The 57,671-nt window shown below is 61.4% G+C and carries 51 protein-coding genes (1 of these 51 running past the window's edge); 26 read left to right on the forward strand and 25 right to left on the reverse strand.

The features are described 5' to 3' along the window. The first annotated feature begins 81 nt into the window (after positions 1 to 81). The gene (locus PJL15_RS06240) at positions 82 to 576 is read left to right on the forward strand and encodes an FUSC family protein (RefSeq protein ID WP_281450468.1); all 495 of its coding nucleotides are present in this window, start codon (positions 82 to 84) and stop codon (positions 574 to 576) included. A 56-nt stretch (positions 577 to 632) separates the two neighbouring features. Here PJL15_RS06240 and trxA read toward each other — a convergent pair whose 3' ends face one another. The 6 genes from trxA to dnaK are packed head-to-tail and all read right to left on the reverse strand — an operon-like array spanning position 633 to position 7,421. Then, on the reverse strand, positions 633 to 1,061 hold the full coding sequence (gene trxA / locus PJL15_RS06245; protein WP_235521912.1) for a thioredoxin: 429 nt from the start codon (positions 1,059 to 1,061) through the stop codon (positions 633 to 635). Next, positions 1,058 to 3,694 carry an ATP-dependent chaperone ClpB gene (gene clpB / locus PJL15_RS06250; protein WP_281450329.1) on the reverse strand — a complete coding sequence of 879 codons (2,637 nt, stop codon included), beginning with the start codon at positions 3,692 to 3,694 and terminating at the stop codon, positions 1,058 to 1,060. The genes trxA and clpB overlap by 4 nt, the downstream gene beginning before the upstream one ends. Beyond that, positions 3,691 to 4,005 carry a chaperone modulator CbpM gene (locus PJL15_RS06255; protein ID WP_281450330.1) on the reverse strand — a complete coding sequence of 105 codons (315 nt, stop codon included), beginning with the start codon at positions 4,003 to 4,005 and terminating at the stop codon, positions 3,691 to 3,693. Before PJL15_RS06255 ends, clpB begins: the two co-directional genes overlap by 4 nt. Then, on the reverse strand, positions 4,002 to 4,964 hold the full coding sequence (locus PJL15_RS06260; protein WP_281450331.1) for a J domain-containing protein: 963 nt from the start codon (positions 4,962 to 4,964) through the stop codon (positions 4,002 to 4,004). Before PJL15_RS06260 ends, PJL15_RS06255 begins: the two co-directional genes overlap by 4 nt. Further along, positions 4,957 to 5,502 (reverse strand): nucleotide exchange factor GrpE, encoded by a 546-nt coding sequence (locus PJL15_RS06265; RefSeq protein WP_281450332.1) that lies wholly within the window; start codon positions 5,500 to 5,502, stop codon positions 4,957 to 4,959. Before PJL15_RS06265 ends, PJL15_RS06260 begins: the two co-directional genes overlap by 8 nt. An 8-nt stretch (positions 5,503 to 5,510) precedes the next feature. Continuing rightward, the gene (gene dnaK / locus PJL15_RS06270) at positions 5,511 to 7,421 is read right to left on the reverse strand and encodes a molecular chaperone DnaK (RefSeq protein ID WP_235521907.1); all 1,911 of its coding nucleotides are present in this window, start codon (positions 7,419 to 7,421) and stop codon (positions 5,511 to 5,513) included. A 317-nt stretch (positions 7,422 to 7,738) separates the two neighbouring features. On the opposite strand from dnaK, the gene PJL15_RS06275 reads away from it, so the two are divergent. From PJL15_RS06275 to PJL15_RS06305, 7 genes are all read left to right on the forward strand, one after another. After that, complete coding sequence (locus tag PJL15_RS06275; protein ID WP_281450333.1) at positions 7,739 to 9,352, forward strand: PucR family transcriptional regulator; 1,614 nt, start codon at positions 7,739 to 7,741, stop codon at positions 9,350 to 9,352. Between the two features lie 185 nt (positions 9,353 to 9,537). Next, positions 9,538 to 9,996, forward strand: a complete 459-nt coding sequence (locus PJL15_RS06280; protein WP_281450334.1) for a hypothetical protein — start codon at positions 9,538 to 9,540, stop codon at positions 9,994 to 9,996. Then, positions 9,924 to 10,601, forward strand: coding sequence for a S1C family serine protease (locus PJL15_RS06285; RefSeq protein ID WP_281450335.1), 678 nt, complete (start codon positions 9,924 to 9,926; stop codon positions 10,599 to 10,601). The genes PJL15_RS06280 and PJL15_RS06285 overlap by 73 nt, the downstream gene beginning before the upstream one ends. A 65-nt stretch (positions 10,602 to 10,666) precedes the next feature. Further along, entirely contained in the window at positions 10,667 to 11,239 is a 573-nt protein-coding gene (locus PJL15_RS06290) for an HdeD family acid-resistance protein (RefSeq protein ID WP_281450336.1), read from the forward strand. Positions 11,240 to 11,276: 37 nt separating this feature from the next. Continuing rightward, the gene (locus tag PJL15_RS06295; RefSeq protein WP_281450337.1) at positions 11,277 to 11,540 is read left to right on the forward strand and encodes a UBP-type zinc finger domain-containing protein; all 264 of its coding nucleotides are present in this window, start codon (positions 11,277 to 11,279) and stop codon (positions 11,538 to 11,540) included. 24 nt (positions 11,541 to 11,564) lie between these two features. Continuing rightward, on the forward strand, positions 11,565 to 13,289 hold the full coding sequence (locus PJL15_RS06300; protein ID WP_281450338.1) for an FAD-dependent oxidoreductase: 1,725 nt from the start codon (positions 11,565 to 11,567) through the stop codon (positions 13,287 to 13,289). Positions 13,290 to 13,306: 17 nt separating this feature from the next. After that, positions 13,307 to 14,416, forward strand: coding sequence for a hypothetical protein (locus PJL15_RS06305; protein ID WP_281450339.1), 1,110 nt, complete (start codon positions 13,307 to 13,309; stop codon positions 14,414 to 14,416). A gap of 66 nt (positions 14,417 to 14,482) precedes the next feature. Here the strand turns inward: PJL15_RS06305 and PJL15_RS06310 are convergent, their stop codons facing one another. Beyond that, complete coding sequence (locus tag PJL15_RS06310; RefSeq protein ID WP_281450340.1) at positions 14,483 to 15,118, reverse strand: TMEM175 family protein; 636 nt, start codon at positions 15,116 to 15,118, stop codon at positions 14,483 to 14,485. Positions 15,119 to 15,189: 71 nt separating this feature from the next. Then, complete coding sequence (locus PJL15_RS06315; protein ID WP_281450469.1) at positions 15,190 to 15,501, reverse strand: putative quinol monooxygenase; 312 nt, start codon at positions 15,499 to 15,501, stop codon at positions 15,190 to 15,192. A 466-nt stretch (positions 15,502 to 15,967) separates the two neighbouring features. Here PJL15_RS06315 and PJL15_RS22690 point away from each other — a divergent pair, with 466 nt between their 5' ends. After that, complete coding sequence (locus PJL15_RS22690; RefSeq protein WP_432443801.1) at positions 15,968 to 16,159, forward strand: helix-turn-helix domain-containing protein; 192 nt, start codon at positions 15,968 to 15,970, stop codon at positions 16,157 to 16,159. A gap of 953 nt (positions 16,160 to 17,112) precedes the next feature. After that, a complete protein-coding gene (locus PJL15_RS06320; protein ID WP_281450341.1) occupies positions 17,113 to 19,158 on the forward strand; it encodes a P-loop NTPase fold protein in 2,046 nt (681 codons plus the stop codon). A 651-nt stretch (positions 19,159 to 19,809) separates the two neighbouring features. Here PJL15_RS06320 and PJL15_RS06325 read toward each other — a convergent pair. Beyond that, positions 19,810 to 20,954 (reverse strand): IS3 family transposase gene (locus PJL15_RS06325; RefSeq protein WP_281450342.1). Its coding sequence is split into 2 segments (ribosomal slippage): positions 19,810 to 20,678 and positions 20,678 to 20,954, totalling 1,146 coding nucleotides; the frame shifts between segments, so codons are not numbered across the junction. A gap of 119 nt (positions 20,955 to 21,073) precedes the next feature. Between PJL15_RS06325 and PJL15_RS06330 the strand changes: the two genes are divergently transcribed. Then, complete coding sequence (locus PJL15_RS06330) at positions 21,074 to 21,394, forward strand: DUF4192 family protein (protein ID WP_281450343.1); 321 nt, start codon at positions 21,074 to 21,076, stop codon at positions 21,392 to 21,394. A gap of 1,066 nt (positions 21,395 to 22,460) precedes the next feature. Here the strand turns inward: PJL15_RS06330 and PJL15_RS06335 are convergent. The 4 genes from PJL15_RS06335 to PJL15_RS06350 are packed head-to-tail and all read right to left on the reverse strand — an operon-like array spanning position 22,461 to position 27,703. After that, entirely contained in the window at positions 22,461 to 23,282 is an 822-nt protein-coding gene (locus tag PJL15_RS06335) for an ATP-binding cassette domain-containing protein (protein WP_281450344.1), read from the reverse strand. Continuing rightward, on the reverse strand, positions 23,279 to 25,066 hold the full coding sequence (locus tag PJL15_RS06340; protein WP_281450345.1) for a dipeptide/oligopeptide/nickel ABC transporter permease/ATP-binding protein: 1,788 nt from the start codon (positions 25,064 to 25,066) through the stop codon (positions 23,279 to 23,281). The genes PJL15_RS06335 and PJL15_RS06340 overlap by 4 nt, the downstream gene beginning before the upstream one ends. Next, positions 25,059 to 26,105, reverse strand: a complete 1,047-nt coding sequence (locus PJL15_RS06345) for an ABC transporter permease (RefSeq protein WP_281450346.1) — start codon at positions 26,103 to 26,105, stop codon at positions 25,059 to 25,061. Before PJL15_RS06345 ends, PJL15_RS06340 begins: the two co-directional genes overlap by 8 nt. 14 nt (positions 26,106 to 26,119) lie before the next feature. Next, on the reverse strand, positions 26,120 to 27,703 hold the full coding sequence (locus tag PJL15_RS06350; RefSeq protein ID WP_281450347.1) for an ABC transporter substrate-binding protein: 1,584 nt from the start codon (positions 27,701 to 27,703) through the stop codon (positions 26,120 to 26,122). A 309-nt stretch (positions 27,704 to 28,012) separates the two neighbouring features. Between PJL15_RS06350 and PJL15_RS06355 the strand changes: the two genes are divergently transcribed. The 9 genes from PJL15_RS06355 to PJL15_RS06395 all read left to right on the forward strand — a co-directional run bounded on the left by PJL15_RS06355 (position 28,013) and on the right by PJL15_RS06395 (position 36,140). Further along, positions 28,013 to 28,645, forward strand: coding sequence for an RraA family protein (locus PJL15_RS06355; RefSeq protein WP_281450348.1), 633 nt, complete (start codon positions 28,013 to 28,015; stop codon positions 28,643 to 28,645). A 52-nt stretch (positions 28,646 to 28,697) separates the two neighbouring features. Further along, positions 28,698 to 30,047 carry an MFS transporter gene (locus tag PJL15_RS06360; protein ID WP_281450349.1) on the forward strand — a complete coding sequence of 450 codons (1,350 nt, stop codon included), beginning with the start codon at positions 28,698 to 28,700 and terminating at the stop codon, positions 30,045 to 30,047. Positions 30,048 to 30,139: 92 nt separating this feature from the next. After that, positions 30,140 to 30,943, forward strand: coding sequence for a LamB/YcsF family protein (locus PJL15_RS06365; RefSeq protein WP_281450350.1), 804 nt, complete (start codon positions 30,140 to 30,142; stop codon positions 30,941 to 30,943). A 32-nt stretch (positions 30,944 to 30,975) separates the two neighbouring features. After that, positions 30,976 to 31,749 carry a 5-oxoprolinase subunit B family protein gene (locus PJL15_RS06370; RefSeq protein WP_281450351.1) on the forward strand — a complete coding sequence of 258 codons (774 nt, stop codon included), beginning with the start codon at positions 30,976 to 30,978 and terminating at the stop codon, positions 31,747 to 31,749. Further along, positions 31,749 to 32,777 carry a biotin-dependent carboxyltransferase family protein gene (locus tag PJL15_RS06375; protein WP_281450352.1) on the forward strand — a complete coding sequence of 343 codons (1,029 nt, stop codon included), beginning with the start codon at positions 31,749 to 31,751 and terminating at the stop codon, positions 32,775 to 32,777. Before PJL15_RS06370 ends, PJL15_RS06375 begins: the two co-directional genes overlap by 1 nt. Before the next feature lie 107 nt (positions 32,778 to 32,884). Next, positions 32,885 to 33,682 (forward strand): SDR family oxidoreductase, encoded by a 798-nt coding sequence (locus PJL15_RS06380; RefSeq protein WP_281450353.1) that lies wholly within the window; start codon positions 32,885 to 32,887, stop codon positions 33,680 to 33,682. Positions 33,683 to 33,747: 65 nt separating this feature from the next. Then, positions 33,748 to 34,917, forward strand: coding sequence for a pyridoxal phosphate-dependent aminotransferase (locus PJL15_RS06385; RefSeq protein WP_281450354.1), 1,170 nt, complete (start codon positions 33,748 to 33,750; stop codon positions 34,915 to 34,917). A gap of 4 nt (positions 34,918 to 34,921) precedes the next feature. Further along, complete coding sequence (locus PJL15_RS06390; RefSeq protein ID WP_281450355.1) at positions 34,922 to 35,524, forward strand: TetR/AcrR family transcriptional regulator; 603 nt, start codon at positions 34,922 to 34,924, stop codon at positions 35,522 to 35,524. 28 nt (positions 35,525 to 35,552) lie between these two features. After that, on the forward strand, positions 35,553 to 36,140 hold the full coding sequence (locus PJL15_RS06395) for a TetR/AcrR family transcriptional regulator (RefSeq protein WP_281450356.1): 588 nt from the start codon (positions 35,553 to 35,555) through the stop codon (positions 36,138 to 36,140). A gap of 12 nt (positions 36,141 to 36,152) precedes the next feature. Here the strand turns inward: PJL15_RS06395 and PJL15_RS06400 are convergent, their stop codons facing one another. The 4 genes from PJL15_RS06400 to PJL15_RS06415 all read right to left on the reverse strand — a co-directional run bounded on the left by PJL15_RS06400 (position 36,153) and on the right by PJL15_RS06415 (position 41,848). Beyond that, on the reverse strand, positions 36,153 to 36,620 hold the full coding sequence (locus PJL15_RS06400; protein ID WP_281450357.1) for a hypothetical protein: 468 nt from the start codon (positions 36,618 to 36,620) through the stop codon (positions 36,153 to 36,155). After that, positions 36,604 to 36,819 carry a hypothetical protein gene (locus PJL15_RS06405; protein ID WP_281450358.1) on the reverse strand — a complete coding sequence of 72 codons (216 nt, stop codon included), beginning with the start codon at positions 36,817 to 36,819 and terminating at the stop codon, positions 36,604 to 36,606. The genes PJL15_RS06400 and PJL15_RS06405 overlap by 17 nt, the downstream gene beginning before the upstream one ends. Positions 36,820 to 36,917: 98 nt before the next feature. Continuing rightward, complete coding sequence (locus tag PJL15_RS06410) at positions 36,918 to 37,151, reverse strand: hypothetical protein (RefSeq protein WP_281450359.1); 234 nt, start codon at positions 37,149 to 37,151, stop codon at positions 36,918 to 36,920. Beyond that, entirely contained in the window at positions 37,148 to 41,848 is a 4,701-nt protein-coding gene (locus PJL15_RS06415; protein WP_281450360.1) for an NAD-glutamate dehydrogenase, read from the reverse strand. Before PJL15_RS06415 ends, PJL15_RS06410 begins: the two co-directional genes overlap by 4 nt. 237 nt (positions 41,849 to 42,085) lie before the next feature. On the opposite strand from PJL15_RS06415, the gene PJL15_RS06420 reads away from it, so the two are divergent. Continuing rightward, positions 42,086 to 42,562, forward strand: a complete 477-nt coding sequence (locus tag PJL15_RS06420) for a gluconokinase (RefSeq protein WP_281450470.1) — start codon at positions 42,086 to 42,088, stop codon at positions 42,560 to 42,562. Positions 42,563 to 43,948: 1,386 nt separating this feature from the next. On the opposite strand, the gene PJL15_RS06425 is transcribed toward PJL15_RS06420, so the two are convergent. After that, on the reverse strand, positions 43,949 to 44,128 hold the full coding sequence (locus PJL15_RS06425; RefSeq protein WP_281450361.1) for a hypothetical protein: 180 nt from the start codon (positions 44,126 to 44,128) through the stop codon (positions 43,949 to 43,951). 486 nt (positions 44,129 to 44,614) lie between these two features. Between PJL15_RS06425 and PJL15_RS06430 the strand changes: the two genes are divergently transcribed. After that, entirely contained in the window at positions 44,615 to 45,904 is a 1,290-nt protein-coding gene (locus PJL15_RS06430) for an MFS transporter (RefSeq protein ID WP_281450362.1), read from the forward strand. A 696-nt stretch (positions 45,905 to 46,600) separates the two neighbouring features. Here the strand turns inward: PJL15_RS06430 and PJL15_RS06435 are convergent. The 7 genes from PJL15_RS06435 to PJL15_RS06465 form a co-directional block, all read right to left on the reverse strand. Beyond that, entirely contained in the window at positions 46,601 to 47,074 is a 474-nt protein-coding gene (locus PJL15_RS06435; RefSeq protein ID WP_281450363.1) for a YybH family protein, read from the reverse strand. Between the two features lie 16 nt (positions 47,075 to 47,090). Further along, a complete protein-coding gene (locus tag PJL15_RS06440; RefSeq protein ID WP_281450364.1) occupies positions 47,091 to 47,846 on the reverse strand; it encodes an HpcH/HpaI aldolase family protein in 756 nt (251 codons plus the stop codon). Then, a complete protein-coding gene (locus tag PJL15_RS06445; RefSeq protein WP_281450365.1) occupies positions 47,836 to 49,308 on the reverse strand; it encodes an MFS transporter in 1,473 nt (490 codons plus the stop codon). The genes PJL15_RS06440 and PJL15_RS06445 overlap by 11 nt, the downstream gene beginning before the upstream one ends. Positions 49,309 to 49,423: 115 nt before the next feature. Next, the gene (locus PJL15_RS06450) at positions 49,424 to 50,404 is read right to left on the reverse strand and encodes a PDR/VanB family oxidoreductase (protein ID WP_281450366.1); all 981 of its coding nucleotides are present in this window, start codon (positions 50,402 to 50,404) and stop codon (positions 49,424 to 49,426) included. After that, positions 50,401 to 51,540 carry an amidohydrolase family protein gene (locus PJL15_RS06455; RefSeq protein WP_281450367.1) on the reverse strand — a complete coding sequence of 380 codons (1,140 nt, stop codon included), beginning with the start codon at positions 51,538 to 51,540 and terminating at the stop codon, positions 50,401 to 50,403. The genes PJL15_RS06450 and PJL15_RS06455 overlap by 4 nt, the downstream gene beginning before the upstream one ends. Beyond that, on the reverse strand, positions 51,540 to 51,923 hold the full coding sequence (locus PJL15_RS06460) for a Rieske (2Fe-2S) protein (protein WP_281450368.1): 384 nt from the start codon (positions 51,921 to 51,923) through the stop codon (positions 51,540 to 51,542). Before PJL15_RS06460 ends, PJL15_RS06455 begins: the two co-directional genes overlap by 1 nt. After that, positions 51,923 to 53,170, reverse strand: coding sequence for an amidohydrolase family protein (locus tag PJL15_RS06465; protein WP_281450369.1), 1,248 nt, complete (start codon positions 53,168 to 53,170; stop codon positions 51,923 to 51,925). Before PJL15_RS06465 ends, PJL15_RS06460 begins: the two co-directional genes overlap by 1 nt. A gap of 113 nt (positions 53,171 to 53,283) precedes the next feature. Between PJL15_RS06465 and PJL15_RS06470 the strand changes: the two genes are divergently transcribed. The 4 genes from PJL15_RS06470 to PJL15_RS06485 all read left to right on the forward strand — a co-directional run. Beyond that, positions 53,284 to 54,054, forward strand: a complete 771-nt coding sequence (locus PJL15_RS06470; RefSeq protein ID WP_281450370.1) for a FadR/GntR family transcriptional regulator — start codon at positions 53,284 to 53,286, stop codon at positions 54,052 to 54,054. A gap of 112 nt (positions 54,055 to 54,166) precedes the next feature. After that, on the forward strand, positions 54,167 to 55,450 hold the full coding sequence (locus PJL15_RS06475) for a D-arabinono-1,4-lactone oxidase (RefSeq protein WP_281450371.1): 1,284 nt from the start codon (positions 54,167 to 54,169) through the stop codon (positions 55,448 to 55,450). A gap of 96 nt (positions 55,451 to 55,546) precedes the next feature. Beyond that, positions 55,547 to 56,605: a 2,3-butanediol dehydrogenase gene (locus PJL15_RS06480; RefSeq protein WP_281450372.1), complete on the forward strand. Its 1,059-nt coding sequence runs from the start codon at positions 55,547 to 55,549 to the stop codon at positions 56,603 to 56,605. Between the two features lie 517 nt (positions 56,606 to 57,122). Then, positions 57,123 to 57,671, forward strand: partial view of an ABC transporter substrate-binding protein gene (locus PJL15_RS06485; RefSeq protein ID WP_281450373.1) — the 5' portion only. Its footprint extends 708 nt past the window's final position; 549 of the gene's 1,257 nt are visible here — the first part of the coding sequence; it begins with the start codon at positions 57,123 to 57,125; its stop codon lies off the right edge, out of view.

Genomic DNA, 57,671 nt, shown 5'->3' on the forward strand with positions numbered 1-57,671 from the left:
CTCCCCGGTCGAAGCCCGCGAGACCTCGGCGACCCTGAGCGGCCCCGGCTGTCGTGGCGCGACCTACGCCCGTCCAGCCCGGTGGGCAGCCACGCCGCCCGGTATCTGCTCGGCATCGCCGCCGCCGGCGTCACCGTCGCGACCACCGGAATCGGCCACCCCTACTGGACCTACGTCACAGCATCCGTCCCCATGTCGGCACCCGACCTGCACGCCCGCCTCATCCGCGCCGCCCAGCGGGTCATCGGCACCGCCGCCGGCCTCGGCGTCGCAGCCCTCGTCCTGGCCACCCACCCCAGCAGCTATGCTGCGATCATCTTGATCGCTGTGCTCCAGGCGTGCACCGAGCTGACGACCGGGCGGAACTACAGCCTCGGCCTGGTCTTCTTCACCCCGATGGCCCTCCTGCTCGGCGATCTCATGCTGCCAGCCCCGATCGACACCCTCCTGACCCAGCGCGCCCTCGAGACCGTTATTGGTCTCACCATCGCCCTGGCCGCCACTGTCATCACCCACGAAAGGCGCACTCCTCAGAGCCGGACCCCGCCACGCGATAACCTGCTCGACCGCGCGTAAAGGCCGCGCCGCTGACCCTCAGCGGGCTAACTGCCCGCTGACATCCGCTGTTTGCGCTACTTCCTGAGTGCATCTTCCAGCCAGGACCTCAGCACCGGGGCCGGAGCCGCGCCGGCCTGCCGGGCGATGACCTTCCCGTCGACCATAACCATCAGCGTTGGAACGGCCTGTATGGAGAATCTGGCGGAGAGCTGTGGAGAGTGATCCACGTCGACCTTCACAAGTTTGATTTGCCCCGCACGCTCGTGCGCCAACTGGTCCAGTACCGGGCTTACCATCCGGCAGGGTCCGCACCAGACCGCCCAGAAGTCCACCATCACCGGAACGCCGGACCGCTCGGCGATGTCGCCGAAGTCGTCGTCGCTTGCTTCAACCACCCAGGGAAGGTCCCGGTGGCAATTCCCGCAGCGCGGCCGGCCCTCCGCAGCGGCCGGCACGCGGTTGGACTTGCCACAATGGGGACATTTGGTAATGGCTTTGTTCACGGGGTTCCGGCCTCTTCCATTTCGCTGGCGGTGTACTCCACGAGGAGTTCGCCTTCGGCCGCTGTCACGGTCACTACTCCCCCCTCGGCGATGCTGCCGCGCAGCAGGGCCCGGCCCACTTGGGTTTCCACTACATGGGAAATGTAGCGGCGTAGCGGGCGGGCTCCGTAGATGGGATCGAAGCCACGTTCGGCGATCAGCACACGAGCCTCCTCGGTCAGGTGCAGCTCTATTTGCTGCTCGGCCAACCGCTGGCGCAGTTGTTGGAACTGCAGGTCCACAATGCGTTCGATCTGCGGCAGGCCGAGCGGCGTGAACAGCACGGTATCGTCCACACGGTTCAGGAACTCGGGACGGAAGTGGCCCCGGAGCTCCCCCAACACCATACTGCGCGCCTCCTCGGTGATCGTCCCGCCTTCGGTGGAACCCTCCAAAAGATATTGGGAACCGATATTGGAGGTCATGATGATCACGGTATTGCGGAAATCAACCGTCCGGCCCTGGGAGTCCGTAACCCTGCCGTCGTCCAGGACCTGCAAGAGGGTGTTGAAAATGTCCGGGTGGGCCTTTTCCACCTCATCGAAAAGCACCACCGAATACGGCTTGCGGCGCACGGCCTCGGTGAGTTGGCCGCCCTCGTCGTAACCGATATAGCCCGGAGGGGCACCCAAGAGCCGGCTCACGGTGTGCCGCTCCTGGTACTCGCTCATGTCCAGCCGGATCATCGCGTTTTCACTGTCGAAAAGGGCCGCGGCAAGGGCCTTGGCGAGTTCGGTCTTGCCGACGCCGGTCGGTCCCAGGAAAATGAACGATCCGATGGGCCGACGCGGATCCCGGATGCCGGAGCGGGCGCGGATAATGGCATCCGTGACCGCACCGATTGCTTCTTCCTGGCCGATCACGCGGGCGCGCAGGATCTCGTCCAAATGCAGGACTTTCTCCCGTTCTCCCTGCTTCAGCCGCGCCACCGGAATGCCTGTCCAAGCCGCGACGATGTCGGCGATCTCGTCCTCCGTCACCACCTCGCGTAGCAGGCGCTTCTCCCCCTGTTTCGCGGTCAGTCGTTCCTCCTCGGCGGCCAGGCGCCGTTCGAGGTCGGCAAGTTTGCCGTAACGCAGCTCCGCTGCCCGGTTCAGGTCGTAGGTCCGCTCTGCTTCCTCAGCCTCCTGCCGCACCCGCTCCAGTTCACTGCGGATATCCTGCAGCTTGTGGATCGCCTGGCGTTCGGCTTCCCATTGGGCCCGCTTCGCGTCAGCCTCGCCGCGCAGGTCCGCCAATTCGCGTCTCAGCTCCTCGAGCCGGTTCTTGCTGGCCGGGTCGGACTCCTTGGAGAGTGCCGCCTCTTCTATTTCGAGCCGCGTGACCTTGCGGGTGAGCTCATCGAGTTCCGCCGGCATCGAATCGATCTCGGTCCGCAGCCGTGCGCACGCCTCGTCCACCAGGTCAATCGCTTTGTCCGGCAGGAACCGGTCAGTGATATACCGGTGGGACAGAGTGGCCGCAGCCACCAGGGCGCTGTCCTGGATCCGTACGCCGTGGAAGACCTCAAGCCGCTCGCGGAGCCCACGAAGAATGGAAATGGCGTCCTCGACGTCGGGTTCCTCAACCAATACGGGCTGGAAGCGGCGTTCCAGTGCCGCGTCCGATTCAATGTGTTTGCGGTATTCGTCAAGGGTGGTGGCACCGATCATGTGGAGTTCCCCGCGGGCGAGCATCGGCTTGAGCATGTTCCCGGCGTCCATCGACCCCTCGCCCGCTCCGGCCCCGACAACGGTGTGCAGCTCGTCGACGAAGAGCAGTATCCTTCCCTCCGCTGCCAGGACTTCGGCGAGCACTGCCTTCAACCGCTCCTCGAACTCGCCGCGGTACTTGGCACCTGCCACTAGGGCGCTCAGGTCGAGCGAAAAGATGGTCTTGTCCTTCAGCCCTTCCGGCACGTCCTGGCGGACAATCCGTTGGGCCAGTCCCTCCACAATGGCCGTCTTGCCGACGCCTGGCTCCCCGATCAGTACAGGGTTGTTCTTGGTCTTGCGGGAAAGGATCTGCACAACCCGCCGGATCTCGGCGTCGCGGCCAATGACCGGATCCAGTTTTCCGGTGCGGGCGTCGGCCACCAGGTCACGGCCGTACTTCTCCAGCGCCTCGTACGTCTGTTCCGGCGTCGCAGACGTAACGCGCTGGTTCCCCCTGATCTGCGTCAGGACCGAGAGGAACGCCTCGCGGGTGATGCCGTGCTCGGCCAGCACCCTGCCGGCCGCCGTGGACCGCCCTTCCTCCGCCAGCGCCACGAGCAGGTGTTCCACTGAGACGTACTCGTCCTTAAGCCGCTTGGCTTCCCGTTCAGCCGCATCGAGGAGTGTGCCCAGCCTGCGGCTTACATACACCTGGCCTGGCGCTGCCCCCGGTCCCGTGACCTTCGGCTTACGCCTCAACTCTGCCTCGACCGCCGTCTTCAACTCGTTCACGTCAACCTGCATGGCCACGATCAACCGTGGAACCAGTCCATTTTCCTGCCCGAGCAGGGCCGCCAGCAGGTGTTCACCGTCGGTCTCCGTGTGCCCATTGCGTTGTGCTATCCGCTGAGCCTCCGCCAAGGCCTCCTGGGATTTTTGTGTCAAACTCTCCATGTTCATCGTGAAGCAGTCCCTTCGACCTGCGTGATTTCAACCAATCGTCGTTCCAGGGCGTCGACCCGAACCAACAGATCAAGTACCAACGGGATTGCCGCGTAGTTCAGCGACAGCTCCGAATGGAGCCTCATGACGCGCCCTATGAGCTCCGGGGACCGGGGACTGAACCAGGGGCCACCAGGCGAATCGCCCAGCGGCCGTATGAGATCCAGATCCACGAACCGCATGACGACGTCGGGGTGAACGCCGGCGCTTCGGGCCACCGCATCGAGATTCATGCGCCATGGATAGGCAAGCGGATAGACGCCGCTCATCTTTCCTCCCTCGGATTAAACGTGGATACCGTGGCGAGCTTTTCGTACAACTTCCGCTCCTCCTTGCCAAGGCTTGGGGGAACCATAATCTTGATTTCCGCATACAGATTCCCCGGCACCCCCCGAGGATTGGGCATCCCCTGCCCGCGGAGCCGCAGCCTGCGCCCACTGGAAGAGCCTCCAGGAACAGTGACTGTGACCGGTCCGGCCGGCGCGTGGGTGGGGACCTTGGCCCCGAGTGCGGCCTCTGAGGGCGACACCGGAAGATCGAAGTAGATGTCCCGGCCCTTGAGCCGGTATCTGGGGCTGGGTTGGATTCGTACGGTCAGGAAGAGGTCGCCGGAAGGGCCTCCCTCCCTGCCCGGGGCGCCCTCACCGGCCAGCCGGATACGCTGGCCGTCCACCACACCGGGCGGCACGTCGACGTCGTAGCTCCGGCTCTCGCCGTCGGCCTGGGCCAGCCGGATACTGCGCTTGCCGCCGCGGAAGGCTTCCTCGAGCGTCAGCCATAGCTCGGCTTCCTGGTCTGCCCCTTGGACCGGTCCTCCTGATTGTTGCCGGAACCAGCCGCCGAGGAGGTCCTCCCAGTCAACGTCGCTCCCCATACCGCCGTCGCCATTTCCGTACGGCCCCGGACCCGGCCGGGGGCCAGGCCGAGGTCCGGGCCGGGGGCCAGGCCGGGGGCCACCGGAACCCCCTCGCCGTCCTCCGCCCGACGCCCCGGCGCCACTACCCGCGTACTGCCGGTAGTCCGCCCCAAAACGGTCATAGCGCGCCCGGGTCTCGGGATTGGACAACGTGTCGTAGGCCTCGCCGATTTCCTTGAACTTGTCAGCGGCGTCCGGCTCACGGTTGACGTCCGGATGGAATTTTCGGGCCAGTTTCCGGTATGCGCGTTGGATCTCGTCGGCCTCCGCTGTCCGCGGGACGCCGAGAACCGAATAGTGGTCCTTAGCCACGGTCAGGGGTCACCGCCCGGCTTACCACGACGGCGGCTGGCCGGAGCGTGTTTTCCGGGCCGCCGTAGCCGGGGCGCAGCACGGTCAGCACGGTCCCCGGCGGAACCTCTTCAGTTTCCACCACGCTGACAACCTCATGCAGCCGCGGATCGAAGGGGACATTCTCGACGTCGATGCGGGGATAGCCCAGGCGGGCCAGGGTGTCAATGGCCTGTTCCCGGATGGAGGCTATGCCCTCGACCAGCGGGTCCGCGTCGCCCGCGGGCGCGTGCGACAGGGCAAGCTCCAGATTGTCCAGGATAGGCAGCCACGCCAAAGCAACCGCGGCGCGCTCCTGTGCCCTCAGCTGTGCGCCGTCCCGGGCCGCACGCTTCCGTACGTTGTCGGCGTCGGCCAGCGCACGGCGCCACTGGTCCTCCATTTTGGCCAAGGCGTCCGCCTGCGCCGTGGACTGTGCTTCCGTTTCCGGAGTTTCGGTGGCCCCCGCTTGCCCGTTTCCCTCGTGAGCCTGGCCCCCGAGTGCAGTCTCGTCGCTCATCGGTTTACCTAGCCGCGGTCAAATTCCGCGTCGACGATATCGTCGTCATCGGCATCGCTGGACGCTCCGGCCTGCTGGCCCGTTCCGGCTTCCTGGCTGGCCCCGGCCCCGGCGGTGGACGCGGAGGCAGCCGAGGCACGGAGCGCCGCCTGCAGTTGCTCGAGTTCCGAAATGAGCTCCCTCGCGGTGGCGACCTCCGCCTGGTTGCTGACCGCGTCGCGTGCCTGGCCGATCAGCAGTTCCGCCCGTGCCTTGTCGTGCGCGGGAACGGCGTCGCCGAGTTCATTGACGGCCCGCTCAACGCGGTAAGCCACCGCGTCGAGTTCGTTGAGGGTGTCGATCCGCTCCCGGTTCTGCAGGTCCTCGTTTCGGTGGGACTCAGCCTCGGCAACCATTCGCTCGACTTCCTTGGTGTCGAGGTTGGAGCCCTCGCTGATGGTGATACCTTGTTCCTTGCCGGTGTCCTTGTCCTTGGCCGTGACGTTCAGGATGCCGTTTGCGTCGACGTCGAAAGTAACCTCGACCTGCGGTTCCCCGCGAGGCGCCGGCCGGATATCACTCAGCTGGAACCGGCCCAGCACCCGGTTGTCCGCCGCCAGTTCGCGCTCCCCCTGCAAGACCACGACGTCGACGGCGGGCTGGTTGTCCTCGGCGGTGGAGAATACTTCACTGCGACGGGCGGGGATCGTCGTGTTGCGCTCAATGATCTTGGTCATGACGCCGCCGCGTGTCTCGACGCCCAAAGAAAGTGGGACAACGTCCAACAGCAGGACGTCCGAGACCTCTCCCTTAAGCACGCCGGCCTGGATCGCAGCACCGATAGCCACGACCTCGTCCGGATTGACGCTCATGTTCGGATCTTTGCCGCCGGTCAGGCGCCGGACGAGGTTCTGTACCGCGGGGATGCGGGTGGAGCCACCTACCAGAATTACTTCATCGATGTCGTTGGCAGTAACCTTGGCGTCCGTCATCGCCTGCTTGACCGGATCCATGGTGCGTTCCACCAGGTCATGGGTGATTTCGTCAAAAACAGAGCGCCGAATGGTGGTGGTCAGGTGCTTGGGGCCCGATGCGCCCGCGGTGACGAAGGGAAGGTTGACCTGAGCCTGGCTCACGGAACTGAGTTCGACCTTCGCTTTTTCGGCTGCCTCAAACAGGCGTTGCAACGCCTGTGGGTCCGACCGCAGGTCGATGCCCTCCTGCTTCTGGAATTCGTCGGCCAGGTAATCGACAAGGCGGCGGTCAAAATCGTCTCCGCCAAGGTGCGTGTCACCCGCCGTGGAGCGAACCTCCACAACTCCGTCCCCCACGTCCAACAGGCTCACATCAAAGGTTCCGCCGCCGAGGTCGAAGACCAAAACCGTCTCATGCTGTCGTTTGTCTATGCCGTAGGCGAGGGCCGCTGCGGTCGGTTCGTTGATGATGCGAAGTACCTCCAGCCCGGCAATCCTGCCTGCGTCCTTGGTGGCGGTGCGCTGTGCGTCGTTGAAGTACGCAGGGACCGTGATGACGGCCTCCGTCACCTTTTCGCCAAGCTGCTTTGCGGCGTCGTCCACCAGCTTGCGAAGGACAAGCGCACTGACCTCTTCGGGTGCTACTTTCTTGCCCTGAACCTGGAAACGCGCCACACCGTTGTCATCCGCTACGACGTCGAAACTCACGGCCTTGGCTTCATCCGTGATCTCGTCATAGTGCCGGCCGATAAACCGCTTGGCTGATGTAATAGTTCCCTTGGGGTTGAGAATCGCCTGGCGGCGGGCCAGTTGCCCCACCAGCCTTTCCCCGCTGTCCGTGTACGCCACGACCGACGGCGTGGTCCGGGCTCCTTCTGCATTGGGGATAACGCGGGCTTCCCCGCCTTCCCAGACAGCGATTACTGAGTTGGTTGTTCCAAGATCAATTCCTACTGCTTTGGCCATGACTCGCTCCGGTTCTTGTGGGCGCGACCCTCTCCTGTGGCGGCGTCCGCCCGAGATTCCACCCCATGATTACGCGCCCCGTCTGCCGTGCCGTGAGGCTCGAAGGGCCTTTGTCATGTGGCCTTATAGGTCGAGTCTGCCCCGTAGGGCGAAACGGCGGCATGACCTCCCGGGTCCAATCTGCTCCAGGAAACTGACCTACCAGAATAGACCTCGCAGGCGTAGTGTCGAAGATATCGGGATCGTTTTGGGGTCTGTTGCCACACATCTCGGCGCGGACGAGTCCTAGCTGTGTACAGAGACGACGGGTCAACTTAATGTTCGATCGACGAGGGGCCGAGGAGATCCTCGGCAGGACCGTACGATCTGTTTCTGCTCTGGAATTCTGCTTCATAGCAGCTGCCTATCTCGTGGTGGACGGTCACCTGATCCCGAGCCCCAACCGGGCACCGACGATCCCCGACCGTGATGCCAACCAACTCCAGGACAAGGATGAGGCACCCTCAGCCGCGGGGCCGGTGTGGCGATTCGCGCTTTCTGTCTTTGGCGACAGCGGAGAATTGAACGGATGCCTCGTCCTGCATGCCGGCGCTGTTCCAAGCCCGGCCCAGATGACCGAGCTCCGTGCAACGGCCCGTAGAACAGTCCCCGGTCCAGCTGAAGAAACGTCAGGAACACACCAGCAGGAAATGGCGCCGCTCTCCAATGGTCAGGCCGTTGCCAAACGATTGAGTCTCCTCTCGGCCACGGTTATGCAACTCGAAACCCGGACGTCGGTTCAGAACGCCTTGGATGGCACACTTACCGCTCCCCTGGGACAAATGAAGTCGCGGAACTCCCTCCTGGCGGAAGTTCTGTCAGTAGTGACGGGGCGCTCCGTCTGCGTCGAGGACGGGTTCGGCAACATCCGCGCAACGGCCGGGACCACATCCGAGCGCCCATACCCCCGGCCCAGCACGGCCGACAGGTCTCGCACAGCGCAACTCTGGGTCGCTTCCGGCCTACCGGTCCAGGAACCCCAAAGGCTCGTGGCGCTGGTTCTGCCGGAGAGGGACGTGCTCGGGGCAATGTGCTTGCTGGAGAACGGCGTGCCCTACACAGATGAAGACGTCTTCGCCTTGCAGTATGCAACACGACTCCTGCAGGTCGAGCTGGCGCACCGCCGCAACATTGCCCAGCTGGAACTGAAACTGGGGCGCGACCTTGTGTATGAACTGGTGTCCGGAATGGATGAAGAAACCGCCGCCCTGCGTGCCGAGGCATTGGGTTACGACATCAAGGGTCCGCAGCACGTCATAGTCGCACAGTGGCAACCGCCCAGAACGGACGATACTGTGGTGATCGCCTTGCGAAGGACACTCAACGAACTCCAGATCCCTGCTCTCGTCTCGCGACGCGCGGACATGGCACTGGCCGTGGTTGCGGGAGATCCGCTGGATACAGAGCTCTTCAGCATTGCGGCAAGGACCCTGCGCAGCGCCACCGGAGCCGTGGGCATCGGGGGGCCGAGCCAGGATGTCACAGAGATCCCCCGCTCCTACGCGGAGGCACTGCGAGCGCTGCACATCCGCGTACACTCCACCGACCCCTACGGGTCCACACGCTATGACCAGTTGGGGATCTACCGCATCCTTGACATGCCGGGCAGCGAAATCGACCTCTCCGGCTACGTCGAGGAGTGGCTGGGGGCATTGCGGAGCAACGATGCCCGGCGGGGCTCTGACCTGGTCCACACCCTTGCGCAGTACCTGGATCACGGCGGCAACTATGACGAGACGGCTGACAGCCTCGCCATTCACCGGAGCACGCTGCGATACAGACTTAAGTCCATCAGCCAGATCACCGGTTATGAACTTGGCGACCCCGAGACCCGCCTCAACCTGCACGTTGCCACACGTGCCTGGCGCCTGCGAAGCGCGAGGCCGCGCTGAGACATCAGGGGCCTCCAGGAAGCTGCGGAACCTGAGCGAGCCGGCCGGGAGTTGACCTGGGGGATTCAAATCCGGAGGTTTTTTGGACGCCCAGGGGCAATGCGGGCCAGGTGTCGGTGGTGGAGACTCGAAATGGTACATGTCGAATCCAACCAGCCAGGACAGGCAGTGGGAATCCAATGAGCATGAGCAGACCAGCGGCCGACGCCGGAACGATGTCAGGCAGGGCGTGGACCGCCATTCTCGGCGCCGGGTTAGTCATCCTCATGTCCTCGTGCACGGGGTCGCCTCCGGTGCCCCCATCACAAACCACCGACCCTGCTGGTTCGGGTTCCACCGGCGACCTTTCCGCCGTTCCGGGGATCGTCAGGGAAGTCGAGTCCTCTGTGGTGACGATTCAAACATCAGGCGGCATCGGCAGCGGCGTGATCTACCGCAGCGACGGCACCATAGTCACCGACGCCCACGTGGTGGAGGACCAGGAAAAGAAGCCGTCAAAGAACGTGCAGATCCGCTTCGCAGACGGGTCTGAAGCGCCGTGGTGGGCGTTGACGATGCAACCGATGTGGCAGTGGTCAAGGCTGATCGGGGCAATCTTCCGGCTGCCAAGTTCTCAACGTCCCTCCCCCAGATTGGTCAGCTGACCGTCGTGATCGGCAGTCCGCTGGGGCTGGAGCAGACCGTGACGGCGGGAATCGTTTCGGCACTGCACCGTAATATGCCACCGTCTGAAGAGTCACCGCAGGGCCTGATCGACCTGATCCAAACAGATGCCCCCATCTCTCCGGGCAACTCGGGGGGAGCTGTGGTCAACAGCAGTTCGGAGATCATCGGCCTGTCAGAGGCCTATCTGCCACCCGGTTCGGGTGCCGTGTCCATCGGGTTCGTGACCCCCACGGCAACGGTGACGGACGTCGCTGAACAGATACTCAAGAGCGGATCGGCCATACACCCTGTCCTTGGAATTGTCCCGAGCGACATCTCGCCTGAGATAGCAGACCGCTTCGGCCTGCCCGTGGCGTCGGGAGCACTGGTCATCGGAGTTGCCCCAGGAGGACCGGCGGCCACAGCGGGGCTGCAGCCAGGAGACATCATCACCCAGTTTGACGGCCAGAAAATCGCAAGCGTCACCGACCTCCTGGCCGGCATCCGGAAGAAGGATCCCGGACAGCAGTCCGTCATCGAGTTCCAGCGCGGCAAGGAGAACAAGTCAGTGACAGCCACTTTGGGGAGCACAGCGAAGGGTTAGACCTGTTCGTGCAGCCCGACCATCAAAATGTCGAAAAATCCATTTCCAGGAACAGAGGTCTCCCCATGTCTGACGCATTACCGCAACAGTTGCTTAAGGGGTCAGGAACCGCGTTGATTATCCGGGGCATTGCTGCCGTTCTCTTCGGCATTTTGGTTCTCGCCTGGCCGGGCGTCTCCGTGCTCGCGCTGGTGATCCTCTTCGGAACTTACGCAGTCGTTGACGGCGTCACGAACATCGTGCACTACTTCAGGCACAAGGAACGCCGGTCCCTCTGGCAAGTAGTGGGCGGCATCGTCTCCGTGCTCGCCGGCCTCCTCGCGTTCGTTTGGCCGGGCATCACCGCCATCTCGCTGGCGCTCGTCATTGGTCTGTGGGCGGTGATTCTCGGTGTCTCTCAGATAGCACTGTCCCTGGAAGGCAAAAGGAGCGGTGGACAATGGTGGCTCTGGCTGATCACAGGTATCGTCACCACGGTTTTCGGCCTCTTCCTGGTCATTCTTCCCGGCCCGGGCATACTTGGACTCCTGGGGCTGCTTGCGGCCTTCGCGATTCTGTTCGGAATACTCTTGCTGGCCACGGGGCTGGGCCTTCGCCAAAGCGGCGCAAACCCCCATGGAAAGCTCTCCATGGGCTAGGAACGTTTCCCATACCCGAACCAACGCAGGAGCCAACATGTTTCCAGGAATTCGCGATCCACATATCACCCGGATTCGTCCGGTTCGGGTGCGTACACCGCAGGGCTGCGAGGAATGCCTGTCTTTGGGCACTGCCTGGGTTCATCTGCGTTTGTGCCTCACCTGTGGCCATGTGGGGTGCTGTGATTCCTCACCGATGCGGCACGCCCGGGCACACGCTACAGAGTTGCATCCAATTGTTCGTTCCCTTGAGCCCGGTGAAGACTGGCGCTGGTGTTATCCGCATGAGGCCTTCGTTTAGGGCACCGTGGGGTGCAACCATCTGATGGAACCTGTTTCAGACTCGACGCCGATCGAAACGCCGGATGTCTCCGGCGCCTATCCACGGCTCAGCCACGCCCAGATCGAATTGTTGGGACGTAGGGGCACCAGGCGCGCAACCTCCGCCGGCGAAGTCCTCATTCACGAAGGGAACGCCGAGGCGGACTTCTTCGTCGTACTCCAGGGCACGGTACTGGTGGTGGAGGGGCTGCACGCTGCCGGAGGCAGGGAGCTCGCTGAGGGCGTGGGCACGCGGGTCCTCGAGGTTCACGGTCCGGGACGTTTCCTTGGGGAACTCGGACTGGTCGAGGGGCAACCGGCCTTCGTCAGCACCGTGGTTGCCGAAGCGGGTGAGGTGCTCCAAATCAGCGGGGACGTTCTGCGTCGTGTGGTGCTGGCGGACCCCGCAGTCGGTGAGACCATCCTGCGCGCATATCTTCAGCGTCGGGTCTTCCTGATCAGCGCGGGCGCGGGCATCCGCATCGTCGGATCCCGTTTCAGCCGTGACACGCTTCGGCTGTTGGATTTTGCAGCTGCCAACCGCCTGCCCCACCGCCTCGTCGATCTGGAGGATGACGGGCAGGCACAGGCGATCCTGGACCGGGCGGGAATCCTCGCCAGTGACTTGCCCGCAGTGGTGTTGAACGCTTCACATGTCCTTAAAAACCCGTCCAACGCGGAACTGGCCCTTGCCCTCGGCCTGCGGGCAGTGAAGGAGCATTCTGCCCCCTACGATCTCATGGTGATCGGGGCCGGTCCGGCCGGGCTGGCGGCCGCCGTGTACGCGGCGTCGGACGGCTTATCGGTGGTCCTCAAGGATGGCCATGCGATAGGTGGGCAAGCCGGCACGTCACCACGGATTGAGAACTTTCTCGGCTTTCCCTCCGGAATCTCGGGTGGGGAACTCACTGAAAGGGCGATCATGCAGGCCCGAAAGTTCAAAGTCCAGGTCAACGTCGGATGCCAGGCAAACTCCATAGCATTGCGGGACGGTGACTTCCATGCCGAGTTCGACGAGAGCGGCCCGGCTCTATCACGTGCCGCGCTCCTCGCCACGGGGGTCCACTACCGCCGTCTGCCAGTCCCCCGGCTGGAGGAATACGAGGGAATCAGCGTCTTCTACGCCGCCACTGTCCATGAGGCCAGGCTTTGTGGAACCCAGCCCGTGGCCGTCGTCGGTGGCGGAAACTCCGCGGGCCAGGCAGCTCTTTTCCTGGCTGGCACGGGAACGCCCGTACGGCTGGTGGTGCGCGGGGAAGACCTCCGGACGGACATGTCCGGCTACCTCGCGGATCGAATGGAAGAGCATCACGGCATAGAGGTACTGCTGGGGGCGAACATCGTGGGCCTGGTTGGTCCAAGCGCCCTTGAACGTATCGTCGTAGAACTGAAGGCCACGGGCGAACAACGCATTTTCCCGTCGCGGTACCTCTTCATCTTCATCGGAGCCAAGCCACACACAGAATGGCTGCAGGATACCCTGGCCCTGGATGACCACGGCTTTGTTCTCACCGGGGCTGACCTCGAAGACCTTCCTCCCGAGTTCAGCCACTTGGGGCGAAGACGATTGCCCTTGGAAACCAGCGTGCCCGGCATATTCGCGGCCGGAGACGTTCGGCATGGCTCGGTGAAACGCGTAACGGCCGCCGCCGGCGAAGGCTCAACAGCAGTGGCAATGATCCACGAACACCTGCGCCTCCTTCGGAATGGACCCGCTACCAAACACTGAACCTTAGGAGGCAAGGCGTGCCGGAAAGTTCAGGCGACGCAGACCCAACAACGGCCCGTACGCTGGGCGTGCTCGCAGAACCGGAGGTCACCGCCGAGTTTGCCGAGCGTAACGGCAGAGAAGTGGGCCATCTTCTGAACCTTGCCGATGAACGCCACAACTGGTCCGTGGTCGTCGAGTACCAGGACTTTACGGCGGGCAACGGGTTGACCCCAATGTTGGATTCCTTGGCGAAACATCGGACCCACCGTGCATGGGATGTCATGGTTTGCCTGACCGATCTTCCGATTCGTCTTGAGGGCCGGACTGTGGTCGCGGAAGTCGCGCTCGGGGAGCCCATCTCCCTGGTTTCTTTGCCCGCGCTCGGCGCCGTCAACATTGACCGCCGGGTCCGCTCCGCCGTCACCGACCTCGGGTGGGCGATGCATCGCCATTTCGATCCCGAGGATGACTACGGGGATTTCGGTCCACCATCGCTGCACCAATCGCGGCGTATTGAGAGAGCGGTCCTTGACGAGGGCCCGATCGGGTTCCGCTACCTTTCAGCAACCCGTCTCGGGCGGGGACGGTTGCTGGCGGGCATGCTGCGGGCGAACCGTCCTTGGCGTCTGGTCTTCGGATTGAGAAGCGCAATGGCTGCCGCCATTGCCACGGGTGCTTTCGCGCTTGTCACGAACACAATCTGGCAACTCGCAGACTTGCTGGGTGCGACGAGGTTGATTTTGCTGATGATCCTTTCGATCTGTTCGATGGTGTTCTGGATCATCACCCAACACGACCTATGGGAAAGCCCCCGGCGAGACAATGCCCTCGAACGCTACAAGGCTTCCTTGTACAACACCTCTACGGTGTGGTCACTGGTGATCGGCGTCGTGATCAGTTACGTCCTGTTGTTCGTCGCCGTGCTGCTGGCGGCGGCGTTCACCATCGACGCAGATCTATTGGCGCAGACCCTGCAACATCCGGTGACCGTTTGGGACTTTGCGGAAGTCGCGTGGATGACGACGTCGGCGGTGCTCATCGGTGGGGCGTTGGGCTCGGGATTCGAGTCAAAGGATGACATTCTTCGGGCGGCGTATGGCCAACGGGAACGTCATCGCCGACAGTCGGCCGACCAAAGCGAATAATCCGTCGCGCGTGAAGCCCGGCCGGCAGTCATGCGGGCCGCACTGACCGCTTTCCTGCCACAGGGCCTAAATACCTCGGAGGAAGGTTGGCCGGTGCTCGATCCCGTGGCTGGTGAGGCCATAAAAGACGGGCAGGATCACGAAAATCACCGACGCGATCAGTGGATGGACGAGGACACCCACCGCCCCCGCCGCAAGGTAAAGCACGACGCCGGCCGCAGCGCGGGGCCGCTCACGTGCGAAGTAGGAATCCTCCACCTCCTCTTCGGTGAGTTCGGGATGCCGGGCAAGGTGTGAGAAGAACACCAGCCATGACAGGCACAGCAGGGCCCCGATGATCGCGTACAGCGCGACGCCGACCCTTTCGTCGGTCAGGTTGCCCGTCTTGCCGGTATCGATGATAACCGCGGTGGGCCAAGGCAAAAGCGCCAGCGTCGCGAGGATTCCCAGGTTAGACCAGTGCAGGCCGATGTCCATCTCCCGGATTCGGGTGAAGGCGGATTTATGGTTGAGCCAGATTACGGCCAAGTACAGGTAGGAGGCCGCGTACGCCAGGTATGTCGGCCATTGACCCAGCAATGCCGCCAGCAACCCCCCGGGCTCGGTCTCTGGCGGCTGCAGTTCAAGTACCAGGAGCGTTATGACGATCGCGATAACAGCGTCACTGAACGCCTCGGCACGGCCGGTGTCTGAACGAGTCACCTTCTGCTCCTATGCCTGAGGATCAGCTGGCCCTGGGTGCTTTTCGCTGGTGCTGTGACGCCGGAAAGCCTCTAGGCGTCGTCGCCGGGCAGCTTGTAAGCGAGCACGTCGACGCTCTGTATGTTCGGTTCCACGCTGAACAGTTCGGCTCCGTGAGCGGCAAGAGCTTGCCCGACACCCCCGGCCAGGTGGGCCTGCCGGGCCTCGTCATCGGGAAATACATCGAAGACGCCGAAGGTCGATTCGTCAAACTGGAGGGCGAACCAAGCGCGCGTACCAAGCTCCTGTTCTACGACGGAGCGTGCGCTGCGGAGGAAATCCGCGACGTCCTTCTCCTTGCCGGGCTTAGCCTTTAAGGTCACCGACAACGCAACCTCAATCATGCTGCTCACCCAGCCGGATCCAGTTGATTCCATACTGCACGACAGTTTTCATGGCGAGTCTCCTTGGAACGGTACTGCGTTGGGATGATGCGGACCGAACGGGCCTCGTGGAACCACCTCAGCCTATCGAGGGAGCGGCGCGACTCACTGCCCAGTCTGGCAGTGATCGGTGGTCACCACAAGAGAGAATTCCTCTGCCGACGCCAGTGAACGGCGGCGCGGCCTGGTGGCAACTTCGTGTTGCACAACTGAAACGACACCAATGCGGGTACCCCACCGAGACTGGCAGTGGTGGAATGGGTAGCTTTCGAACCTGCCCCGGCCGCGGCCGTTGATGGTGTGGCCGTGGACAGCGTCAATCTTTATGCTGATATCGGCGTACTGAGTGGGCAGGTTAATGCCTCGATTCGTGGCCAGAACTTTGGGCCCGCTCGCCCAAGCGGACGAGACTTTGCAACAAGCGCTCATGACGAACGTTCAGTGCGGCTTCAACACGACGTGGACTGCCTCGCGAATCTGCCCGCACCGGAATACCGTGGAGCGTCGCGTCTCGAAGGCCAACGAACTCACCCTTGTGAAGGTCGCGGATAACCCTGCACACGTCGCAGCGGCACTTCTTGTTCTGTATCTCGTCCCGGGCTTGCGGCGTCTTAGTTAACGCAAAAACCCCTCCGAAGAGGGGTCATGCCGTGCCCGAGGTGGGACTCGAATGCGATTCCTGGCCTTGTTATTACTGGGAAGTGGCGGAAACATGCGGAATCCGGGGCAGTTCGGTGGGTGTACGGGCCAGTCCGGGGTGGAAAGTGTGGACATTGTCCACACTTCTTTTTCCTCATACGGGTGACTTTCCGGAGCCCGTAGCTAGGGGAACCCAAAGGTCGGCCAAGGCGGCCAATGGCCACCCGTTGAAGGCCGCCGGAGCCGATTGGATCGGCACAAGATACTGTCATCAGATTCTCTCCTTCACACAATTCATGGCGGTTCGATCAGGAGGCGACATGACCTTCGAGAAGTCTATCGAGGCCGTCGGTGACCACAGAAGTAACGGCGATCTCTCTGCTGATGCACCCACCAACGCTTGTGCCTTCGCTGCTGACCTAACTCTCGAACTCGTCCAAGGCGTGGCCAGCCTTCACATACCAACGACAGGCCTTGGCCTGCACCCATTGACATGCGTTGAAGTTTGGAGCGTTAACGATAGGGCTGACCTCCATCGCAGCCCTCATGGGCCCTCGAATGCACTGCTATTCGCGGGCCCATTGGAGTTGCAGTGCCTACCCGCGCAGCCGCGTAAGTCGTATCTGCCGGGCAGCCAAGGCACGGATATGTCACTTTCATCTCATCGAGCGCGCCGACACGAAATTCGTGTCGGGAGATCTCCCCTTCCGGGCAGGCTCAGCTCCGTTCTTCTTGGCATTTCATATGTCTTAATGCTGAATCAACGACGGAATACGTCATTGTTGAATTCGTCCGGATCGAAGACCTTAGGCAAGTATGCGTGCCAAATAGGTCGTGGTTTCTGCCTAGAATCGCAGGTGTGACTGAACCATGGGTAGACGCGCCGGAGACAGACCGCCGCAAAGACAACTCGATCGCGGCCCCTTTGTCAAAATGGCGAAGGACCTCATCGAGAACCTGGCTGACAGCAATGACAGCACCGTCTTCGGACTCGTAGGTCCGTGGGGCTCAGGCAAGACATCCGTGCTGAACTTCATCACAGGCGCCCTCGATGATTCCGTCAAAGTGGTCCGCTTCAACCCTTGGTCCTTCGACGAAATGCGTCTACAGGCCGAACTCTATGCAGCAATACTTGAAGCTTTTCCACGAGGAACCCGTAAGAGTCTTCGTAGGAAGGCGGTCGACGTCGCGCGGCGCACAACACCTATTTTGAAGGCCATCCCCCATGTTGGGACGGGAGTGTCCGAAACGGTCCGCGAATTCCTGCCGGAAAAATCCTGGGATTCTGCGTTCAAAGACATGGCCGGAACCATCAATGCAGCACGTGTGAAGGTCCTTGTCGTCGTGGACGATGTGGACCGCGTTCAGCCCAAGGACCTGCTGCTGCTGATGAAGACCATCCGGCTTTTGGGTCGCTTCCCCAGGGTCAACTACCTGCTTGCCTACGATCGAAGGTCAACGATCAAAACGCTGTCCCTAGGCCTGGGTGGCGAAGAAAGCGACGCGCAGGTCTACTTGGAAAAGATCGTGCAGTACCCTCTGGACCTCCCGGACCCGCAGCAGCATTTTCTTAAGGAGATCATCGATACCGCGTTGAAGCCGATCCTGGCCCGCGCATCGGCTCAAAGCAACGGCGGAACGTCGCCGGCGAACAGGTTCGAATCGTTCTACGACAACCACATGGCCACCACACTGACCACCCCACGTGCTTGCCACCGCTATACCGGGCAAGCGGTGACATTCCTGCAGCTTGCCCAAGGTGATGTCGACCCAGCGGACTTCTTCGCCATAACCTTCCTCCGGATCTTCTATCCGGATCTCTACCGACGCTTACCGTCCTGGAGGGGAGAACTGATACGGAAGGGAATCAGCCGTGGAGTCAAAGCCACTTCCAAAGAGGTGTGGAGCAGCAGGATCAATGATTGTGGATACAAGGGCGACACGATAGTTGAACTGATGGAAGCTTTGGCTTCGCTATTTCCGCATGCTTTCCCCGACCCTTTTTGGGGCACTAACGGCGGAAAGTTCCGAGTCAGCGATTCAGAATACTTCGACAGGTACTTCACCTTTTCCCTGCCTGTGGGAGACATGTCCGATGCTGCTGTCATCAGCGATCTGGCCCGAATCCGGCGAGGGGAAGTTACCATTGGGCACAAGTGCCCTGAGACGTTTGACCACCCCAACGAACAGATGCAGATCCAGGCGCTGAAGAAGGGCACCCGCCACACGGATCATGAGTTGGACGGGCAGCACCTGATCGACTATCTCAGCACCGGATTATCCAGAGGGAACGTCGACGAAGACTTCCGCTCAACGACCATACGGCTTCGATCAGTCTGGCTGGCCAGCCTGCTGTGGCATTGCGAGCCATGGGATAAACCCGCCGTCGAAGTGTTCGTCGAGAAATTCTCCCGCCCAGTAATCCTGGGGCACTGCTTACAACAGAACAAGAACCGGTCCGACAACGAAGTGGCGCAACGTTCGGTCATGGAGCAATCAACGCCTGCTCCCGAGCATGAATTGTTCAGTGACATGACCGAAATATGGAACCAGCAAGCCGCAGCGTGGCTGCTGGCGGAATGGCAAAACGCTAATTCCAAGGTTCCCATAGACGAATTACTCGCGGTGTGGCAGTACCTCGTTGTTCTGGAAGGCTTGCCCAGGCTGCAGGTCGAAACTTTGTCCGCTTTGGAGGCAGGCCCGCTTTCACTCACCGCTCTGGCTGCAAACTTTGTCATATCCTCATACACCGCAGGAGACTACCAGGCGCTGCCGTCCAGTCTCACGTTGCTTACCAACCAACTCGAGAATACTGTCCCGCCCGACCAACTGCTGACGTTACCGCTCGAGGAGCCGGCAGATGTTCCTGCGGCCCAAGGTGACGAAATCCCGTCCGTGGAGCAGCGTGCAAAGTTCGCCTTCGAAGAACTCCTGCGGTGGCGTCAAGAACGAGCAAGCGGACGATCCAGCGATGACTAATTGCCAGGACGCGGGCATATTGCGCGCTTCCTCAAAGGGTCTACCCAGCTCCTGCGAGCTCCCTGAGCCTGCCGCCAAACTGTGAAATTATCCGTTGCTGGTGTCGCATTCAATTGGTGCGGCACCAGCCTGTTGGATCGTCCATGCTTCACGGCAATGTGTTGTCCCAATGGTCCCGTCAGTTCCCGAAAAACCCATCGGTCATGCTCGAACGGAACATCACGCAGTGGCGGAAACATGGGGAATCCGGGCCAGTTCGACCGAAGTACGGGCCAGTTCGAGGTGAAAAGTGTCGACATTGTGCACACCCTCCTTGTACCTAGGACGTGGGCTTCCCGCACTCGGCTGGAAGTGGAATGCAAGGAACCACTAAGGCGGCCGGTGAGCAATGGGTGGAGCTATTGGAGCCAACCGGCGGCGTGCAAATGCGGCACCAGACTCCCTCGTTTTAGACGTCCACGGCGGTTCGGCCGTAGACGACACGACTAACGCAAGCCCCTAAAGGCGGCCGCCAGCCCTGCGGTGTCGCGATTTAGCATTTAGCGTGGGGAAGCAAATCGCGCGACACTGGTAGTTGGGAGAGGTGGGCGCAATTCCTGAGTCATCAGATGGCCTGCATGGGACTGCCCCGGCTTTTGTTGACTCGGGGTCTTAGGCCGCTGTGAGCGCGGTCCGGTTGATTGTTTCATATTCGATGGGCGTTAGTTTTCCCAGCCGTCGTTGCCGACGCCGGCGGTGGTAGGTTCTCTCGATCCAGGTCGTGATCGCCAGCCGGAGGTCCTGCCTGGTGAGCCACCGCTGACGGTCCAGAATGTTCTTTTGCAGCAGCGAGAAGAACGATTCCATCGCGGCGTTGTCCGCGCACGCACCGACCCTGCCCATCGACCCTGTCAGCCCCTGGCGCCGGAGTGATTCGACAAAACGGCGGGACCGGAACTGGGACCCACGATCCGAGTGGACCACTGTCCCTGCAGGTTTGCGTGCCCGTACCGCGTTCTCCAGTGCGGCGACGGCCAACGAGGACTTCATCCGCGAGTCCATCGAGTATCCAACGATCATCCCGGAATAGACGTCCTTCACAGCAAAGAGATAGAGCTTGCCCTCGGCCGTGGGATGTTCGGTGATGTCTGTCAGCCACAGCTCGTTCGGTGCCGCGGCGGTGAAGTCCCTCTCGACCAGGTCGTCATGAACTGGCGGCCCGGGTCTGCGGTTCAGGCCGCGCTTCTTCGAGAACACCGACCAGATTCCATGATCCTTACATAGACGCTGGACCCTGTTCTCACCCGCTGTGATGCCCTTCCCCGGAAGTTCATCGGCGATAAACCGGTAACCGAATGCCGGGTCGTCAGCATGGATATTCAAGGCAGCATTGACCAGGTGCGCATCGACCCAGTCGCGTTCCGTCACCGGGCTGGCCCTCCACCGGTAGTAGCCTTGCTTGCTGAATCCCAACACCCTGCAGGTCACCGCCACGGGAACACCGTCGGCGGCAAGATCCGTGACCAGCGGGTAAGTCATTTTGGGTTGATGTCCCTGGCCAAGTAAGCAGCAGCGCGGCGCAGAATCTCGTTCTCCTGCTCCAGCAGGCGGTTCCGTTTCTTCAGCTCCCGCATCTCGGCCGAATCATCGCTTGCCGGGCCGGTCCCGGATTCTTTACGTTCGGCAATGGCAATCCAACGCTTCAAGGTCGTGACCGAGAGCCCGAAATCCTTCGCAATCTGCGCCAGCGGCGCTTCACCCTTGCGGGCCACATCAATAACATCCTGGCGGAACTCCGCCCCATAAGCTGTGGGCATGGTCAACATCCTTCCACGAGCACAAGCTCGCTAGGTCAAGGAGTCACCAAAACCGGGGGCAGTCCCCAGCGCTCCCACCCCAATTGGCCCCTTCCGAACACCTTCCCCGGTCACCCTAGTTGCGTTCCAGTTCCGTATCAACGCACAAGCCCCCTATCAGAACGGCGCAAAGGCCAAGACACAACGCACGCACAAAGGAACAGGACAATGAATGCGCTCACCATCAAAGACCCCGCCGATCTGCTCAGCTTCATCGGGCACACCTAGGGTTCTGGCCCAACGAGAGCCTGGTCTGCATCACCCTGGACAAAGGCAAAGTCGGCGCCACGCTCCGCATTGACCTCCCCCGATACCCCGGAACAGAACTCCCCTACGCCAGGACAGTCAGCAGCTACCTCACAAGCGACACAAGCGCGACGAGCATCGTCTTCGCTCTCTAGACCTCGCACCACGGCGAACCTGGCCAACCGAAGCCGCACGCAGCCACCATCGCCGCACTCACCGGCGTCCTTGCCGAAAACGGCATCACCATACGCGACGGGATCTTCGTCGGTGAGGACACCTACTCCCCCTACGACAGCGAACCCGGACAAGACATCAGCCTGCCCATCAGCACCACCGAATACAGCCGCGTCAACGCCGAATTCATCTACCGCGGCAGCACCATCGAACCCACCAACCGAATCGTCCTCCCTGCACCAGCCCAGGAAGCAGCGCAAGCAATCGCAGTTGATGACCACATGGCCATCATCAGAGCGCTGCCCCCCGGTGTAGCCGCAGAACAAGCCAGCAAACTGTGGTCGACCATGCTGGAGTCAAGCGACTTCCCCAACGACCAAGACTGCACCACGCTCATCGCGAACTTCCAATTCCCCCACATCCGCGACCGGCTCATGGCCGCCATCCCCGGCATCGACGAACCACCCCAACACGTCCTCTTCGCCCAAACCCAGACCGCGCCCAGGTGGTCACGCATCGAATGGGCCCAACAACTCCTCACCCACACCTACACGCTCACCAGCCCCGAGCACGCAGCACCCATCCTCACCACCATCGGCTACACATCAACTGGTGGGAAGGCTGAGGATCCAAAGCACACCAATACCTCCAACTCGCCCTCGACACCGACCCCGGCTACCGCGTCGCAGGCCTCACCGACCACATGCTCGGCGCCGGCAACATCGCCGGCTGGAACACCAACAAAGACACCGCCTACAAAACCCGACTCGATATGCCCTAACCGGGTGAGCCCACTCGCGCCTTTCGGACCTGATTGGGCGGTGGAGTCCCCTCTTACGGTCCGCGGGGTAACGGTTACCATCGAGCCGCCAGTCCGCCGCTGCATCTCCCTGAGCTCCTTGGCTACTTCTCGGAGAGCGCGCTCACGGGTTCCAAGATCCTGGCTCGGACCTGCAGAGTCGTTCCTGCCCTGCCTCGGAAACCCGCTTGAAGAAGTTACAGCGTCAGCAAGAGGATCGCGGAATAGACCGCCACCTACGTCCTGCTTCAAACTACGGCCACCCTCCGTTCCCCAATATCAAACCCAGGCCCTCCCGGCACAGAGTCAATAAGGTGCCGGGTGTACGGATGCTGGGGATTGCCGTAAACAGCATCCACGTCACCGTGTTCCACCACCTCGCCGTGGAACAGGACAAGGATTTCATCGCTGACGTGGTGCACAACGTCCAGGTCGTGCGAGATGAAGGCCATGGTGAGATCCAGTTCCTTCCGGAGCCGGCCGATCAGGTTCAGTATTTCGGCCTGCACCGAGAGGTCCAAGGCAGACGTGATCTCGTCGGCGATGATCAGCTTCGGCTGCACTGCCAATGCGCGGGCAATAGCGATGCGTTGCCGCTGTCCGCCGGAAAACTCGTGCGGATAGCGTTCGGCCACTTCAGGATCCAGACGGATGGTTGAGAGCCAGTAGGAGATCTTCTCACTGTGTTCCTTAGGGTTGGCCCGCAGGGGGTCGATCGCCTCGGCAAGAGTTTGCCCGATTGTCCGCCGGGGGTTGAGTGAGGAGTATGGATCCTGGGGCACCATCTGCACGGCTCGCCGCATTCGGCGGTGCTCGGCTCCAGACATTTTCGTCACGTCCCGGCCGGAGAACGAGATCACTCCGTCGCTCGGCTTCACCAGCCCCACGACGGCCTTGGCCATCGTGGATTTTCCCGAACCGGATTCCCCCACGATGCCCAGGGTTTTGCCTGCGTGGATACTGGCATTGACCCCCTTGAGAACAGTTGCGGCCGAACGTCCGGAACCGAAGGTGACCTTGACGTCCCTAAGTTCCAACACGGGCTGATTCTGAGTGATTGCAGCGCTCATTTAGCGGTCTCCTTGGTGCCCGTGCCATTGGTGCCGTCCCCGCCGGCGGCGGCGGAGGCGTCGTCGAAAACTTCATCCAGGGCGAAGTCCTTCGCCGAAACGGTGACAAGCTCGGCCTTGCGTTCGGCAATGGACGGCGTCGCTGCCAAAAGCGCCTTCGTGTACGGGTGCTTGACCTTCCCGGCGGCAAGTTCTTCGCCGGTGAGTCGTTCCAGGATCTTGCCACCGTTCATCACGATGACTTTGTCGCATAGCGCCTGGACCACGCCGATGTCGTGCGAGATGAACAGCATGGCTGTGCCCATTTCGCGGTTGATGGTGCGGAACTGACGAAGCACGTCGGCTTGGACAGTAACGTCCAGCGCGGTGGTGGGTTCGTCCGCGATGATCAAACGGGGGTCCGTCACCAGTGTGGAGGCGATCATGGCGCGCTGCAGCATGCCTCCGGAGAGCTCATGCGGGTGCTGCTTCATACGTTTCTCCGGCTGCGTGATTCGGATGTCCGCCAGAGCCTTGACCATCCGCCCGAATGCAGTTGTACGCGACTGCCCCAGATGGACGCGGCTGACTTCGGTCAGCTGCGATCCGATGCGCAGGGCGGGATTGAAGCTGGTTCCCGGATCCTGGTAGACGAGGCCGATAGATGTAGCCAGTGTCCGGGGGTTGTTCTTCTTCAGGAGGTTTAGCTCGCCCAGGCGCATGGTCTTTGCACTGACACCGAGTTCCTCCGGCAGAAGCCCCGCGATGGACATGGCAGTGAGGGACTTTCCAGACCCGGACTCCCCCACCAAGCCCACCACTTCGCCTGCGTGGATGCTGAGTGAAACACCTTTGACCAGCGGAACGCCCGACGGCGTGCTGACGGTCAAGTTGTCCACCTCCACCAGGGCTTCGGAGTCGGCCCGCATGGATGCAGGGATCTCGGACGCCTTGCGGAGGCTGCCAAACTTCCGGCCTCCGCGCGGATCGGTTGCTGCGGCGAGGCCGTCTCCGATCAGCATGGCGCTGAGTCCGGTAATGGTGATCATGATCGAAGGCATCACTGCCTGAAGAGGCTGCGAGTAGATGTTTACGAGGGCCTCGTTCAGGAGCCGACCGAAGTCGTACTCGGGGTTTTGCACGCCAAGTCCTATGAAGGACAGGCTGGACAGGTCGATCAACGTGGTGGCGAAGACCGTGGCGGTCAACACCAGGAGCGGCTCGGCCATGTTCGGCAGCAGATGCCGCGTGATGATGTGAGGTCCCGAGACACCCAACAAGCGCGCCGTTGACACGTAGTTACGCTGGGAAATCGAGGCCGCCATGTTGGCGGTCAGACGCGCGAACGCCGGGATGCTGGCGATGGAAATGGCCAGCACTGCGGACCACGTGCCTTGTCCCAGGATGGCGGCGATCAGCAGCGAGAAGATGAGGCTCGGGTAGGCGACCGCCGCCTCGATGACCCGCAGCACGGCGGCACGGATGCGACGCGGGGCCAGCCAGACAGCGGTACCGATCGCGATGCCGGCGATGACGGCGATCGCCGTGGTTGCCGCCGTCATGAGTAGTGTCAGGCGGGTCGCGACCAGTGACCGTGCCAGAACGTCGCGGCCAAAGTCGTCAGTCCCCAGCCAGTGCTCGGCGCTTGGTCCCTGGGATGCCTGCGGCGTTAGTTTCTCGGCAGCTTCGGAAAGGAACAGCGGTGCCAGCAAAGCGGTGAGGATCATGACCGACATCATGACAATGCCGACAATCAGTCCGCTGGTCCAACGGAAACGGCGGCGGGGGCGGGCTGTCTCAGCCATTGGACTTTCCTCCGAGCGTACGGGGGTCGATGAGGCCGAGGATGATGTCGACCAGGAGGTTGAGGACGATCGCCAGGAAGCCCAGGACCAGGATGATGCCTTGGATTACGGGGTAGTCCTTGTTGACGATCGCCGTGACGATCTCCCGCCCAAGTCCGGGCCAGTTGAAGACGTTTTCGACAATGATGGCGCCCCCGAGCATGCCGGCCAGGATCAGACCTGCGAGCGTCAGCGCGGTGGTGAGGAGGTTCGGCAGGGCATGGCGGGCGTAGAGGCGCAGTGAAGGCAACCGCCAGCCGCGGGCTGTCCTCAAGTAGTCCTGTTCCAAAACTGTTGATGTCTCGCGGCGCACAACGCGGGCGATCGAACAAATTGGTGCGATCGAAAGGCCAATGACCGGCAGGATGAGCGCGCTCAGCGAGGCCGCCCCGGCGGCGGGCAGGACCTTCAGGATGATGGCGAACACCACCACGAGCATCGTGGAAACGACATACTGCGGCACAGCTTGGAATAAGCCTGTCAGCATCCCGAAGGACACATCGAGCCACTTCTTGCGGCCTCCACGGGTCAGGATGCCCACGAGCATTCCGGCAGGTACGGAGACCAGAAGCACCAGGATGATGCCGAGAACCGCGAGCTCCGCGGTGAAGGGCAGTTTAGTGGCAATGATCTGGGAAACGGAGGTGCTGTAGGCGAAGGACTCCCCCAAATCGCCGGTGAAAAGTCCACCCACGTAATGGAAGAACTGGATGTAGAGGGGGTCGTTAAGGCCAAGACTGTTGCGGATCGCCTCGATCTGTTCGGTGGTGGCGTCCGCTCCCGCCACGGCCACGGCGGGGTCACCCGGGATGAGCGGAACCATGAAGAAGGTCACGACGACGAGCAGGGCGACGGAGAGGAGGACACCGCCGGCGCGGCGTAGGGCGTAGTCGGCCCAGGGTGAAAGGCTCAGGGCCCGGCCCCGGGGGCCTTTGGTGGCCCCCGGGGTTTGGCTCTCAAGGATCTGTACTTCCTTGGAGAGCATCGTTGGTTCAGTCATCGTGAAACCTTTGCTTACTTGGTGATACGCAGGGTGGCGTAGTCGACAATTCCCGAGGGCGCCTGGATGGAGAACCCTGAGCGCTGCGCGACAATCTGCGGCTCGCCCACGAACGGCACGATGTCGTTATCGCTCAAGATGCTCTTCTGTGCTTTGGTGTAAGCCTCGCAACGTGCCTTGTCATCCGTAGCTGACTGGGCAGTGGCGATGTCGGCCAGGATGTCTGCATTTTCGCCACCACCGATGTTGCGGCCGCCCTTCTCCGTGGGAACGCCCGCGATGCGGGTCAGCGACGCCGCCACCGTCCCGACGAAGTTGGCGTCACCTTGGACCGTCAGATCCCAGGTTTCGGGTTTGGTCTGGGTCATAGTGGCCCAAGTTCCGTTGTCCACAAGCTGGAGGTCCACAGTTGCCCCTGCCGCACGGAGCGCCTCCTGGACGTAAGTGCTGCCTGCTCCGTTCGGGCCGATGCTGGTGGTGCCAACCATCTTGAAGGTCTTGCCCGCGAGGACGGCCTTGGCAGCTTCGGCGTCTTCCTTGGTGAGGCTCGAATTGTCCGGAAGGGCACAAGGGACGGTGGGCGCGACGATCGAGTTGTACGTGATGCCCTTGCCAGCGTAGGCAGCAGCGTTGAAAGCCTGCTGGTTCATGAGCTGGGCTACGGCCTTGCGCAGCGCGGGGTCGGTAAACGGGCTGCCTTCACGCTGGTTGAACAGCAGGAAGATCCCGGCGAACGGCACGGTGGTTACGGCGTAGTCCTTGTTGCCTTCAAAGCGCTGGACGTCGGCGGGTGCGATGTCGGAGACGTCCATTTCACCTGTCAGCAACTGATTGGCCACGGTGGTCTTGTTGACCCCGGGGAAGAAGCGGACGGTCTTGGCAGGAGTCCCTTCCAGCGGCTTGGAGTATGTCGGCCACGCCTTGTAGTCATCACGCAGTGTCATGTCGTAGCTGACGCCGTGGCTGGATTTCGTCAGTGTGTAGGGGCCGGAGAAGGCGCCCTTGACCGTGCCCTTTGCGAGTCCGTCAAGGTCAGCCAGTCCGGCGGGGCAAATAATGCCGGTCTGAGCCAACGTCAGGCCACCGATGAGTTCGGACCATGGCTGAGCGAGCTTGATGTCTACGGTGCCGGCGGCGTCGTCGCCGGTAATGGTGGGTTGGCCGGGGCCAAAGACGAGCTTGCCGAAGTTGTTCTTGGTGGCTGGGTCGGCGAAGTAACTGAGGGACTTAGCCACGATGGTGGGCGTAATGGCAGTTCCGTCCGCACACGCAGCGTCTTTGCGGATGGTCAGTGTGGCCTCAGTTGCGGTGTTCTTCCAATCGGTGGCCAGGCCGCCAATGAACTTCCCGTCGGCGTCCCGACGAACCACCGTATCGAACAGAAAACGGGCGACTTCGTAGTCATCCTTCGCATTGGCCTTGGCAGCGTTGAACGTTGTGGGGTCAGCGTTGAGGGCGGTCCGGATAGTGTCCGTAGACATCGTCCCACCGGTACTGCCGCCCGTGGAAGACTGGCCGCCTGTGGTGCAGCCGGTCAAAAGGAAAGCGGCAGCGGTGGCAGCAGCCGCCGCGGCCATAAGAGTGGATCGTCCTTGCATGAGGGTGAGCCTCCTGGTCGCCTCCGGAGTGCCTCGCCATGCGGATGCGAGCGCATCTGGCGAAGGATCCTGAAGAGTCTGATCTGCGATAAGTTTCGCGAATGAGAAGAGTTTCTCTAATTGCCCTCAGTAAGTCAACGCTTTTTTGTGAGTTCTCACACACGAGACTCCAGCCACGCCGATGTTTTACACATCGGAAACAACGGGGCTTGACGAATGCGGAATAAAACGCGAAACTTTTCTCATATGTGATTGACGTCTCAAGGCGTACAGCTCATCCGATACCCGCAGCAACCAAAGGTGGAACCCATGGCAACGACTCTCGAGCTCACCGTCCGCAAGGCACAGTGGACCCGGCCCCCTCGGGAACTGGTCCGTGCCTTCGAGGCCTTCCCCGTGGCCAACATTGGCGATGCCATGGAACGCCTCGGCCTGGTGGACGGCAACATCAACCCCGTCTGGGCGGGCGCCCACTGCGTCGGTTCGGCACTGACTGTGCTGGGCGCGGCAGGCGACAACGCAGCCGTCATCGAGTCCCTGAACTACATCGAACCCGGAGACGTCATCGTGATCAACGGCTTCGGCCACGAGCACCGCGCCCTGGTTGGCGAACAACTCTCCCAGCGTTTCGAAGCGGCCGGCGCCACCGGAGCGATTATCGATGGCTACATTCGCGACCGCGCAACCATCACCGAGATCAAGTTCCCGGTCTTCGCACGTGGGACCACCCCTGCAGGCCCGTTCAAAAACGGACCCGGCGTGATCGGCGAGCCGGTCGCCATCGGCGGCATTGTCTGCTCCGCCGGTGACATCGTCGCCGCCGACGATGACGGCGTCGTCATCATCCCCCAGGCCCGCGCGGCCGAAATCCTGGAACTGGTGAAGGCTGTGGCAGTCCACGAGGCCGAAATGACCGCCGAGATCACCCGCGAATACAGCTAGTCCTCCCCCTGTTCCCTCCAACGGGACCCCGCTTAGACTGAGAGAACCCGCAATGACTCACACATCGACGGAATCAGTGGAACTGAACACCGCTCAAATAATGGTCGTCACAGCTGACGGCAAGATGGTGCGCAAGGCGACGATCGCCGGCACCATGGGCTCCTTCGTGGAGTGGTACGACTACGGCATCTACGGGCTCTTGACCACGTACCTGGCCATCAACATCATGGGCTCCAAGGACATCGGTTCCTTACTGCTCACCAACGTAGGCTTCCTGGTCAGCTTCCTGGCACGCCCGTTCGGCAGTGTCATCTGCGGGTACCTCGGCGACAAGCTCGGACGCAAGAACCTGCTCTCCATTTTGCTGCTCCTCATCTCGGGCGCCACCGCCTGTATCGGCCTCATCCCGTCCTCCACCGTCATTGGCTGGGCAGCACCTGCCCTGCTCATCCTCTTCCGGATCCTCCAGGGTTTCTCCGCCGGCGGCGAAGTGGCAGGCGCCATGGCGTTTGTGGGCGAATACGCGCACAACAAGCACCGCAACTACTCCATGAGTTTCATTGCAGTGGGTTCATTCTGCGCCCTGTTGTTCGGCAGCGGATTCTCGGCAGTCCTCATTACAACCCTGGGCGATGCCACCATGGAATCCTGGGCCTGGCGGATCCCGTTCCTTTTCGCCCTCCCACTGGGATATGTGGGCTACTACATCCGCTCCAAGATGGAAGACACCCCGCACTTCGCAGCCCTGCGTGAGCGCAACGAGGTGGAACGCAACCCGCTGCGCGCGGTCTTCACCTCCAAGAGGCACCTCAAGGCAATCGCCCTCACCATCTTCCTGCCCGCGCTGAACGGCCCCGGCTATTACCTGCTGTTCGCCTACATGCCCACCTACCTCAAAACCCAGCTAGGCAGCGGACACAACTTCTCCATGGTCCAGGCGCTGCTGGTAACCGCCGTAAGCCTGGTCGCCATCATCATCTCGATTCCCCTGATGGCGCGCCTCTCGGACCGCATTGGCCGCAAGCCGGTTTTGGCACTGTCAGCCGTCCTGATGGCGCTGGTTTCCTTCCCGATGTTCGCCATGATCACCACGGGCAACATGGGCCTGGCCTGCGTCGCCACCGTGGTCATGGCCATCGCGTTCTCGGGCCACGCAGCGGTGGTGCACACGGTACTGACTGAAATGTTCCCCACCACGGTTCGCTACAGCGCCTACAGCATCGGCTTCAGCATCAGCACCATCATCTTCGGTGGCAGCGCCCCGCTGGTCATGACTGAGATCATCAAGGCCACCGGCAACAGCATGGTTCCGGCGTTCGCCTCGATCGGCACGGCCGTCATCACCCTGGTTTCGGTTTACTTCCTGAAGGAAACCAAGGGCCAACCGCTGGCCACCCACTAACAAAACCAGTACGACGGCGGCCTGCCGCCATTGCCGGCAAGCCGCCGTCGTTGGACCATAAAGCACCACAACAAGAATCATTGGGAGTCACTTTGGGCATCAACTCAGTCGCCGTCGTTGCAGACCTCGGCGAAAGCTACGGAAACTACACCATCGGCGACGACGACGCCCTCCTCGGCTTGGTCACCGCCTCCAACATCGCCTGCGGCTTCCACGCCGGAGACCCCCGCGTCATGGACGCCACGGTCAAAGCCTGCGTCGAACGGGGCATTGAACTGGGCGCACACCCCGGCTACCCGGACCTGGTGGGATTCGGCCGCCGCCTGATCGAAGCCAGCGAAGAAGAAATCCGCACCGACGTGCTCTACCAGATCGGAGCCTTGGACGCCTTTGCTCGCATTCACGGCGGCAAGATCAGCCACGTGGCCCCGCACGGCCGCATGGGCAGCATTGCCCAGACCGATGCCAAGCACGCCCGAGCCATCACCGACGCCATCAAAGCCTACGATCCCTCCTACATCGTGATCTGCCAGAACGGTCTGCTCGCCGACGAGTCACGCAAGCGCGGCCTGGAAGTGGGCTACGTTTTCCTGGCTGACCGCGGCTACGGCGAGGACGGCATGCCCGTATCCCGCAACACCGAAGGCGCGCTGCTCCACGACCCCGAGGAGATCGGACGCCGCGTGGTCCAGGTGGTGACTGAAGGAACGGTTCGCGCCGTCACGGGGAAGGTTGTGCCGCTCGGCCACGATGCCGACGTCGTCCTCCTCCACGGCGACCACCCGCAGGTCCTTCAGAACGGTACCGCCCTCCGTGCGGCTCTTGAAAAGGCGGGCGTCAAAGCCACCGGCCTGCAGGAAGTCCTGGCCGAGAAGGCCAAGCTCGCCACCGTCTGACCCCTTTTCGACGAACTACAAGCCAAGGACACATGAGCACGCAACCAGCGCCCGGACCTCAGCTGAGCCAGCAATCGAACGCCGCAGCGATCAAAGCGGTACCGTTCGGGGACTCGGCACTCATGGTCAGTGTTTTCTCGGACGACTCCGGGGAACGCCAGGAGGGAAGCCGGAAGCTGCGCGAGCTGCTGCTGGATGTGCGGCCCCAGGGCTTGCTTGATGTGGTGGCTGGCGTTGATTCCGTCCTGGTGGAGTTCGACAACCTTGCAGTCAGCCACGGCCAACTTGCGCAAACCATCCGGTTGGCCGTAGCAGGCGGCTTCGGGGACAACGATGGCGCGCATGCAGGCATGCACTTTGTCATACCCATGGTGGTCAACCAAACCTTTGCCCCGGACCTTGCCGATGTCGCTGCCGAACTCGGTATCAGCCCCGAGGCGGTCCTGGGACACGTCGAGGACTCGGTACTGAACATCAACCTGCTCGCCTCTGCCATGGCACCAATGATGGGACGCGTCCAATTCCCTGGCCAGGTCAGCCGCTGCAAGGAACCCCGGACCAACGTGGACCCGGGCTCGGTGATGGTGGCAGGCAACAACGCCATCATCCAGCCGTTCCCGGGACCCACTGGCTGGAAGGTCATTGGCCGTACACCCCTGGTCATCTGCGACATCCGCGAGAACCCGCCCACCTCCTACAGCCCAGGCGATACCGTCCGCTTCAAGGTCGTCCCGGAGAGTGAATGGGAGCGCCTTGAAGGGCGCTTCCTGAGGACCGACTCGTACACCATCGAAGGAGCCCACTGATGCCGGCGGCCGAGCGGACCATCACGTTGAAAGTCCGGGAATCTGCCTGGCTCGCCACCTTCCAGGACCTAGGGCGGGAAGGATCCGAGGCCTTGGGCGTCCCCTGCGGCGGGGCCGCGGACCAGCACTCAGCGGCGGTAGCCAACATCCTGGTCGGCAATCCGCGATCGGCCACGTCAGTGGAAATCATGGGCGGCAGGTTCTCCTTCACCACCTCCAAGCCCCTGCTGATCGCTGTGACCGGCGCACCTGCCGATGTCACGGTCAATGGCAGCAAAGTGTCCATGTGGGAACCGGTCTGTGTCCCGGCGAAGGGCAGGGTGGTGGTAGCCAACGCCCGTGGCGGCATGCGGAACTATCTCGCCTTCAGCGGCACCCTGGTTACCGAACAGTTCATGGGCAGCGCCGCACCGGAAGCCCGGATGGGCTTCCCGCAGCAGATTACAGCGGGTCAGCACCTTGAACTGCGGACCTCCTACGCCGGCTTCGAACACCCATATCTCACCCAGCCCCTGTTCAGGCTTCCGGTACCCATTCCGTCATTTGAGCAATCCCTGTGGTCAATCGACATTGTTGAAGGTCCGGAGACAGACGCGGCCGTAGGAATCCGGGAATTACTGGCCTCCCGCGAGTACACCGTGACGGCGAAATCCAACCATGTCGGCCTCCGGCTGGATGGTCCCGTGGTACACCCTGACGGACTCGGCGAAATCGTGTCCCACGGAGTTCCGATCGGCGCTTTCGAGATCCCGCACGGCGATGAACTCATCATCTTGGGACGGTACCGAACGCTCACCGCGGGCTACCCGATCGTCGCCTTCGCCACCAAGGCATCCCTGCCCCTGCTAGGGCAAGCGCGTCCGGGCCAGCGGATGACATTCCGGTGGGTCACCCAGGAACAAGCCGTGGATCGCCAGCACGAGGCCCAACGCTTGCTCAACGTCCTCGAGTCCAGGGTCCAGAGCCTTTTCGGTGCCATCGACCTTCCGCATTATTCGCGAGCGGTCCCGGCCCGGGCGGCAGCATGAATACCCCCAAGCCAAAGCACTTGACCAGCACGTATATTACATGAGAAACTTTTCGCATATGTGACACCAATCTCACGAACATCCACGAACTCGAGGGAACGAAAACCATGGGACTTCTTCAAGGCAAGGTCGCCGTTATCACCGGCGCAGGAACCGGCATGGGCCGCTCCACAGCGGAACTGCTGGCGGCCGAAGGAGCGCAGGTGGTTCTGGTAGGCCGGCGGCTGTCCGTTCTGGAGGAAGTCGCCGCGTCGATCAAGAACGACGGCGGCACTGTCCATGCGCGGGCCGCTGACATCGCTTCCAAGGACGACGTTGACGCCCTGGTGTCATGGGTCAGCGAGACTGTTGGTCCGGTGGACATCCTGGTTAACAACGCCGGCAGCGCCAGCAAGGTCCTGAATGTCCGATGGATCAGCCAGGAGGAATGGAATGACGTCCTGGACGTCAACCTCAATGCTGTCTACCTCCTGACCCAGGCCGTCCTGCCGGGCATGCTGGCCCGCAACACAGGTACCATCATCACCGTTTCCTCGCTCGCAGCCGTGAACCCCAACCTCCTGGGCGGCGCAGCATACGGCGCCGCGAAAGCCGCCGTCCGGAACTTCATGACCTATCTGCACAACACCTTCCGCAACGACGGGTTGCGCGCCATCACCATCCTTCCCGGCGAAACGGCAACTCCCATCCTGGACAACCGGGCCCGGCCACCGAAGGCCGAGGAACGCGACGCCATGGTCCAGCCTGAGGACGTTGCCCGCGCCATCCACCTCGTGGCCACCTTGCCGCAACGCACGGTTGTCCAGGAACTGGTGATCGCACCCACCCGGCAGCGCGATACCTCCGGAGACATCGAAATCAGCCGCTGGACCGGAGCGCCCGCGGAAGAGATCCCCCGTCCATGAAGCGCCGGAACCACTACCCGACCGGCCGAGCCGCCACCCTTCCCACGACCCGAAGCAGGACCGTCATGACTCTTGAACCATCCACCGCCGTCGCCGCCTTCCAGCCTTCCGAGGCCGTGCTGCGGGTGCAGCGCACATCGCTGCGCGTCCAGCAGCCCCAGTCCAAGGGCGACCTCGTCTCGCTGGCCATGGGCGAACCGGACTTTGACACCCCCGAACAGGTGCGCGCGGCCGCTGCCCGCGCCCTGGAAGAAGGTCACACCCACTACTCGCCGTTGCTCGGCGAGCTGGTGCTTCGCGAGGAGCTGGCTGCCCGTATCGGCCAGCTCCTCGGCGAAGTGGCCAGCTCCAGCGACGTGCTCATCACCCAGGGCGGAACAGCCGGACTGTCCGCCGCCATTCTCGGCATCGTCAACCCCGGGGACAAGGTAGTCATCCCGGATCCCACCTATTCGCTCTACGCGGACCTGGTAAGCATGGCGGGCGGCACCACTGTGCCCGTCCCACTGGCCGCGGACCTGCACTGGGACCTCGAAGCCTTGGCCACCGCCCTGGAAGGCGCCAAGATGTTCGTCTTCTGCAACCCGTCGAACCCCACAGGGATCGTCCATTCCCGCGAAGAGCTGGAAGCGTTGGCAGACATGGTGGCCGGCACCGACACGCTGGTGCTTTCCGATGAGGCCTACAGCGACCTCGTGTACACGCAGGAACCCTTCACGTCCGCCCTGGAAATCCCCGGGCTGGCCGGCCGCACCATCTATTGCCAGACTTTCTCCAAGAGCTACGCGATGACCGGCTGGCGCGTGGGCTACCTCTGGGGTCCCTCGGATGTCATTGCCTCGGCTGCACGGGTCCACAACACCTTCAACGGCTCCATGAATACCGCCGTCCAGTTGGCCGCCCTGACGGCGCTCCAGACGTGCGGTCCGGACATCGAGCGCATGCACGCCTCCTACGCCGTCCGCCGCGAGCTGATGTTCGAGGGCTTGGCCAAGATTCCCGGGCTGACGGTCAGTTCCCCGGAAGGTGCGTTCTACCTCTTCCCCAAGTACGACGTCGACATGCCGGCAGCCCAGATGGTGGCGCACCTGAGGGAGTTCGGCGTGGCGGTCCGCCCCGGCAGCGAGTTCGGCCGGAACGGTGAACACCATCTGCGCCTCTCCTATGCCGCCAGCGCTGAGGCCATCACGGCCGGCGTCGAGCGTATTGCGGCCGGACTCGCGGCACTGAAGTAGCCCCATGACAGTTCTCGATCCCCCGGCGGGGCTGCGCATGGATATGCAGCGGAACCGGATGGCGTTGGTGGACGCGGCCGGCCGGCTCTTTGGAGCCGGCCGTTCGGCTACGATGACCGAAATCGCCGCCGAAGCCGGGATCTCCTCGGCCACGGCCTACCGCCACTTCGCCTCCGTGGAAGACGTGCTTGCCGCGTACCGCTTCGAGGTAGGCCAGGAACTCCTGGAGTTCAGCCGCATCCAGTGCTCCGAAGGGATGGAGCTCCTGACAGCAGTGTGCACCAAATGGGTGGAGCTGGTGGTCCAGCACGGTGAGTCGATGGTCCATACCCGCTCTGCCGAGGGCTACCTTGCCCGCGTGCGTGCGGGGGCCTACTACCTGACCGTTCAGGCCGAAGCGCTGGAGCGGCCCCTGGAAGAAGCGTCCCGGGCATTGGGAATCCAGCACCCTGGCGACGAAGCACTTTTCCTGTGGAACAGCTTCTTCGACCCCCGCGAAATCTATGACCTGATCCGTACTCTGGACCTTACAGCCGCCCAGGTCTCCGCCCGTCTGGTCAGGACTTACACGGCGGCCCTGACAGGCTGGTCCACATCCAGGTCCTAAGCTATGAGGTGAGGAAAGGGTGCCATCAATGCGTAGCGACACACAACGCAACCGCCGTCAATTGGTCAAAGCCGCGGGACAGCTTTTCGCGTCACGCCGCGGAACCATCAGCATGACTGATGTGGCCAAGCACGCGGAGATCTCAACCGCTACGGCGTACCGGCATTTTGCGTCAGTTGAAGACATCCTTGCCGAATACCGGTTCGGGGTCGGTGAAAAGCTGCGCGACTACAGTTTGAAGCAGCAGGAGATGTCCGGCGTCGAGCTTTTAAGTGCCGTTAGCCGCAAATGGGTGGATCTCGTTACGCGTCACGGTGGAGCGATGCTCTACACCCGTTCCGGCGAGGGTTATCTTGCCCGCCTGCGCACTGGAGCCTTCTACCTCACCGTCCAGGCTGATGCGCTGGAGCGCCCCTTGCGGGAAGCCTGCGAAGAACTGGGACTGCCTCCCATCGGCGACGAAGCGATGTTCCTTTGGAACATCCTCTTTGACCCCCGCGAAATCCTGGACCTCATCAACACGGTGGGACTCACCAAGGATCAGGCGACAAGCCGGCTCATCGCCGCACTCAAGGGTGCGCTTGCCGGTTGGAGCGAGGACCGCGAGCGGGCGTAGGCCGCAACGCGGTCAGCGGGTTAGTTCACGGATCCGATCGGTCGGCAACGCTGTAAGGGCCGCGGCCCGGAAAACGTCCAGTCGGCCGGATTCGAGTCCTTCCATGACGTCGTCGCGGAGCCTCCGGATGCACTCATCCTTCTCCTCCAGCGCCGCGGCGAGTTGACGGACGGTAGCGGTTAGTCCGGCGAGGTGCCACTGGTGCTGGGCCCCTGAGTAGTGGAGTTCCTGGTAGGCACCTGCAAGCCTTTTGACGTCTGCTGCCCTGATTCCCACCACCTCGGCGACGGCTGCAAGCGGAACCTTGTCTGCCAAGGCTGTTGCGATGGCCTCGTTGCGACGACCCAGCAGTGAGCGTACGTGACTGTCAATGCGTGCCCGCGTCACCCGTGACTGCGAGAGTCGCAGCTCCAACCGGCCGAGGCTGGGCTTCGCCGGGGTGATGCGGCGACGCGGGCGGGCTTCAGCTACGTAGGTCATGGCGCGTCAGGCCTTGGACCAACTGCCAGTCAACTGCCGAATCGCCGTGGGTCGGCATGATGCTGCCCTCGAGCACGCGCTTGCTGTGCCCGGTTTCGCCGGCAGGGGCCCAGATGCCACTGACCGGGCAATGGCTTCCCGTACCGGCAACGAAAAGGCTGCGGCGCGGTGCTGCAGGTTGTCCAACAATGCTCAACATCTCATGCCTCCGACGCTGGGGAATCTCGTGGTTTAAGCCTATGGCCCAACTCACTTTAAAGCAAGAAAGTTTTCTCATTTGTTTAAGAATTCTCATGCTTATTGCAGGTACTTGAACACACCCCAGCCCTCTGCCAGCAATGCGCAATCGTCCTTGTGCCTGGCCCCGAACGCGGGGGTCTTCTTCCGGGATGGCGCGCGGAAGAAGGCCGGCGACCCGCAGCCCAGGCACACCAGTCCACGCTGGCTGCTCTTGCGCCACGAGGGGTCGCGTTCGCTGTACTCCGCGGCGTGCCAGTCCCGCCCGTCCCGTGTACTCAGAGCCCATTTCATGCCCGGCCCGCCTTCCTCAGCGTTCCAAGGTATGCGGACAACGCCTCGAAGCTGTTCGCCGGGGCCAGCTCCAGCAACCGCTCGGACTCGTTGAGCCGCGCGTGATGCAACTGCTCCCAGGCGGAAATGCGGTCAGCGCCGTCCGTCAAACCGTCCAGGCCGAGAACGGCCACCGTCAGTTCAGGGACGACGGCGGACACGTCGTCCCGCAGCGACGCCCGCGCCATCGCCTGCCATTTAGTTGAGCGCGGCAGCTCGTCCACGCGGCCCAGCAGAGCCTCGATCCGGAAGCGGTCCCGCACGGTGAAATAGACCGGAGCGATGGATTCCAGGGATTGGCCGGTGACCTGTTGAACCTTCGCTATATCCAGCAGCGTGAACGCTTCCCTGAGCTCTGCCCACATCCTTCCAACTTCGAACGGTAGCCCCCAGGTGTGGGCTGAATCCTCCAGCGCAGCGACATCTTCCTTTTCAGCGCCCATAAGGAGTTCGGGCAGCTGCCAGCGGAGTGCTTCCACCACGGGTCGATAGAGGTTGATGCACTCTCCGATGGGGAGCTGATGGTTGTACTGGGTGAACCAGCGCATGGTCCGATCCAGCACACGGCGAATGTCCAAGTAGATCCGGCTCCATTTCTCAGCCGGCAGATCGGCGCATTGATGCACCAAGCCGATGGAGAGATCCCGGAGACCGAAGAGTTCACTGGCAATGACAAAGGCCTTGACCGCCGCGGCTTCATCGACCGAAGTTTCCTCCATGAGCCTGAACACCGACGTGACTCCGCCGATGTTAATGGCATCGTTGGCGAGCACTGTGGCGATGATGTCATCCCGCAATGGATGACGCTCAGTCCCCTCGTCCAGCTTGGCCACTACCGGATCGGGGAAATAGCCCTTCAGGAACTTGACCAGGTAGGGATCCTCGAGCAGCGGAGTAGTACGGATGCTGCTGGCCAGGGTGTTCTTGGCATAAGCGGCCAGGACAGACAATTCCGGAGAAGTGAGGCCCTTGCCCTGCTCGATTCGGTCTTCGAGGACACGCGTACTGGGAAGGAATTCCAGATTGCGGTCGAGTTCGCCGCGGCCCTCAAGGAACTGCATCAGCCGTTCATAGTTAGGGAACGACGCCGGTGGGAACCTTCTGTCGGTCAGGAGCAAGACGTTCTGGGCTACGTTGTCGGTCAGCACCAATTCCGCGATCTCGTCCGTGAGGGCTTCCAGGAATGGCGTGCGCTCAGCAGCGGAAAGTTTTCCTTCCCTGATGGACTGGTCGACCAGGATCTTGATGTTCACTTCATGGTCGGAGCAGTCCACGCCGGCCGAGTTGTCGATTGCGTCGGTGTTGATGAGGACTCCGGCCAAGGCCGCTTCAACCCGACCGGCCTGGGTCACGCCCAAGTTGCCGCCTTCCACCACAATGCGGGCTCGCACCTGATTGCCATTGACCCGAATGGAGTCATTTGCACGATCGCCTGCATCGGCATGGCTTTCGGTGCTGGCTTTGACGTAAGTTCCGATACCGCCGTTGTAGAGCAGGTCAACAGGAGCCTTCAGGATTGCCTGCAGAAGGGCCGTCGGGCTCATTGATTCGACCGCTGGATCCAGGCCAAGTGCTGCGCGAACGGCTGGATGGATAGGAATGGCGCGGGCTGTCCGCGGCCAGACCCCGCCGCCGTCGCTGATCAACGACGCGTCGTAGTCTGCCCAACTGGAGCGCGGCAGTGCGAAAAGCCTCGCGCGTTCCGTGAAAGAGGATGCGGCATCCGGTTTCGGGTCCAGGAAAATGTGCCGATGGTCGAAGGCCGCAACTAATTGCACGTGCTGCGAGAGCAGCATGCCGTTGCCGAAGACGTCTCCGCTCATGTCGCCGATTCCCGTAACCGTAAAGTCGGTCGTGCGGGGGTCAAGGCCGAGTTCGCTGAAGTGAATCTTGGCCGATTCCCATGCCCCGCGTGCCGTGATGCCCATGCTCTTGTGGTCGTATCCCACGGAACCGCCAGAAGCGAACGCATCCCCCAGCCAGTATCTATAGCCAGCAGCTACTTCATTGGCTAAGTCCGAGAAAGAGGCCGTTCCCTTGTCGGCCGCCACCACGAGGTAAGAGTCGTCGCCGTCGTACCTCACCACGTTCGGCGGGGCGACAACCTGACGCTCGCCGTTTACAAAGCGGATGTTGTCCGTGACATCAAGCAGGCCTCGGATGAAGATCCGGTAGCATTCCTGACCTGCCGTCAATTGCCGGGCCCGGTCCGTGATCCCCGCAACCACTTTCGCATAGAAGCCACCTTTGGCTCCATCCGGCACGATCACGGAGTTTTTGACGGTTTGAGCTTTGACCAGTCCAAGGACTTCGGTGCGGAAATCTTCCTGCCGGTCCGACCATCGGAGTCCGCCGCGGGCCGTGAGGCCAAAGCGCAGATGCACTCCTTCCACGCGTGGCGAGTACACCCAAACTTCGTGTGCGGGGCGCGGACTGGGCAGCAGGTCAAGCCCCGAAGGGTCCAACTTGAGGCTGATGTGCGGATGGCCCTGGTAAAAGTTTGTTCGCACGGTTGCCCTGATCAAGGAAGCCAGCGCACCCACTACGAAGGCCGCATCCATGGTGGCCACGTCGTCCATTGCAGCGGCCACGGTCGCATCGGCTGAGTCCAGAAATACCGCACGGTCGTTGGGCAGGTTGGGGTCGAACTTTGCTGAGAACAAGCCCACCAATGATTTGGTCGCCCCAGGATGTGACTGCAGCGTGGACGCTATGAATTCGAAGGAATGCTGCGTCCCCAGTTGCCTGAGGTACTTCACGTAGCTGCGAAGCAGCGCAATGATCCGCCAGTCAAACCCCTGTTGCAGGACCAAGGAGTTGAGTAGATCCGACTCGGCCTCCCCACCCAGAACCGCCCGGAAAGCCGCGGGGAGCAAATCCCATGCTTCCGGTGAACCTGATTCCGCAGGTGCGCTCACCAAGAGGTCGTAAAGGTGGGCCGCCACCCCCTGAGAGTCGACGACTTCATACGGACGCTCCTCGTGGACCGCCAAACCAAGATGTTCAAAGTACGGCAGGAGGCGGCTCAGGCTCTCCGCCTGACGGAGATAGAGCCGGATCCGGAGGTCTGGGTCGGAACAATTTTCGCCCTCGCGCCGAACGGCAAGCCGAGCCGCCGTCGTGCTGTCATCCGCACTCAGGTCTTCGAACCAGTCGATGTCCGCGGCTGCGTCCTCCACGCTGTACCGGACCTGGTACTCCGGCGGGAAGGCTTCACTCCACCGTTTGACAAGGGCCTCCGCCACGGCTGCCGGGTGACGGGATCGAAGAGCGTCGAGAACACCTTCGGGCCATGATCGGATTGCGCGGTTGACCCGCTGCTCCACCGTTTTTGCGTGAATATCTCCAGGAGTTTCGGTGGATGTCCAGACGGTGAAGAAGATACGCGCCAGGGCGGAGGAACTGACCCGTGCTTCGTGCTCGATATCGACGGCGTCGAACGTGCCTCGCAATTCGCTTTCTATCCGTTGACGGACCGCAGTGTTGTAGCGGTCGCGCGGCAGATAAACCAGGACGGTCACGAATCTGCCGAAGGCGTCCTGCCGCAGGAACGCACTCGAACGCCGCCGCTCCTGCATCCGCATAATGCTGCCGGCAATCTGCAACAGCTCTTCGACGCCGATCTGGAACAGTTCGTCGCGAGGGTAGGTTTCAAGGATCGCCATGAGTTGCCGGCCTGAATGACTGGCCGGATCCAATCCGCTGCGTTCCATGACGGCGGTGATGGTCTCGGCGACCAATGGGATGCCATCCACCGGCCCGGTGTAGACGCTCGATGTAAACAGGCCCAGGAAGCGATGCTCGCCGGTCACCTGCCCTTCGGAGTCGAAGGTCTTAATCCCGATGTAATCCAGGTGGGCGTCGCGATGGATGGTGGATCGTGAGCGTGCTTTGGTCACGATCGCGGCAATCGGCTCACGTGCCGAGTCACGGGCAGTGCCAGTCAGGACGCGGAATTCGGCACGCGTGTCGGCCCTCTTCCGGAGAACACCTAAACCGGTTCCATCGATGGCAGTCAGGCGATCCTCAGGTTCCCCACGCTCCAGGATGTATTGGCGATAGCCGATGAAGACGAAGTGATTGCTGCGGAGCCACTCAAGAAGATTGCGTGCCTTCCCGTTCCCGGGCAGGGCGGCAGCAACCTGGTTTAGCCTGTCTCGCATGGCGGCCCAGTCGGCGGTCGCCGCCGCGACGTCGGCCAGCACCTGCCGGATGGCGTTCAGCAGCTGCCCGAGCTGTTGCTGGGTGAGGAGGTCTCTGAGTTCGACGGCGATCCACGACTCGGTTCCCGCATCCAGCGTGGATGAGGCTGGACGCAGCTCCCTGAGCTCCCCATCCTCACCTCGTTGCGTGGCGAACCTGGGATGGACTACGAAACGGATTCCTAAGCCGCGACGGGTCACCTCAGCCAGTATCGAGTCCACAACGAACGGTGAGTCCTTGCAAGCGACCCCGACCACGGTGGCGCCAGCATCCGGCAGGGCCCCGACCCACGATTCCGCGCCGCGAGTCCGCGCCGCTTCGAAGTGCGCGGCCGCTCGTGCTTCGAGTACACCGGCGCCATAGAATTCCCTGTCCTCCGGCGACGCTTCGGCATAGTAGTGGGCTACGAAATGCTCGGGCAGCGTGTGGGCTTCCATTCCTTGTTCCGTGGACACGTCGTGCTCCCTAAGGGTTTGGTGGGCTTCATCACGTCAAGAAGATATGAGAATCTTTTCTCACATCATCCGGGACGTCAAGGGTTTTCGAGAACGGCCGTGAGTCTTGACTCGCAGTGAAAGATTTGCGAAACTCTTCTCAAATGTGAAGTACATCCCATCTCGAGTGCATCAACGCCGACTTCATCGAAGGGAAGCGAAACCGTGGGTAACAAACACCTCCCACCCTTGATTGTCATGGGCGTTTCGGGCTGCGGTAAGTCCACCGTGGGATCGATGCTGGGAGAGCGCCTTGCGGCGCGGTTCAAAGATGGCGATGACCTGCACCCCGAAGCCAACAAAGCCAAGATGAGTGCGGGCATCCCCTTGGACGACGAAGACCGGAAGCCCTGGCTGGAAGAGATCGGCCGCGCCCTGCGCCGGTCCCAGGACGCTGGCGCACCACTGATCATTGCCTGTTCGGCGTTGAAGCGAAGCTACCGTGATTTACTCCGACACCACGCCCCTGACGTTGTCTTTATCCACCTGAGCGGCGATCGCCAAACACTCCTGTCACGCATGAACGCCAGGGAAAACCACTTCATGCCGAGCAGCCTTCTGGATTCCCAGCTCAGCACACTGGAGCCGCTTGGTGTCGATGAAAAGCATATGCTGGTCGACATTCGTCTTGCACCAGATCCATTGGTAGAGGGGATTTGCAGTCGGCTGCCGTGACCGTCAGCATTGTTGCCCAGGCCACTCCGCCCAACAAGCCCGGAGCCCTAAGAATGCCACGCTTACACAGTAGAACTCTTTGCGTCGATAAGGATGCTCACGGGCGACGTCGTACGGAAGCAATGCCGTGTGGAGCTTGAGCATGACTCGCGGTTTACCACCATGCCTGACGGTATCCGAAAGGGCAGGGCGTGCACGTCACTCCCCCTGCCCGGTGGTATCGACAAGCCAGAAGGTGTTGCGCCGCCAGGGATGAGGGCCCGGCCCCGCGGGGTTCCGCGTCCGTTCAGGGCGCCGGCAACGAATTCCAGACCCACCTCCGCGGTGAATACAAGGATTGGTCAGGCGCCGTCCAACAGCCCCAAAGGCACGCAAACCTGGGATGAGTGTTTTCTTCGACGAAAGCCGCACGTATCCGCAGGAGATGGAAGGGTGCTTATCGGCGAACTGGTCACCGTCGATATACTCCGACTAGCGCGTGAACTCCCCATGCTCCGGCGGCCCCGGAAGGGACAGCAACCTGCGCCGGGAAACTCCCCATTCATTCGTAGTCACGCCTGGACGTTGCCGACGAGACCTCCCCAAGGCACTCGATCGACCGCGGAGGCTGAATACTCCCCTCGCCACGGCCGCCGCAGATAGTGCGCCTGCGAATGTGCGTTATGTCGCCCGCGCCACTCACATGCCATGAATAGATGGAGCCGACGGAGGGCAGACCCCATGGCCGGAATCAGGCTCAACAAAGCAGATTTAAGTGTGGACAATGTCCACACCCTCTTTGGCCTGACACAGCATCAGCCCAGCTGGCTTCCTCACTCAAGGAACGAGCCGAACCAAGAACTTTGACGCAAGATAGCGAAGTCATGTTGCGCTCGGTTCTCCTACCAATGAAGAGGTGTAGGCCGACCACGACCTACCGGACCTATCAAGAGAGGAACGCATAACCCCAATTCAGAGCAAACGGAGGGCACACCAGCCACGACCCTAAACCCGCTCCCCCACAACAAAACAGGCGACCCGCGGCGCCAGGCACACCCCGCGGTCAGTGTCAGAGGGACCTGACCACCCAGAATGTACACACATTAAAGCAAAAACCCCCTCTGACGAGGGGGTATGCCGTGCCCGAGGTGGGACTCGAACGGGATTCCTTGCCTTGTTATTACTGGGAAGCGGCGGAAACATGCGGACTCCGGAGCAGACCGGCGGCTGAACGAGGGAGTCCGAGGTGGAAAGCGTGAACAATGATGCTCCTATTCTTGTCAATGGTCGCTGGACCAGGCGCCGTGTAGGTTACCGTGGCCTCCACTCCGGCTTCAAGGGTCGCTGCCGCGATCGCTGCGCGACGGCCTGGGGCCGCCCTTGACCCCGGAGCCTCGGTGTCCACGGTCAGGTTGGAAGCACCCGGTTCATCGGTGGATAGGGCAACTGCGCGTGCGCGGTGGATTGGGAGTTGAGCCAGGTTTCGTAGCGGTGGTGGACGTCGCTGTCGTGGGACAGTCCTCGTTCCAGACGGGACAGCGTGGTGGGCCAGACCCTCAGGGCATCGGCTGCTTCTTGGAGGGTCAAGCCTCCGGGGAACATGACGAAGCCCTTCCGGCCAGCGCTGCGACGGGACCTCCACTGTCAGCGTTCGAGTGGGATGAGAAGAAGTCGATGTTTGAAGCGCCCTCATCCCGGCACGGAAACTTCGCAGGTCAGGCACCGGTTTTCCGCTCAGCGGGGCTGCTCGTCGTACCCGTTAGCCACGGGATTGCATGGGGCGACAGTCGATGAGTCTGCAGCAGCCAGGAATTCGGAGGCGTGCGATGACCCCGCAGCCCGCCATCGCGCATGCGCTCTCTTACGAACGCGATTCCCACCTCAAATAGGTTCCTCTTATGATCACCAATAGTGGCTAATCTCAATCTCGAAAGGGGTTGCTATTTAGCGCAAATAGCACCTCTTTTATTCATCCTGAAGATGGCAAAGCCGCACCTCCTCCGCTCATGTTCTGACGAGTTTGTTACGAGCCGTCCTCCTCCACCTATTTCAGCGATCCAAGGGAGCATCGTCATGGAAAAAGCAAAGACCCGCGCCAACCGCGCACTAATTGGAAGCATTCTTTTAGTCTCCATGAACTTCGGCACTTTCATCGTGCTGTCCAACTACATCAGCGGTCTATCCGTCCAATTCAGCGCGACGGTGGGGCAAATTATCCTGCTGTTTTCCATCTCATCGATTGGCAGCCTGATCGCAAACCTTAGCCTGGCGCCCATGTTCCTCCGCATGCGTATCCGTTCGATTCTCTTGATCGGGATCTCCTGCTATGCGGCTTTCTTTCTCCTCATGGCTTTCTCGACCTCACTTCCGCTGCTCTATGTCGCGGCCCTCCTCTTTGGGATGGGTGTGGCCGGCTGCGGATTCGTCGTAGTCCAGGCCGTCATCATGTGGTGGTTCGTTCGAGGTGTCGGGAAGAAGATCAGCTATCCCTCCATTGCATACCCTCTGGTGTCTCTCGCGCTCTCTCCGGCCATCGCCTGGGGCATTGAGTCGCTTGGCCTCACTCCCACGCTCTTGGTGCACGGCGTCCTCTGCATAGGCGTGATGCTCTTTGCTGCTCTGGTGCTTATCCCTGAGCGCCCGGAGTTCTATGGACTAACCGCTTACGATTCCACACCGGGAACGACGTCGGATAACTCGACGGCCGAAGTTTCGACGAAAGCGCCAACCGGTCTCACTCTAAAGCAAGCACTGAGGACGCCTTCGTACTGGTTGGTAAGCATCGCTGTGTTCTTGATTGTTGGTGTGGCCACAGGCTTCGGTGGACAGGCGGTCGTTATTTTCCAGAGCGCAGGCGGGGTTACAGCAATCGTTGCCGCCCTCATCCTTTCCGTGAAGAACTTTGCTGCAATGATTTGGAACTTCGCATACGGTGCTCTCGCTGATCGTATTGGCGGGAGTTCGGCCGGCGTTGTATTCGGGCTGGGCGTGATGGTCTTTAGCTCAATTGCAGTCTTCGTCTCTGGAACGGGGGGAGCAATTTTCATCGCAGCAGGTCTCGCAATCACACAGTTCGGCGGAATGTACGCCGCCATAATCCTCCCCCGAATGTTCGGACTAAAAGAGTTCGGGAGCATTCTTGCTTCAGTCAATGTCAGCGCAGCCCTCGGTGGCGCAGTGGTCGGAGCTATCGGTGGTTTCATCTATGACGCCACGCTTAGCTACACAATGTTCTTCGTCTTGTTCGCAGCAGCCGCAGCAGCCATGGTGGTACTGCAAGTCGTGGCTACGCGACCGCGAGCCATCATGCGACTTGAGGATGCAGCTGCCGAGGGGCCAATTGAGGAACGAATCGCAGCCTGACTTCCTGCGGCGAGCTGCCGCGGCGTCGCAGAGCACAACTGAAGATGGTCCTGCAGAGGCGGAATTTATTCATTGCCTCGCTTGAGACCCGCGAAGGTCAAAGGTTCCATGCACTGCCGACTACGGCGCTTGGAACCTTTGGCCTTTGGCGGGGTCTTACGGTCCGGGCAAGATCACTGTCACGAGATCACTTTCGAACCTCCGGAACGACAAGGTCCACGTCGAGTCGAAAACAGTGCCCCGGTGGGAGCTCGCCGGCTGCCCTCGGTAGGGCGGTCGGGTTCTCAAAGTCCATCTCAGCAGATCCTGCTTGAAGGCTCCAGAATTGCCCACATCCTGCGCAGGTCTCCAAATAGTGCAATAGTCCGCTCACCACATGCTGTAAACGCTGAGTGGAGCCGTGGATAATCAGCCGTGCCGGACTCCCACGACAGCGACCCGAGCACGACCCCTCTCCCCCAGCAGCCCTGCCAACATCATGCTCAGGGTGATCAGATGCGAAAAGCAAGGCCCCCCACAGCCCATTCCCAGCGATTTTGTTGGTCCTTGACGATGGAACTCTGCCTAAAGGCAGCGGGCATACCCCTCGACCAACCGGCGGAAGCAGGGGTGTTCCGGGAACGGAACCCGCAGGACCAGAAGGGGCCCGCACCGCCAAACGGTACGGGCCCCTAATGGGTTTAGCGACACTTCTATTTAGCCTTGGGTGGTAAAAGGAGCCTCGAGATCGGCGAGGAGATTAGGCGGCTCGGCACCCTCCGGGAGGTAGTATGACTCCTCCATATAGTGGATAAACCTCCACTCGTTATCGTCCTCAAGCTGGAGCACTGCAGTGACGCGCGCAGCGGCGACTCGAGGCTCGTCGGACTCGACGCTGCGAATGCGCCATTTCACTACGAAGATGGCGAGTATTGTTTCCGGTGCAATTTCACGGATCCAGGCCCTTGGGATGGCGGCGGAAGCGTCGACGATCCTGGAACGTGTGCGCGCCAGGTGACCGGCGATGGCACTCCATCCTGAGAGGATGTCGTCCAGTTCCGGCGCCATGTAGGTGGCATCCGCCGAATGCGCCCACAGACCCGCCAGCGCGTCCCATTGCAGCGTTTCCCAGAATCGCTCGAACCGTTGGAGCACAGCCTGGACGTCAGATTTTTGGGTGGTTAGGGACATGGCAGATCTTTCTTCATCAGTATGGTGAGTTTGTTGTCGCGGAGTGAGCTTCGGCGCCCGAGGCCTTCAACTGTTGCTCGATTCCCGATGAAACAAGGCGTTCGCCGTTTGCAAGTGTGAGCATGGTGAATCCAAGTTCACGGAAAGTGCCGGCAAGAGCTGCGTCCCCTGCATGGAGGCCCGCAACTTTCCTTGTACGTTGTGCGGCATCGGCGATGCGAGAGAGGGCGGTGCGCATCGGCTCGGAAGGTGGGAACTGGTTTGCCCCGTGTCCCAGGGAGATACCGAGGTCAGCTGGTCCTACATAGCAGCCGTCGATGCCGTCGACGTTGAGGATGGCTTCAGCGTTACGTAGCCCGCATTCGGTTTCGATCATGACCAGGATGGTCACTCGTGAGTCGAGCTCGGCGACGTCGCGGCTGAGCCACGGGGAAACCGGCCCGTAACTCCGGTCTCCCCGTGGCGGGTAGTGAGCCGCTCGAGTGACCATCTTTGCCTGCTCTACCGAGTTCACCATGGGAACGATGATGCCGTCCGCACCGAGATCGAGAGCGTATCCGATCTTCTGTGCGCTTGAGTCGGCTACACGAACGTAGCGCGGGACGCTGCTACGTATTTCGAGCATTCGGCGCAGAATGTGGTCCCCGATGCCATGTTGGCAGTCGATTCCGACGAAGTCTGCCGTGCTGCCTTCGATCGCCCTGAGTACCCCGATGTCGTCGTTGGCGATCCAGAAGCCGGTAGTAGGGCCCGGCAAGGGGTCAGTGAACATAATCGGCTTCTGGGCTGGGGTCCGGAGAATCAAAGGTGGCGGTAGATGTAGATGCTGTCCTGTTTTGCCTCACCACGAAAGCTGCAATTCCTGAAAGAACCAGCAGGATAACGCCTGCTCCAGCGAGGACAGTGAAACCGGTGACATACGCTCCTGGTGCAGCAAGAGTTTTGTCCCCAAGCGTCAAAGTCTGAGAGGCAAGGATTGCTGAGAACATGAGCGGCCCGGCGGCCAGTCCGACGGACTTCATCACCTGATTGACGTTTCCGGCTTCGCTCGTGCGTTCAACCGGCACACCGGTCATCAGCAGGATCGGGATTGCGGCATAGAGGAACCCTGATCCGATGATCGCGATACCACCTCCGACGGCCAGCAAGAACGGTGAGACCACGGGCGACAACAACAGTATCAGCGCCCCTGCCAGGACGAAGGCACTCCCTGCGCCCAGGGCCGCGGGGACACCGAACTTGCGTGTGAGAACTGAGGAAAGTGGGCTGGCAATAGCACCGCCGATAATGCTGGCGATACCCATAACTGCGCCCGTTGAGGCCGCCCCGAGGCCAAGACCTAGACCAGTCGCTTGTGGTGATTGCAGGGCAACAGCGAGAACAAGCCAGAAAGCCAGCACCCCAAAAGCCATCACAAACATCATGGCGTGAGCGACCGCTACCCGGCCGTCCTTGAATGTACGGAAATCGACGGCTGGGTGCGGGCTTCGAACCGAGAGAATGACGAATGCGGCAAGCGCAACGGCGCCAGCGGTGATGAGCGCGATTGCTACTGCCCCGTTGGTTTTACCGATAAGGGTGATGCCTAGGAGAATGGCTGCCACGGCGGCGGCAAAGATCAATCCGCTTCCCAAGTCGACGTCGCGGAGTTTGCCTGTAGCCGGGCTGCCGGGGAGCAGAACCCAAACCAGGACCACGGTCAGTGCGGCGAGTCCCGCGCTGAAGGCGAAAATAGCATGCCAACCGACGCCGTCAATGAGGAGACCGGCAACGAATTGGCCTATCGGGCCGCCGATGAGGGCCGTTCCCGAGAGCAGCGACAGCACCATGGCCAAATTACGCTCACCGACCCTCTCCCTGGCGATTCCAAACGCGAGCCCAAGGATCGCACCGGTGGTTCCTTGGATTGCCCGGCCAAGGATAATGCCCGGAAGCGTGGGCCAAAGGAGAGCAACCATTGATCCGGCAGTGCCCAGAAGCAAAGCGGCGATCAGCACACGCTTACGCCCCAGGACGTCTCCGAGCCTGCCTGCGGTTGCAGCCGTGGCCGCCGCGACCAAAGCGTATCCAGTTATTGACCATCCAACGGTGACAGGATCACCAAAGTCGGCATAGAGGTGCGGCAGGGCAAGCTGAATCATGTTCTGCTCGAATGCGTGATTCATCTCCGCCAGCATCAGTAGACCGATCAGCACCGGTGAGCTGACTTGTGTCCATACACGGGTTTCACTCATTGCTTGACTCCTTTGTCGGGGAAACCATGTGGACATGGGCTGGTGCCCATGTAGGGGAAGGGTGCCCGTGAAAGGTGAAGGACCGAGCTTGGCCCTTCACCTTTCCCGGGGATCTTCAGAGGTCGAGGACCAGCCGACCTGATGCACATCGGGATACGCAGATGGCCATAGTGCCGTCCTCATCGTGCTGCTCGGGAGCCTTGGCCGAGTCCAGATGCACCGGAGTGCCACTGACTACGCGAGTTTCGCAAGTGCCACACATGCCCTCCTCGCAGGAGGTGAAGACCAGCACGCCGGCCTCACGGGCGACCTCAACGATCGACTGGTCCTCCGGCACAGTGAGTACCAACTCGCTCTCGACCAGCTCGATTTCGAATGCTCCCGTTGGCGTGATGTCACGGACGTCACGGGCAACGAAGCGCTCCAGGTGCAGGTCCCGGGTTGGCTTGCCCACCGCTTCGAACGCTCCCCCAACGGCGTTCAACAGGGGCTCAGGGCCGCAAGTATAGACGAGGGCGTCACCGCTCTCCGCTATGACCTCCTTAAGCGGAATGAATCCTCTCTCGTCCTCGGGATAGACGTTTACCCTCTCTCCAAATGCCAGCAGCTCCTCAAGGAACGCCATTGATGAGCGCGTGCGGCCCCCGTACCAGAGTGACCAGTTGGCATGGTTGGCTACGGCCGAGCGGATCATCGGCAGTAGGGGCGTGATGCCGATGCCGCCGGCTACGAACACATAAGTCTCCGCGTTACGGAAGGTGAAGTTGTTCCTGGGCCCGCGGATTCGTATCTCTTCACCCGCCGATAGTGTTTCATGGACCTCTATGGAGCCTCCGCGGCTGTTCGGGTCCAGCAGGACGCCAAACCGGTAATGGCTACGGTCGCCGGGGTCGCCTGCCAGCGAGTATTGCCGTACTAATCCGGATCCAAGAATGAAATCGACGTGGGCACCGGGAGCCCACTCGGGAAGTGCCGAGCCATCCGTTGCCGACAACCTGATTTCGGCGACGCCATCGGCGGCAACCCTTTTCATGACGATCGTGGCATCGATCTCGGTTTCGACTGAAGTTACCGGGTTAGTAGTGGAAATACTCATGGCTGGTTTCCCGTGACGGCCTGTACGCCGATGGCGTTCAAGGCTGCAGTGTTCCCGAGCGCACGGAGCCGGGGCTCGTAAAGATCGGCCGCGTTCCGGGACAAGATCCGCTCCCGACCCTCGCTGGAGAGCCCGCTTGGCAGATCTGCCGGGCTCATTGAGGACCAGTGCGGATAGTTGCTGCCGTAAATCAGGAGCTCCTCAGCCCGGCTGACTTCCAGCCAGGCCTTCTCCGATGCCTGGTCTGTTGGGGCTTCGAAACGGCTGGTGCGGAATCGGAAATGGTCCAGATGCTCGGACGGCGTGTCACTGACCCAGGGGGTTTCATGCCGGGAGATCCCCCAGTCCCCGTCCATCCGCCACAGGAACGGCATGAGCAGGTCGAATGCACCGTCACCGAAGACGACGCGGAGGTCAGGGAGGCGGTCAACGACTCCTTCCAGGATGAAGCTGGCCAGGTGGTACAGACCGGAGATGTTTTCCTGGGAGGCGTACTCGATGTGCTTGGTGGGATAGCCAGCCATCGTCGGCTTGTAGTTCGCCGCCGCCCCGCCGTCGGCATGGATGACGACGGGAAGCTTCAGTTCCGCAGCAGCCTTCCAGATCGGAAAGTAGTTACGGTGCCCGTAGGGACGCCACGCGTCCAGGGGGACCCCGATCTGCACCATGTGTGGGTGGTCTGCCCACTTCTCGATTTCGGCGACCGCTTTGTCCGGGTCTGAGGGGTTCACGCGGATGGTGCCCAGAAACCGATCACCGGAGTCGGGCGCGTCCAGCCAGGTATTCGCAAGCCATTGGTTGGTGGCGGCACACAGTTCGGTGGCCATGTCGATGTCCGGCTGTGGACCACGGGTAAGGGGCGACAGCACGCCGACGCGCGCGTTGTCCCGGTCCAGTTTCGCTAGAATCTTTGAGACACTTGATCCAGGAAGCGCTGACGCGTCGTCGTCCGGACGTGCTTCCTCAAGGTATTCCCCATAGGGCGCTATACCAGTGGGCGCGGTGTACATCTGACGGAGCACACCGGGCATGTGTCGCTTGCTTGCCCAGGGCTCGGACATCCACAAGTGCGGCTCGACCTCGGAGCGCCAAAAGGGTGTCACGCAGGTGTCGATGATGGGTGCGTTCTCAGACATTATGCAACTCCAAGCAGGATCACGTAGTCGTCCTCGACGACCACTTCGTAGCTTCGGACCTTTACATTCGCGGCGGCGGCCTGGCCGGATTCGAGCTCGAACTCCCACCCGTGCCAGGGGCACTTGATGAACTCGTTCTCGCGCGAGAAGTTCGAGGAGTAGGGCTCCTCCCCTGCCGTTGTTTCACCGGTGAGCTGGCCGACACACATCGGACCACCCCGATGAGGGCAGTAATTGGCTATTGCCGATAGTTTGCCGTCGATGTTGTAGACACCGACGCCGAACTTGCCGACTGGTACGACGACCATAGACCCGGGCGGAAAGTCTTCGACCTTGGCGACGACAGTACGCGAGCCGACTGTTGCGGGGTTAAGAGAGGACATCAGTCAGACCCCACAAATTCGTGCATGACCTGGAGTGTGTTGACCTGGGAGATCACGTGCCCCGAGCTGTCGACCTTGTTTGTGTTCACGCCGTGGCTGTACCGCGTCATGGGGTCGGCGGTGATGTCGAGTTCATCGACTGGTCGGAACTCCGGAAGCTTGTACAGTTCGCGGGCGTTTTCGAAGAGCACCTTGTCCCGCCAGCTGGCCGGGAGGCGTCCGGCGATAAAGCGCGGGTCGTCGTAGTCCCAGTGGGGGTAGTCGCTCGAGAACATCAGCATGTCCTGGAGGCCGCCGGCTTCGATCAGCTTAATCACGTCGCGGGGGTTCTTAGGCTCCTCGAACGGCTGGGTGGTGATCCGAATCTGTTGACGGATGGAGTCGCTGGGGCGGCGCTTGACGTTGGGAACCTCGGCGCCGAGTTCCTGCCAGTAGCGGTCGAACCGCCACATTGCCGGTGTGAGCCAGCTGAAGCCGCCCTCGACGAAGACCACGCGGAGGTCGGGAAGTTCATCAAAGACACCGTCGAAGATGAGGCTGGCGAGGTGGTTGACGTAATAATGGGACCACGATCCCATCACTTCGATGTGGTACGAGCTGTAACCGACGGGGGTCATCGACTGCATCGAGCCTTCGCGCGTGATGTGCATGGCGATGGGCAGGCCGAGGCGGGCAGCCTCCCGCAGGACCGGACGGTACAGCGGGTGCCCGATCGGATGCACGAGTGCTTCTGGTGCGAACTGAACCTGGGGGAAATACCCATGACCGACCCATTTGTTCATCTCGGCGATTGCTCCGGCCGCGTCGCCGGGTGAAATGCGGATACCGGCGCGGTACCGGCCATGTGAGTTGTTGGCCGACCCTAGCCAGTCAGCCGCGATGTACTCGTTGATGCCGGTGCAGCGCGCAGTTTCCCACTCAGCATCCCACCACTTTGCCCTGGTCAGCGGAAGGAGCATCGCGTAGTCAGTGCTTGATTCCTGCAATACCTGTTCGGCGTAGAGCTGCTTGTCTTCACCCGGACGCATGCCCGTGATCAGGGCGTCGGTTCGTGCAGGGGTCGGGGATGCGTAGAAAAGACGGGCATTCTCCACGTCTGCCGCGCGGTTGGTGTAGTACCTTGAACGCCACGGCTCCGGGATGTAGTCGATCATCGCGTGCATGGGGACGTCCGGATGCGTATCCGCATCGATCGTCGCCACGCGTTTCTGGTCGCCGATCTTCAGGTCGCTCGTTTCGTTGCTCATTGAGGAACCTCCTTGTCCATCAAATAGGTGTCTATTTACGACCCTTGGGGCCGTTGTACTCACTGAATCTACGCACGATACTGATCGTAAATAACGTCCTATTTAGGAGGTCGATGATGATCGGGACGGGTGAATTCGACAAGGCCGGCGCTATGACAGCCGACAGAATCCAAAATTGGATCATCAATGAGGGATGGCCGGTGGGGTTGCATTTGGGAACCGAGCCGGACTTGATGGCCCGCTTCACTGTTAGCCGGGGAGTCTTGCGTGAGGCTCTCAGGATGCTTGAGCAGCAGGGTGTGGTGGAGACGCGCCGCGGGCGTGGGGGCGGAGTTGTGGTGTCCCAACCTTCAACCGACTCGGTGGTGGAGGCTGCCGTACCCTACCTCCGGTTCCGCGGGGTCCGGCCAAACCATACTTTCGAGGCGCGCAGGGCACTCGAACTTTCCATGGTGCCTCTGATCATCGACCGCATGAACAATGACAATGCCCGCACCCTGGAACAATTCCTGGAATGGGAGGGGCAGCTCGCCGATGCACCGGAGGAATTCTTCGAACGAAAACACACGGCATTCCGGGGATTCCACACCATCCTCGCGGCGCTCACCGGCAACCCGGCACTTGAGTTGTTCGTCCACGTCCTGGAGTCGCTTACCTTCGCCGCCTACCGACGAAACCGGAACGCGGGTCAGCTCCAACTGGACGACAAGACCATCTACGAGCGGCATTGCGCGGTAGCAGCGGCACTCATCGCAAAGGATGCAGAACGCGCTCTTCGCGAACTCGACGAAGCAATGACGCTGGCGCGGGACCTGTACGGGGAACCGGACCCGGTCGAAAGATTAAAGGCACGGGCGGCCAACATCCTGCTGCCCGATAAATAGGACCCCATAACGCTTGCCGGCTCGTGCCAATGTTGTCCATGCAGTCCATTTGGGCTGTTCGGATATGGAGCCTGGGACTTGGCTCCTCCAAACAAAATAGGAGCCTCCAACGATGACGATGGTGAGCAACCCGGCAGAGTCGGCGATCATGTCTGACCAGCCAAAACAAAACCAAGCATGGTCCAATTGGGCACAGAACTTCACTTCGAACCCGGCGTTGACCTTTTACCCCGATTCCGAGTCCAGAGTGGCCGATGCCGTGCGAGTGGCACTGCGCGAGAACCTCACCTTGCGCACGGCGGGCAGCAGCCTCTCCTTCTCTCCTCTGGTGACAACGCAGGGCGTTCTGCTGCACCTGGACAATCTGACCGGGATCACCTCAATTGACGAAGAGAAGCAGCGCGTTCGAGTGCTCGCGGGCACCACGGTGAAGGATCTTGCCGCCGAGTTGTGGACGCGAGGCTGGTCTCTTCGCAATCAGGGCATCATCTGGGAGCAAGCGATCGCGGGAGCGCTGAATACATCCACGCACGGAACAGGTCGAGGACTTCGCGGTTTCTCCTCAATGCTCACCTGGGTGCGTCTGGTTGACGGCCGCGGTGAAATCATCGAAATCGGTGAGGATGACCCCCGGCTCCACGCCGTACAGACCGGGCTTGGCCTCATGGGAGTATTCCTTGAGGTTGAACTTGAAGTAGTTCCGCGCTTCTTCCTGGAAGAGACCTTCCAGTTCCCGCATTGGGATGTCGCGGCGAAAGCTTGGGAAAACGAGGTTGCAACGAACCGCAACCACGGCCTCATGTGGCTCAAGAGCGATACCTCCGCCCAGGAGTACAGCCTTCCTTCTCCGGACGGTGAGAGCATGGCGAACCGAACGGTCTATTTCCAGGCAAACGAGATCGACCCCATCCCCGAAAACGACTGGTCCGATCGGATTGGGGCCCGGCGGGGTCCCGCATACCGAGTGCTCTCGGCGCCGATCGGCGAGGGCGCCAAATTGTTCTACGAACTCGAGTATGCCGTGCCTTACGAGGTCATCCTCGAAGCAACGGCCCTTGTTCAACGCCAAAGCGAGTTGCATCCGGAGCAGAACCACCCGATGTTCATGCGGGTCATAGAAGCCGACGACTCGTGGATGTCGCCGTTCTATGAGCGGGAATCAGCCACAATCTCGGTAGCCGGAATGCCGGGAACCGACTATTGGCCGTTCCTCCGCGCTGTGCATGAGACGTTGATGCCGTTCAAGGCTCGGGCTCACTGGGGCAAGCTTCATTTGATGACCCGCGAGGATCTTCAGCGCGCCTATCCAAAGTTTGATGAATACGTCGCACTACGACGCGAGCAGGATCCAAACGGCCTCTTCCTCAACGATTACCTGCGGCCACTGTTCGCCTAACCCCCTCCCGGGCCGGTGCTTCTTCATAGCAGATACAAGCCCCGGGTCATTCAGCCAGCAAATGGCGCACCTACAAGCTGACAAGTAAGGACTCTCATGCGAACACTACGCTTACATGGCCCCCGTGATGCCAGGATCGACGACGTACAGCGGCCAGACATCCGACCCGGTACGGTCAGGATAGAAGTCGCCTTCGGTGGAATCTGTGGATCCGATTTGGCCTTATATCAAGACGCACCAGTACCCCAGGATTATGCGAACCCGATTATGGGAGAAATGGGACCCCATAGCCTGGGTCATGAGTTCGCCGGCTACGTCGTCGAGGTTGCAGAGGATGTTGACTCGCTGGCTATAGGGGACCTCGTCGCAGTGCAACCAAACTTTGCCGACGGGACGTGTCCGTCCTGTCTGGCCGGGCACCCCAACATGTGCGACAACTACGCCTTTATCGGAATTCACGGCTGGGGCGGCGGCTTCAGCGAATCGCTCGTCGTGCCAGCAGACCACGCTTTCAAGCTCCCGCCGGAATTCGCTCCTGAAGTTGCCGCACTGATTGAACCACTCGCGGTCGCTTGGCACGCAGTGAATACCGCTGTACTGCCCGACGGCGGAACAGCCCTTGTGGTCGGTGCCGGACCCATCGGTCTAAGTCTGCTGCTTTGCCTTAAAGCTCAAGGCGCTGGACCGGTGATCGTCTCTGAGCTCAGCGAGGTGCGCAAGCAGTTGGCGCTGGACCTCGGCGCGGATCTTGTTATCGATCCGCGTGAAGAGGATGTTGCGCAAGCCGTCTTGAGGGTGACACACGGACGCGGGGCGGACGCTGCATTCGACGCTTCCGGCGTCGGAAAGGCAAGCCTTCAGGTCGCAGTAGACTCACTCGCGCCGGCCGCGCGGGCAGTCATCGTCGCAGGCTTTCACCACGACGTACCCTTGGACGTCATGCCTTTCCTCTTTAAGGAAAAGATCCTGACGGGCTCATTCGCATACACCACACAGGAATTTGAGGCAGTGCGGGACGCTATCGTCGACGGCAGGATCAAACCGGAGAGGCTCATCAGCAGCACGATCAGCCTCTCCGAGGTAGTCGAGAAGGGCATCGAACACCTGCTTGGGGATGGCCGCTCCTCTGAGGTTAAGATTCTGGTTCGACCCTAAATGCGCTCGAGAGCGCAAACCTGTAAGCACCCCCACGCAAGCTCGTGCTTTGTGTTAATCGCAAAACCCCCTCGGTAAACTTACAAGGCCAAGCCCTTCTGGCCCGAACGAATCCACAACACCCAGGCAGGTCCCGGTCAACAGCCGGGACCTGCCGGTCCTTTTTGTGCCAGATAGACTCCCTGGACGCATCAGCAGGCGGACGTTGAACGATGCCTACGCTGAGCCTTAACGAGCACCTGCCCAGTTGTTGGTTGGGGGCCGAGTTTCCGAGGTAACACCTTCCGGAAATCCACATCTAAAGAATCCTTGACAGAGCCTTTCTGCCGCCCTAAGTTTGTTGCAACCGATCTCAGCAACCGATCTCACTGCTAAATCTTAAGAAATGCAACCGATCTCAAAGGAGAGACCCTGTGATTAATCGGATTCCCCGGACCGTCGGGCCCACGCAGTTAGCACGCGTCGTTTGAGCACGGCACGCTCCCGCATCAGCAAACCTAGTCCACAGGAGAAACTCATGATCAAAAAGCCATGGGCCTTGGCGCTCGTTACAGCCGTCGTAGCCAGCCTTGCCCTCAGTGGCTGCTCACCCTCGGCTTCGGAACCTAAAGGTCCAGTGACGCTGAACTACTGGGATTTCCTCGATCCCAGCCAGGCTAATCCGCGTTCAAAGGCCCTAAAAGAAAACATTGCCAAGTTTGAGGCGGCCAACCCGGATATCAAGATCAACCTCTCGGTTGTTTCGCTGGGCGACATGTTGAATCGACTGCCGCAGGCCGCGGCAGCAGGTCAAGCCCCTGACGTCTTTAAGATGTTCACGCCCGTCGTTCCCCAGATGGCATCCGCCGGGGTTTACTCCCCACTGCCGGATGCTGCTTCCAAGGTGACCGACTGGCTGCGTCCCACAGACACTCTTGCTGGTCCTGATGGCAAACCGGTTGCCGTGCCGTACGAATACCGAACCTGCGCGCTCTACTACAACCAAAAGATCCTTGACCAGATCGGTGCGACCGTTCCCACCACCTATGACCAGGTCGTCGAAGTTGCCAAGAAGGCTGCAGCCGCA

This window comes from Paenarthrobacter nitroguajacolicus (genome assembly GCF_029952445.1).
GTDB lineage: Bacteria > Actinomycetota > Actinomycetes > Actinomycetales > Micrococcaceae > Arthrobacter > Arthrobacter nitroguajacolicus_B.

Excerpts from the sequence above, each read along its gene's own strand:
- clpB (WP_281450329.1), bottom strand. The coding sequence starts at position 3,694 with ATGAACATGGAGAGTTTGACACAAAAATCCCAGGAGGCCTTGGCGGAG.
- PJL15_RS06255 (WP_281450330.1), bottom strand. The coding sequence starts at position 4,005 with ATGAGCGGCGTCTATCCGCTTGCCTATCCATGGCGCATGAATCTCGAT.
- PJL15_RS06265 (WP_281450332.1), bottom strand. The coding sequence starts at position 5,502 with ATGAGCGACGAGACTGCACTCGGGGGCCAGGCTCACGAGGGAAACGGG.
- dnaK (WP_235521907.1), bottom strand. The coding sequence starts at position 7,421 with ATGGCCAAAGCAGTAGGAATTGATCTTGGAACAACCAACTCAGTAATC.
- PJL15_RS06275 (WP_281450333.1), top strand. The coding sequence starts at position 7,739 with ATGTTCGATCGACGAGGGGCCGAGGAGATCCTCGGCAGGACCGTACGA.
- PJL15_RS06280 (WP_281450334.1), top strand. The coding sequence starts at position 9,538 with ATGAGCAGACCAGCGGCCGACGCCGGAACGATGTCAGGCAGGGCGTGG.
- PJL15_RS06290 (WP_281450336.1), top strand. The coding sequence starts at position 10,667 with ATGTCTGACGCATTACCGCAACAGTTGCTTAAGGGGTCAGGAACCGCG.
- PJL15_RS06295 (WP_281450337.1), top strand. The coding sequence starts at position 11,277 with ATGTTTCCAGGAATTCGCGATCCACATATCACCCGGATTCGTCCGGTT.
- PJL15_RS06300 (WP_281450338.1), top strand. The coding sequence starts at position 11,565 with ATGGAACCTGTTTCAGACTCGACGCCGATCGAAACGCCGGATGTCTCC.
- PJL15_RS06315 (WP_281450469.1), bottom strand. The coding sequence starts at position 15,501 with ATGATTGAGGTTGCGTTGTCGGTGACCTTAAAGGCTAAGCCCGGCAAG.
- PJL15_RS22690 (WP_432443801.1), top strand. The coding sequence starts at position 15,968 with ATGACGAACGTTCAGTGCGGCTTCAACACGACGTGGACTGCCTCGCGA.
- PJL15_RS06320 (WP_281450341.1), top strand. The coding sequence starts at position 17,113 with ATGGCGAAGGACCTCATCGAGAACCTGGCTGACAGCAATGACAGCACC.
- PJL15_RS06335 (WP_281450344.1), bottom strand. The coding sequence starts at position 23,282 with ATGAGCGCTGCAATCACTCAGAATCAGCCCGTGTTGGAACTTAGGGAC.
- PJL15_RS06340 (WP_281450345.1), bottom strand. The coding sequence starts at position 25,066 with ATGGCTGAGACAGCCCGCCCCCGCCGCCGTTTCCGTTGGACCAGCGGA.
- PJL15_RS06345 (WP_281450346.1), bottom strand. The coding sequence starts at position 26,105 with ATGACTGAACCAACGATGCTCTCCAAGGAAGTACAGATCCTTGAGAGC.
- PJL15_RS06350 (WP_281450347.1), bottom strand. The coding sequence starts at position 27,703 with ATGCAAGGACGATCCACTCTTATGGCCGCGGCGGCTGCTGCCACCGCT.
- PJL15_RS06355 (WP_281450348.1), top strand. The coding sequence starts at position 28,013 with ATGGCAACGACTCTCGAGCTCACCGTCCGCAAGGCACAGTGGACCCGG.
- PJL15_RS06360 (WP_281450349.1), top strand. The coding sequence starts at position 28,698 with ATGACTCACACATCGACGGAATCAGTGGAACTGAACACCGCTCAAATA.
- PJL15_RS06370 (WP_281450351.1), top strand. The coding sequence starts at position 30,976 with ATGAGCACGCAACCAGCGCCCGGACCTCAGCTGAGCCAGCAATCGAAC.
- PJL15_RS06375 (WP_281450352.1), top strand. The coding sequence starts at position 31,749 with ATGCCGGCGGCCGAGCGGACCATCACGTTGAAAGTCCGGGAATCTGCC.
- PJL15_RS06380 (WP_281450353.1), top strand. The coding sequence starts at position 32,885 with ATGGGACTTCTTCAAGGCAAGGTCGCCGTTATCACCGGCGCAGGAACC.
- PJL15_RS06385 (WP_281450354.1), top strand. The coding sequence starts at position 33,748 with ATGACTCTTGAACCATCCACCGCCGTCGCCGCCTTCCAGCCTTCCGAG.
- PJL15_RS06390 (WP_281450355.1), top strand. The coding sequence starts at position 34,922 with ATGACAGTTCTCGATCCCCCGGCGGGGCTGCGCATGGATATGCAGCGG.
- PJL15_RS06395 (WP_281450356.1), top strand. The coding sequence starts at position 35,553 with ATGCGTAGCGACACACAACGCAACCGCCGTCAATTGGTCAAAGCCGCG.
- PJL15_RS06400 (WP_281450357.1), bottom strand. The coding sequence starts at position 36,620 with ATGACCTACGTAGCTGAAGCCCGCCCGCGTCGCCGCATCACCCCGGCG.
- PJL15_RS06405 (WP_281450358.1), bottom strand. The coding sequence starts at position 36,819 with ATGTTGAGCATTGTTGGACAACCTGCAGCACCGCGCCGCAGCCTTTTC.
- PJL15_RS06410 (WP_281450359.1), bottom strand. The coding sequence starts at position 37,151 with ATGAAATGGGCTCTGAGTACACGGGACGGGCGGGACTGGCACGCCGCG.
- PJL15_RS06420 (WP_281450470.1), top strand. The coding sequence starts at position 42,086 with ATGGGCGTTTCGGGCTGCGGTAAGTCCACCGTGGGATCGATGCTGGGA.
- PJL15_RS06430 (WP_281450362.1), top strand. The coding sequence starts at position 44,615 with ATGGAAAAAGCAAAGACCCGCGCCAACCGCGCACTAATTGGAAGCATT.
- PJL15_RS06435 (WP_281450363.1), bottom strand. The coding sequence starts at position 47,074 with ATGTCCCTAACCACCCAAAAATCTGACGTCCAGGCTGTGCTCCAACGG.
- PJL15_RS06440 (WP_281450364.1), bottom strand. The coding sequence starts at position 47,846 with ATGTTCACTGACCCCTTGCCGGGCCCTACTACCGGCTTCTGGATCGCC.
- PJL15_RS06445 (WP_281450365.1), bottom strand. The coding sequence starts at position 49,308 with ATGAGTGAAACCCGTGTATGGACACAAGTCAGCTCACCGGTGCTGATC.
- PJL15_RS06450 (WP_281450366.1), bottom strand. The coding sequence starts at position 50,404 with ATGAGTATTTCCACTACTAACCCGGTAACTTCAGTCGAAACCGAGATC.
- PJL15_RS06455 (WP_281450367.1), bottom strand. The coding sequence starts at position 51,540 with ATGTCTGAGAACGCACCCATCATCGACACCTGCGTGACACCCTTTTGG.
- PJL15_RS06460 (WP_281450368.1), bottom strand. The coding sequence starts at position 51,923 with ATGTCCTCTCTTAACCCCGCAACAGTCGGCTCGCGTACTGTCGTCGCC.
- PJL15_RS06465 (WP_281450369.1), bottom strand. The coding sequence starts at position 53,170 with ATGAGCAACGAAACGAGCGACCTGAAGATCGGCGACCAGAAACGCGTG.
- PJL15_RS06470 (WP_281450370.1), top strand. The coding sequence starts at position 53,284 with ATGATGATCGGGACGGGTGAATTCGACAAGGCCGGCGCTATGACAGCC.
- PJL15_RS06475 (WP_281450371.1), top strand. The coding sequence starts at position 54,167 with ATGACGATGGTGAGCAACCCGGCAGAGTCGGCGATCATGTCTGACCAG.
- PJL15_RS06480 (WP_281450372.1), top strand. The coding sequence starts at position 55,547 with ATGCGAACACTACGCTTACATGGCCCCCGTGATGCCAGGATCGACGAC.